Raw genomic sequence first — 57,671 nt, forward strand, 5'->3', positions numbered from 1 at the left:
TCGCGAGATCGCTGCTCGAAGCCGGAGGATTCAGACCCCACCTACACTCTGGATTGCGATGAGCCCAATTCGGTCATACTTATTCCTCTCGGGTGGCACCTTCGGGGTCAGGTGCAGCGCGGGGTCATTCCGGCAGCTTGGTAGATCGCGTCGATCGTCGTCATCTGCCGCACTGCCGCCGGAGCGTCCGTGCGAATGGGGGATCGTGACAGAACTGACTCTCGAAAGGCGCGGAGTTGAGCGAGGTATGTCGACGTCGAATCCGGCTTCTCCGCCCAGCGGTCGTCATCGGAGGTGAATGTGATTCGCCCCGACGTTTGAGGGTGGTAGGGCATACGAACGCGCAGCGTCCCGAGGGTCCCGGCGATCGTAAGTGAGGGCATTGCGAAGCGCGGCGGCCACATCGAGCATTCGACATATCCCAGCACCCCGTTCGCGAATTGAAGCCGCGCGGTTACTGCACCATCGACGCCGTCACGCTCCGTCGCTTGGGCAGACAGGACGGTCGGCTCCCCGAACAGGTCTCTGAGCATTCGCACCGGGTAATATCCGACGTCCAACAGTGCACCCCCGCCGAGGGAAGGATTCCATCGGATGTCCTTTCGCGGAGGGATGGCTACGGCAAACGTTGCGCGCGCGGCAATCACTTCTCCGACGATTTCGCTTGCCAAGAGATCCCGCAACCGTTGCACGAGCGGATGATGTCCGGAGTGATACGCCTCCATCACAACGCGGTCGCTCCGTGCCGCGACCGATGCAACCTGTTCTGCTTGCGCGGCGTTCGCAGTAAAGGGCTTCTCGCAGAGCACGTGCTTTCCCGCCGCGATTGCCGCGATTGTCCACTGGGCGTGGAGGGAGGCTGGTAGGGGGATGTAGACGGCATCAATTTCGGGATCATCGAGGAGATCCTGGTAGCTGTCGTGGATGCGAGGGATGCGATGTTTTGCGGCGTAGCGTCGCGCGACCTCTACGTCGCGCGCGGCAACCGAGACGACCGGAATGCCGATCCTCTGAGCCGGCTTGAGGAGCGCCATCGGCGCAATACGCGCTGCACCAAGGATTCCGATTCGGATCGGTCCGACCCCGGGTGAACTCGAGTACTCGTTGGCGACAATTGGACCGCTCTGCGCGCGAGGAACGCCTTCGGGTCGTGTCCAGCGCGACCTGCCTGCCCTTCTTGGCGGCTTCATTGCCCAAGCTCTCCCGTAGGTGGAAACAAACCAGCAGATGGTTTGTTTTGCGGATTTCTGAAACCATACCGCTGTCGGTTTCTAGGCGCAAGTTGGATATCATCGGGATATGCGTCCGATCACCAAGTATCCGAAGGGTGTCGCCAAGCAGGAGGAGCTCGTTGACGTCGCCCTGCAGGTGATAGCTGAACGGGGTTACAACGGTGCCACGCTCGCGGAAGTCGCCGAGGCCGCTAATTTGAGTCGAGCCGGGTTGCTGCATCACTTTCGCAAGAAGGAAGACCTCTTCGCCGAGGTACTTCGACGACGCGACGAGCTCGCGACTGGCCGATGGCTGCAAGAGCAGAACGCACCGACCGTGGATCGAGCGGAGTTGATCGCGGGCTTCATTCGCGAGAATGCAAAAATCCCCGGTCTTGTGCAGCTCTTCAGCCGTCTCTCCGCTGAAGCGACCGATCCGGCGAACCCTGCCCACGAATTCTTCCGCGATCGTTATGAGCAGAACAAGCTTGCTTCCACTGCGATGCTAAGAGAAATGCGCGATGAGGGCAGGATTCCGCTTGCCGCCGACCCCGAGAAGTTCGCAATCATTCTCGCCGCGTTAGAGGACGGCTTGCAGATCCGATGGCTATACGATCCCAGCATTGACATGGCTGATCTCGTAGAAGAGTTCTTCGCGGCTCTGGCCGGGCGGGTTGCTGAGGGTTCAGCCGACCGCATGTAGCCGGCCTGGGTCGTAGGTCTCTCCGGACGAGCGTTGGGAGAGTCCGCCCCGTTGGCCTGCTTCTCGAAGTGTGAGTGCGAGTCGAGCGACCGGAATTCTTCTTGCGTGCCGCGCACCGGTGCTTTCGCTCGGATGCCGCCGATCGTGTGTTCGGCGGCGAAGCGGGTGAGGCGCGCCGCAGGAATTTCAGCGCGGGCTTGCAACAAGAAACCGACATGGGTATGGTTTGTTGCTAACGGCAGAAACCGACACGATGTTGGTTTCTAGTCCGATTGCAGTTGGCTGCTCTCCCGCTTAGTTGGATGCCACGGCAGCCGACATCTCTTCGGAGAAATCTGACTGACCCGCTTGTTCCTCGAATGACCCACTTAAGAAGGATTTGGCAATGGAGCCCACCAACCGACCTGCAGCACAGGCTGAACCGATCACCCCTTTGACAGCCTCGATTCCCGCCAGTTCCGGCGAGGCCATGGACCTTGGAAGGCCGCCGAAAGAGAAGCTGCCGAAAGAGAAGCTGCCGAAAGACCTGCGGGTCCTCTTCCGCTTTGCGCCGTTCATTTCCGCCGTCCCATTCCTTGCATTTAGCGCCACCAACTACTTCGCTGCGGTGCAAGCACAAGAAATCGATAACGCAGGCAAGGTGAGCGCGTTAGCCCTGATCAGTGGGGTCTCCGCCTTCGCTGCAATGCTTGCCATGCCGCTCGCCGGCGTCCTCACCGACCGGACCCGGAGCCGATTCGGATCCCGGCGCCCATGGATCCTTATCGGCGCCCTCATCGGATCGGTCGCGATGATCACGGCCGGACTCTCCACCTCGATCGCCACACTGACCCTCGCCGTCGTATTCGTTCAATTTGGATTCAACGCTTTCGGAGCGCCCTTTTCTGCGCTCCTCCCAGACCGGGTCCCCACCCGGTTCCGCGGTCGCTACTCCACGCTTGTTGGACTTGGCACGCTGGTGGCAGGCGTTCTCGGCGCGATCATCGGATCCTTCTTCGTCACAATGATCCCAATTGGCTACGCGTCTATCGCAGGCGTTCTGCTGCTGTTGACGGTGTGGTTCGTTGTGGCTCTGAAGGACAAGGACAACCGGGGGGAGCCGCGCCAGCCCTTCAACGTGCTCGCCTTCCTGAAAGCCTTCTGGGTCAACCCGATCAAGTTCCCGGACTTCTTCTGGGGCTTCCTCGGACGCTTCCTGCTCTTCGGCGGGTTCAGCCTGCTCAACACCTACGGGCTGTACATCCTCCAGGATTACATTCATGTTCCTGTTGCTGAGTCGCTGAAACTGGCTCCGCTGCTCGGTCTGGCAACACTTCCCACCATCCTTATCTCCACCTCGATCGCGGGTCCGCTCTCTGACCGAATCGGCAAACGGAAACCCCTCGTTCTCGCAGGTGGACTCATCATTGCGATGGGAGCGCTCGTGCCGATCGTGGCACCGTCGGTTCTTGGGATCATCATCTCCGGGATGGTCGTAGGGCTCGGATTCGGGACCTTCATCTCCGTCGATCAAGCCCTCATGAGCTCGGTGCTCCCAGACGCGCAGCGTTTCGGTACAGACCTGGGCGTACTCAACATCGCCTCAACTCTCCCGAGCGTGGTAGGTCCAGCCTTCGCGGGCTTCATCGTCTTGACCTTCGGCGGTTACCTCGCGCTCTACATCGCCGTCGTCGTTGTCGCCCTGGTTGGCGCGCTCGCTGTGCTTCCCATCAAGAGTGTCCGCTAACCGTGATGGGCGGTGAGACCGAGAGCGGACCCTGCCGAAGGAGGGGTTGACTCCTCGTCTCTTCGCCCGTCGGGAATTCATCGTGTGACGGGGAGAGTTCGAGGCCGGGCGAACGTTGAGCTGGCCTCGAAACCGAAAGAAGAAGCAGAGAACACCGTGCGAGATGGCTTCGCTAGATCCTTGGAGAAACTCATGACAGATCCGATCGAAAGAGTGGCCGTGGAAGCGATCGGCTATCTTGATCTCGCCCAGAAGGCGCAACTCGGAGGCGGAGAATCTTTCTGGGAATCAAAGAGTCTTCCGGGAGTGCCGGCGTTCACCATGGCCGATGGTCCACATGGGCTTCGGGTGCAAAAGGGCGACGCGGCCGATCACCTAGGATTGGGCGAAAGCGCGCCGGCTACATGCTTTCCACCTGCCGTTGGGCTCGGGCAAAGTTGGGATCCGGAACTCGCCCACAGAATCGGCAGGGCTCTAGCGGCAGAATCGCAAGCCCAGGGGGTGAGCGTTCTGCTCGGCCCTGGCGTCAATATCAAACGTGACCCTCGCTGCGGCCGCAACTTCGAGTACCTTTCCGAGGATCCCTTCCTCACCGGGCTGCTCGCGACGTCTTGGGTAAACGGCCTTCAATCCGGAGGGGTCGGGGCGTCCCTCAAACACTTTGCCGCCAACAATGCCGAAACAGACCGCATGCGGCTCAGTTCAGACGTTGACGACCGTCCGCTTCGCGAAATCTATCTGCGCGCCTTCGAGCGTGTCGTTCGTGACGCGCAACCGTGGACGGTCATGTGCTCGTACAACCGAATCAATGGCGTACTAGCCTCACAGAATCGTTGGCTACTCACCGATGTGCTTCGAGGGGAATGGGGCTTCAAAGGCGCCGTCTTGAGTGATTGGGGCGCGGTGAAGGACCGAGTTGCGGCGGTTGATGCCGGTCTCGACCTCCAGATGCCAGGCGGTACAAGTCCCTTTGACGCACGTGTGGTCCACGCTGTCAGGTCAGGTCGCCTGAACGAGGCGGTCGTCGACCGGGCCGCGGCAGCCATCGCGCGAACCGGACTGCGAGCTCAAGCGAATCGACGCCCCGTTGACGTCGACTATGACGCGCACCACTCGCTTGCACGAGAAGCAGCCGCCCGCAGCATTGTTCTGCTCAAGAATGAGGGTGACCTCCTGCCCCTGGCTGAAAGCGGGCGCCTCGCGGTTATCGGGCCATTCGGCGTTGAGCCCCGCTATCAAGGCGGCGGGAGCTCACATGTGCGGACCACGCGCCTGGACATCCCCCTCCACGAGATTCGCTTGCGAGCGCCACGCGCGACAGTCGAGTTCGCGAAGGGTTTCGCCGTCGGTCAAACTGAGGAACCAAACCAGCTGCTAGTCGAGGCCGTCGAACTTGCCCGCCGATCTGACACGGCAATTGTGTTTCTCGGGCTTGCCGCCGACCAAGAATCTGAAGGCTTCGACCGGGAGAACATCGACCTCCCGGCGCAGCAGCTAGCACTTCTCGAGGCCGTGGTAAACGTTCAACCGCGGACCATCGTAATGCTCGCCGCGGGCGGTGTGCTTCACCTCGCCCCCGTGCACGCGCTGGCGCCGGCCATCCTCAGCGGTGGGCTCTTGGGGCAGGCAGGTGGCAGCGCAATCGCCGACATCCTCTTCGGCCTGGTGAACCCATCAGCACGCCTTGCCGAAACCGTTCCGATGCGGATCCAGGACGCCCCCAGTTACCTGCATTTTCCCGGGAGTCATTCGCGAGTTCGGTACGGCGAAGGCATTTACGTTGGGTACCGAGGATATGACGCCCAGGAACGCAGCGTCCTCTACCCGTTCGGCCACGGACTGTCTTACACCTCGTTCTCCTACGAAAAGTTGTCTGTCGACCCGGTAGCCGACGGTCTTGAGGTCACCGTGACGATCCGAAACGTCGGGCGGAGCGCGGGGAGGGAGATCGTACAAATCTACGCCTCCAAAATCGACTCCGAAATCGATCGTGCGCCCCAGGAATTGGTGGGTGTCGGTCGTGTTGACCTCCAACCCGGAGAGTCGCAGACGGTTCGCGTCCGGGTCGAGCGTCGGGATCTCGCCTATTGGCACGATCAACTCAATCAGTGGGTGGTCGAGGACGGCCGTTATCTGATCAGCGCTGCCCGATCGAGCCGAAACGTTTGTCTCTACGCCGAGGTCGTCGTGGTCGGCGACGATGCGACGGTTCCAATCAATGACGAAACGACGATCGGCGAGTTGCTTGCCCATCCGCGGGCCGCCCCGGTCGTCATGGCATCCTTCGGTGCTCTCATGCCTCAAGCGGATGCGGGCGCAGCACTCGGCATGGACGTGATGAAGATGATGGCATCCATGCCTGTGGGGCGTGTGCTCGGCGGCGCTGATCCCGAATCCACGGAGCGACTCAACGCGTTCCTTGACGCCGTAACTGCAGCCCTCACCGTCGTCCCACCAATGAACCAGGACCAAGAAACCACGGAAAGGACCACCAATGAGTGAGAGATTGGCCGGAAAAGTAGCCCTCGTCACGGGAGGCGGTAATGGCGTCGGAAAAGCTGTCGCCCTATCCCTGGCGGAACACGGCGCTTCGGTCGTGGTAAACGATTTGGGAACGACAGAGCAAGCTGAGGGCGGCAGTCGAGGCGCCGCGGATCTTACGGTCGACGAGATCAGCCGAGCAGGAGGCAAAGCCGTAGCTAGCTACGACTCCATCGCCACTCCTGAGGGTGTCGCCAACGCAGTCAAAATCGCGATCGACACGTTTGGGCCGGTCGATATTGTCGTTGCCTGCGCCGGCGCGTTGTTTCCCGGTGACCTCAGCGCGACCGACGAGACATGGCACCGTTTCATCGATTTGTTCTTATCTCAGAAATTCTTCTTGGCGCGAGCAACCGTGCCCGGGATGGCCGAACGTGGATGGGGGCGCTTCATCACTGTCACGTCGGAGGGCGCACGAGGCACGCTGGGAAACCCGATCTTCGCCGCAGCAATGGGCGGAGTCATCTCGTTGACGAAAGCGATCGCCAACGATTACAAAGCTCACGGAGTCACCGCCAACAGTTTTAACCCCGCAGCGGCGACCCGGCTCTATCACGCGACGATCGCAAGTTGGGAACATAAGCACGCTGCCGGTGAGATCACCGATGAAATGTGGGAAGCCATCAAGGTTGGACCCGGTCCGGCCAGTTATGTGGCGCCGATGGTGACCTGGCTTACGACCGATGCCGCCGCTCAGACCACCGGTCAAGTGTTCACCATCGGCGGCGGAAATGTGGCCCGCTGGTCATCGTACGAAGAGGACAAGACCATCTATCGGGGCGATCATCGAACCACGCCCGAGTGGACTCTTGATGAACTCGACCAGGTTGTGCCCAACGGGCTAGGCGGCTTGGCATGACGGAGTTTCCAAAGGGATTCCTCTGGGGCGCGTCCACATCACCGCACCAGACCGAAGGCAACAACGTCAACAGCGATTGGTGGGCCCGGGAAGGACTGATCCCGGGGATGGACCTCAGCGGCGACGCCGATGACAGCTACCATCGTTTCGGCGAGGACATGCGACTCCTCGCGAATGCCGGGTTGAACGCATACCGCTTCGGAATTGAGTGGGCACGAATCGAGCCTCGGCCCGGACAGTTCAGTCTTGCGGAACTCTCCCACTACCGTCGAATGATTCAATCCGCGTTCGATTTGGGAGTGACTCCGGTCGTGACGCTGCACCATTTCAGCAGTCCGAGATGGTTCGCCGAGCAGGGAGGGTGGAGCGCTCCGGATGCTGTCGATCGATTCACTAAGTTCGCTGCGGCAGCGGCCGAAATCCTTCACGATGTGCCGTGGGTCATTACCATCAACGAGCCAAACATGCTGGCAATGATGACAATGATGGAAGACGCCTTCCGATCCGGGCAGGTGAAAGAGTGGCAGACCCCGACTATCCAGGAAGAAGGGATAGCAGATGCGCCCGTGATGGCGCTGCCGACTCCGAGTACCGAATACGGCGCCCCGCTTGCCGAAGCTCACCACGCTGCACGAGAGATCCTTCGATCCCGCACAGATGCTCGGATTGGCTGGTCCGTCGCTAACCAAGCGTTTCTTGCGTCTCCCGGCGGGGAGGCGAAACTGCTCGAGGTTCGCCACGACTGGGAAGACTTCTACCTCGATGCAACTTCTGGGGACGACTTTGTGGGAGTTCAGTCCTACTCGTCGCAACAGGTCGACGCAAATGGGATCGTTCCGCACCCGCCGCACCCGGACAACACGCTTGTCGGTACGGCGTTTCGCCCCGATGCGCTCGGCATTGCAATACGACATACCTGGGAGCGCACTCGATTGCCGATCCTCGTAACTGAGAACGGCATCGCGACTTCAGATGACGAACGACGAGTCAGCTACACGCGGGAGGCGCTACGTCACCTTTCCAATGCGATCGGTGAGGGAGCTGATGTTCGCGGATACCTTCATTGGAGTCTGCTGGACAACTACGAGTGGGGACACTGGGCCCCGACATTCGGGCTTGTCGCGGTCGACCGCACGACGTTCGCGCGCGCGCCGAAGCCAAGCCTGACCTGGCTTGGCGATGTCGCAAGAGCAAACGGGAAGCCCGTCGCCGGAGGAGAGAGATCCATTTGACCCACCGGCCGAGGCGGCCTGGAAGCCCTCGAAGACTGCGGTCAATGCCAGCGCCGTACCGTAGTCCGACCCAGAACGCGGCTGACCTGTTGGGTCAGTTCCGGCAACTTCAAGAACGGGCCGTGTAGTTCCTTTTCGCGGCGACAACACTTCAGCAACTCAGCATTGAAAGACGATGATCATGCTCTCTCACGCGGTCAACCCCCTCCTCCCGAGTTGGGAATACATCCCGGACGGCGAGCCACACATCTTTGGGGACCGTCTCTACTTGTTTGGCTCGCACGATCGTTTCGCCGGCCGTAAGTACTGCATGAACGATTACGTTGTCTGGTCAGCGCCAGTAGACGACCTGTCCAACTGGACGCCGCACGGGGTTTCCTACCGGAAGAATCAGGATCCCGGCAATCCACGCGGTCGCTACGCGCTCTGGGCGCCCGACGTCGCCCAGGGCACGGACGGCCGCTACTACATGTATTACGGGCTCGAGTTCGTGCCGCGACTTTCGGTAGCGGTCGCCGACGCACCAGAAGGCCCGTACGAATTCTTTGCGCACGTGGAGTACCCCGACGGAAATCCGTTGGGAGGTCTGCCGGGAGACGTGTTCCCGTTTGATCCGGGGATACTGGTCGACGACGACGGAAGGATCTTCCTCTACTTCGGCTTCGGGCCGGGCCAGAAATCGCTCCCGGCATGGAACATCAACCGTCGCAAACTCCTTCATGAAGGCGCGTACGTGGTCGAGTTGCAAGCGGACATGCACACCATAGTTGGCCGCCCAAAGCTGATTGTCCCCGTGGCTGAGAACTCCCGGGGTACCGGGTTCGAAGGCCACGGGTTCCTGGAGGCTTCGTCGATCAGGAAGATCGACGAGACGTACTATTTCACCTACTCGTCGATCAATGGGCACGAACTCTGCTACGCGACCAGCGCATATCCCGACCGTGATTTCAACTTCGCCGGCATCCTAATCAGCAATGCAGACATCGGGCTCAACGGACGGACCCAAGCTGACGCCCTCAACTACTTCGCGAACAATCATGGCGGACTGGTCCAGGTCGAAAACAACTGGTTCATCTTCTACCACCGACACACCAACCGATCGCAAGTCAGTCGCCAGGCAATGGCCGAACCGATCGAGCGCACCGAATCGGGGAAGTTTCTCCAAGCAGAGATGACCAGCTCCGGGCTGCACACTGACCCGCTAGCCGGCGATGGCCGGTTCTCAGCTCACATTGCGTGCGTACTCCGCTCCGCAGGCGGCGCGAAATACACTCCATATCTCAGCTTTACCCGTCGCGGACGTCATCCCTATTTCACTCAGAGCCGCCCCGACCGCAATAGCGACGGAGATCAGTACATTGCAAACATGCGGGACGGAGCCGTGGCCGGGTTCAAGTACTTCGATCTTCGCGAAACCCGCGCCATTCAGATCCAATCGCGCGGAGGATCCGGGGAGTTCGAGGTCAGCACCGAGTTGGAGGGACCGATCATCGCCACGGTCCCCGTCACGGCAGCCAAAAACATGAGCTCGCAGGTGCCCTTGCCACGGGATCTGTCCGCCCGCTCCGCTCTTTACCTCAAGTATCGCGGACGAGGCGCCGCCGACCTTCAAGCCTTCACCCTGATAAGCGCCAAATGACAGTTCACGGGACCCAGTTGCTCGCAGACGATTGGACCGTTCGGTCTCTCCCTCGCGGCAACCCCGTCCCGGTCCACCTCCCGCACGACGCCATGATCTCCGAACCGCGAACGGCCAACGCGGCGAGTGGGGCACACGGTGCATTCTTCCCCGGGGGTCGATATGAGTACTCGAAACGCCTAACGGTTCCAACCGACGCGTCGAGAGTCAGCCTCCTCTTCGAAGGCGTGCAAGGTATCGCAACGGTGTCGGTCGACGGCACGGTCGCCGGCAGCAACGCGAGCCCTTACCGTGAGTTCGAGGTTGACATCTCGCACCTGGCGAGACCTGGCGCCGAACACAACATCGTTGTCCAGGTAGACAACTCAATGTTGCCAAGCGCGCGGTGGTACACCGGATCTGGCATCTATCGCCCCGTGTGGATGCGCGCGACAGGGCCCGCCCGGTTCGAGGTTGACGGAATCGACCTACGTGTGCGTTTGACTGAGGATGGATGCGAATTGCAGTTCGTGACGACCGTGGAGACCACCGTCGCGAGCGATTCACCGGTCGATTTGTCGGTGCGCCTCGAACTTTCCGACGAGGGACATCTGATTGGGTACGCCTCGGGGCCGCCTGGATCGATGTCCCTTCGAGTAGCGAACCCAACCGCGTGGACGGACACCAACCCTCACCTCTACTCACTAACAGTGACCGTCCTCGCCGACGGCCAGGAGTCTGAGCGTGTAGAGCACAAAATTGGACTGCGAACAGTTGAAGTCGACCCACGTCGCGGCCTGCTGATCAATGGTCACCCCACGTTGCTCCGCGGGGCATGCATCCACCACGACAACGGAATACTCGGCGCTGCCACATTCCGCGAAGCGGAGTATCGCAGGGCGCGGATCCTGAAGGAGCAGGGCTACAACGCGATCAGAAGCGCCCACAATCCGCTCTCGCGCGCCTTCCTGGATGCGTGCGATGAACTCGGGCTTTACGTCCTCGACGAACTTACGGATGTCTGGTTCACGCCTAAGACTCCCTACGACTCCGCGTCTCAGTTCGAAGAAACCTGGCCAAAGGACTTGAAATCCATGGTCGCCAAAGACCGCCTGCGTCCGAGCGTGATCATGTACTCGATCGGTAACGAGATTTCCGAGAGCGCGACCCGCGCAGGCGTAAGCACAGCGCAAGAAATCTCCTCGTCACTTCGCGAACTTGACCCGTCTCGACCAACTACTCTGGCAACGAACTTCGTCCTGAGCATGCTGGCTGGGTCACCCGATCACGCTGAGGACCACTCACCGGACACGTCCAAGCCCGCGGGGCCAACTAGCACGACGGTCAACGCGCTTTCCAATCGCATTGGGCGAGCAACGCGGTTAGTGACGCGCCTACCCAAGGCCGACTCCGTCAGCCGAGATGCGTTCGCAACTGTTGACGTCGCCGGCTATAACTACGGTTGGGTCCGATACCGTGCGGACGCACGCCGCTATCCGGACCGCGTCGTGCTGGGTTCGGAATCGTTCCCGGGTGAGATCGCCGAGATCTGGCCGTTGGTCGAACAGTTTCCCAACGTGATCGGCGATTTCGCGTGGACCGGGTGGGAGTACCTCGGCGAAGTGGGCCTCGGAACCTGGACCTACGGCGATGATCGCTACCGTCAGGCACGGGCGTGGCCCCAGATCGTGGGCGGCGGAGGCGCCATCGACCTTCTCGGAAATCCAAGCGGATTGATGCTCTTGGCTCGAGCCGTATGGAGAATTGACTCCACACCAGGGATCGCCGTACGACCAGTTGACCACTCGGGTCAAAGAGTCAACAGAATGCTGTGGCGGGGCAGCGATGCCGTACCCAGCTGGGCCTGGCTCGGCTGCACCGGTCGGCGGGCGGATGTAGAGGTTTACAGTGCGGCCGACGACGTGGAGCTCATCATCAATGGTCGCTCATTGGGCCGCCGTCCGGCGGGTCCCCGACACCGTCATGCCGCCCATTTTCAGCTGGATTACGAACCTGGCGAACTGGTGGCGATCGCGAGAGTCCGCGGGGTCGAGATCGGTCGGAGTGCTCTCCGCTCCGCCGGAAAAGCGACCGTGCACGTAGTGCCGGAGATCGAGGTTTTCGACAGCGACAAGCAAGACCTGATGTTCGTCCGAATCGAGCTTGCCGATGCGAACGGCACCGTTGAAATGGCGGACGACGACACGGTCGAGGTCACAGTCTCGGGCGGAAGTCTGATTGCGCTTGGAAGTGCAGCGCCCGCGACAACCGAGTCCTACACTGACGCGACCCATCGCACCTACCAGGGACGGGCGTTGGCTGTGGTTCGGCCAGATCCCAAGGGACCCGGTGTGGTGGTCGGTGTGATTAGCAAGGGTCACGGAGGCTCCAGTGCGCACGTCCCACTGAGACGAGCCGAAAGGTAGGTGTTGCTTGCACAGCGCGGGCAGATGAAGGACGAGGGCGCTCGCCTGCGGCGAGCCGCGTCCAAGAAGCGCACGATCTGCTGCTCCTTTCCTGCCGCCGTCCGTTGCGGTCGTGAGTGAGGTCAGCTGGCATCTGTTGGTCAAATCGGCAGGTGGCGAGCAGAGGAATTCGCCGAGAAGACTCCTGAAGAACCGCCCGATGACCCACGGCTAACCCGACCGCGCAACGGAGGGCGGCGGGCGATCGGCTCGGGTAGCACGGAACTCGACCGTGGCGTCGTCACGGGTTCTCGAATGTGGGAAACGAGGCACAGGGCGCTTTCCCGTGAACCTAAGAAACGCGCCGGCTTGGTCCTTCAACACACCGCAAGGTTGACTTCCCTTCAGAGACAGATTAGTCTTCCCGAACGGGAACATCATCTTCCCATGCGGGAAGATAGAGAGTATTGTGTCCATTCGGCGGTCACGAGGGACACGGCCCGGATTTGACAACCTCGGCCTGAATTAACCCGAGTTCGACAAGGTTTTGGGCCAGCTCGAGGGCGAATCTCATACCCTCTCGCCACGTGTAAACAAAGGAGTTTCAATGAAGTTCTCGCGATTGGCCCTAGCGGTCGCGGCCATCGGCCTCGTCGCCACATCCTTGTCCGCCTGCTCGTCCAGCACCAAGAGCAGCAACGACACGGGCCTGTCTAGCCATGTGCTAACCCTGTCGATGCCGTCGGCGCCGCCATCACTTGCGGTCGGTTCGCTCGATCAGGGGCCCTCGTCCTATGTGTGGGGCTCTGTATATGATTCGCTTCTCACTCGTGACCTGAGCGGAGCGGTCAAGCCGAGCGCCGCTGAAAAGTACACGGTTTCGCCTGACGGGCTCACGCTCACCTTCGCAGTCCGACCCAGCATGAAGTTCAGCAGTGGGAAGCCTGTGGATGCCACTGCAATTGCCGCCTCTCTCACTTTCTCGAGTAAGGCCGCCGCTTCCTCGGCAGCGTTCGCAAACGTCAGTTCAATCAAAGCAACTGGCGCGTCGACGGTAACGATCAAGCTTCGCCGTCCCGATACAGCGTTGCCGTATCAGTTGGCTCAGGCCGCTGGCGTGATTGCTGATCCCACGACGCTTGGTTCCGAAAAGGCTGCGTTGGACCCGCTTGGCTCTGGTCCCTATGTCCTTGACGAGACAGCAACCACCAACGGCTCCAAGTACACGCTCAACCTTCGGTCCGGTTACTGGAACGCCCAGGCGTACAAGTTCAAAAAGGTCGTGGTCAACGTGATCTCGGATGCGACGGCCCAGCTCAACGCCTTGAAAGCGGGCCAGCTCGACATCACCAGTCTCGCCAACCCTGCGCAGGGCCAGTCGTTGAAGGCTGAGGGCTTCGCCGTAAAGGAGACCGCCCCGTCTGCCTGGGCCGGACTCGTCATTGCCGATCGTGCCGGGGAGGTCCAACCGGCGCTGGCAGACGTTCGTGTCCGTCAGGCGATTAACCTTGCGATTGACCGCAACTCGATCGTGGAGAAACTCCTTGGAGGAGTCGGCAAGCCTGTCGAGCAGATCTATGACCCTGGCACTGGCGCCTATGACCCGGCGCTGAACAAAACCTATGGATTTGACGTCCAGAAGGCGAAGTCGCTGATGAAGGCGGCGGGCTACGCGAATGGATTCACGGTGAGCCTGCCGAGCTCGGTGTTGTCGCAGACCGTCGAGCCGACTCTTACCCAGGAATTGGGGGAAATCGGTATCAAGACTGATTGGAAGCCAGTCCCCTTCGATCAAGTTGTTTCGGTTCTCGGGTCCAAGACCTACCCGATCTACTGGTTCATCAATGGCTACAACGTGCCTCAGATCGTGACAAACGACACGCTGACCCCCAACGGCTACCTCAACCCGTTCCAAGCAACTGATCCGCATCTGACCGCATTGCTCACCACGGCATCCGGCGCCACAACAGTCGACGCTGCTGATGCCGCCTACCGAGACGTGAACAAGTGGAGCGTGCAGAACGCGTGGTTTGCACCGGTGTTCTCCCTGGTGCAGTTGGTGGCGGTCTCGAAGCAGGTGACCTTCACGCCTCGTGCAACAGCCGGCCTCCTGACGGTTGAACAGTTCCAACCCGCTTCCTAATAACAACCGGGAGCGACGACTCAGGCGTCGTCGCTCCCGAAAGGTCCGATCATGATCCCATTTGTATTGCGAAGGTTAGCTACCGGTCTGGTGCTTCTCTTTGCCGTCACAACGCTGACCTTCTTTACCCTCCAACTAGCCAATATCCCCGTCGCGCGCAACATTCTCGGCAGTAGCGCAACGCACCAGCAGATTGCCTCTCTCAACGCTCAGCTGGGCCTTAACCGCACTCCCATCGAGCAGTATTGGTCATGGGTGACCGCAGCAGTTCAAGGAGACTTTGGCACGTCCTACTTCACCAAGGAACCGGTTACGGACGCTCTGCAAAGTCGCTTGCCGGTGACGCTTTCCATCGTGGTGCTGGCCCTCGTTCTGACCATCGTGTTCAGCCTCATTCTCGGCGTCACTGCCGCAGCTCGCGCAGGGGGAGCCGTAGACCGAATTCTTCAAGCGGTGTCGACCATCAGCTATGTGTTCCCGCCGATCATTCTCGGAATCCTCCTGGTTCTAGTCTTCTCGATCACGTTGCACCTCGTTCCTGCGACCGGCTACGTACCGATCGGGACATCATTCATCGGGTGGCTGGGAAGTGTTGTGCTGCCTGCGGCGACTCTGATGTTCGCCTCCATCGCCAGCGTCGCCGGCCAGATTCGCGGCTCGCTTATTGACGAACTTCGACGCGACTACGTTCGGACGCTCCGAAGCAGAGGCGTATCGGAGCGCGCGATTCTCCTGAAATACACGCTGCGAAACGCGGCGTCCCCAGCACTAACGACGTTGTCGCTTCAGTTCATCGGAATGATCGGTGGGGCACTGTTCATCGAACGGATATTCGCCTTGTCCGGCTTCGGTACGTACTCCTTCGACTCGGCGGTGCAGGGAGATCTGCCCGCGATTCTCGGAGTCGTCACTGTCAGCGTCATCCTGGTCGTGATCATGAACCTCATCGTCGATCTCATCAACGGCTGGCTCAACCCGAAAGCGCGCGTATCGTGACTCTCCTTATTCCTCAGCCGGCGGAGGCCACCCGCCGTCCAAACGTGTTCCGCAGGCTAATGCGGAACCCGTTGGCCGCGGGGTCGCTGATCCTCATCGCCATCGTTATCGTTCTCGGCATCCTTGCCCCGCTGATCGCTCCCCACAGCCCGAACTTTAGTTCGCTCGATGCGGTCAACGCGCCCGTCGGAACTCCTGGTTACCTGCTCGGAGGTGACAGCAGCGGCCGAGACATCCTCTCCCGACTGCTCGCGTCCGTGAATACGGCGATGCTGTCGGCACTTACCGGCGTCGCGGTGGCGCTCCTGATCGGAATACCCTTCGGCCTCATCTCTGGCTACGCCAAGGCGGGAGCGGATTCAACCATCTCGTGGGTATTCAACCTGCTCATGACATTCCCGGCGCTGGTTCTCCTGATCGTGGTCTTCCCCATTACCGGGGGGTCCTACATCGTCATGATGGCCATATTTGGTTTCCTTTTCAGCCCGTCAATCTTTCGGCTGGTTCGCAACCTCGTAGTCGCCGTAAAGCGCGAACTTTACGTGGATGCTGCCCGAGTGTCTGGCCTCTCGTCATCTCGCATCTTGGCGCGGCACATCCTGCCGGCAGTCCGGGGTCCGCTGGTCATCACGGCATCCTTCCTCGCAGGCGTCGCCATCGCCGTCCAATCCGGACTTGCCTTCCTCGGCCTGGGCACCAACGATGTCCCAAGTTTTGGCAGTATGACGGCCGACGCTTTCGGAAATCTCTACGTGTACCCCATCCAATTCCTGTGGCCTTCGCTCATGCTCGCGATCCTCGGCGGCGGTTTCGTGCTACTCGGCAACGGGCTCCGCGACGCACTGGAGGATTCCACACTTGTCTCTACTAAACGATCCCGGCATGAAACGACCTCGATTCGGCCGACAGACCGACGCGCGGCCGCGCACACGACTGACGAATCAGCCATCCTTCGAATTAGAAACCTCCGGATTTCCTATCCCACGGCCGAGGGAGACTTGAAGAATGTTGTCAACGGGATTTCCCTGGACGTGCGGCAAGGGGAAATCCTGGGTCTGATCGGTGAGTCGGGTTCCGGCAAGAGCCAGACCGCTTTCGCTGTTCTCGGTCTCTTGCCGCCTGAAGCTCGCATCGAGGCCGACGAGTTTTCGCTCGACGGACATGACCTCCTGGGCGAAGACTCTCAGGAACTGAAACGGATCCGGCGCTCACTTCTCGCTTATGTTCCACAGGAGCCGATGTCCAACCTCGCCCCCTCGTTCACTGTCGGTACTCAACTCATCGAGGGAATCCGGTCTACAAAGGGCGGCTCCAAGAGTGAAGCACGCGCTCTGGCCCTCGAGCTCTTGCAGCAAGTTGGAATCGCGGATCCGGCACGCACATTTCGCTCCTATCCACACGAGATCTCGGGCGGCATGGCACAACGCGTCCTTATTGCGGGCGCCATTGCTTCTGGTCCGCGCCTGCTCATTGCCGACGAAGCGACGACCGCTCTCGATGTGACGGTTCAGGCGGAGATTCTTGACCTGATCCGGAGCCTTCAGGAGAGGCTCAGTATGAGCGTTCTCCTGGTGACCCACAACTTCGGTGTTGTCGCGGATCTGTGTGATCGAGTCACGGTCATGCGGTCCGGAGAGATCGTCGAATCCGGCGATTACCGCCATCTGTATCGGCACGCGGAACACGAATACACCCGGCAGCTGATTGGGGCGATCCTCGATGAAGACACCTATCGGACCGATCCGCCGGCCCCCTCCCGTATTGCTCCCCGAACTGAATTGAGCGCTTGACGATGAGCTCGCTATTGGACGTTGAGAACCTTTCGGTGCAGTATCCCGCCAAAGGTTTCCGGCGAAAAGGAATCGAGGTGCTGCACGGGATCTCGCTCACCATCGGCGCCGGGGAAACCCTCGGGCTGGTGGGCGAGTCTGGGTCCGGCAAGACCACGCTGGGCCGAGCGGTCCTCGGACTGGTCCCGGCGAGCGGTGGAAGCATCAGCTTCAATGGACAGCAGACTCAGGACCTTGCTGCGCGCGAGCGGCGCAAGCTTGCGCAGGACATTCAGGTCGTCTTTCAGGATCCATACACATCGCTCAATCCGGCGATGCTCGTCACGGACATCCTGACCGAGCCGCTTCTCGCCCATGGCAGGTCACGCCAGGACGCGACGGCCGCGGTCGGCGCGCTCCTCGACCGTGTCGGGCTGCCAAAGGATGCAGGCAGCCGGTACGCACGCGAGTTCAGCGGGGGCCAGCGCCAGCGCATCGCCATCGCTCGAGCGCTGGCAATCGGTCCCAAGCTCATCGTCTGCGACGAGGCGGTATCTGCCCTCGATCTTGTAACTCAAGCGCGTGTGCTCGACCTGCTAATCGAGATTCAACGAGAAACCCAGGTCGCATACCTCTTCATCTCCCACGACCTGACTGTTGTTCGTCACATCAGTCATCGCGTCGCCGTGATGTACCAGGGCAACATCGTCGAAACAGACACCGCTCGGACTGTGACGTCAAATCCGTCAAACGCGTACACAAAGAAGCTTCTGCTGGCCGCACCGGTTGCGGACCCCGACGAGCAGGTTCGGCGTCGGCGAGCCCGGATTGCGCTTCTCGCTTCCTGAGTATTGTCGTAGCCGGGATGCGTTTCACGGTCGCCCCGAACATATCCGTGAGCCGCCCCAGCGATCACCGAGGAACTCGTTGCGCTGGGTTCACCGGCCCTCGTCAACGTGGGGCGTCGAAAGCGTGTGTCTGCCGGCGAGTCGACCACCCTTCCGCTCGCAGCCCGAATCGTTCAGCGGGCGAACTGCGGCTGAGGGCAAGGCTTCCTTGTACAGTCATCGGCGCACCCGATTACCCGGCCGAGGGTCGAGGTGCTGAGGTCCCAGTCTGCGCTGCCGAAACAGGCTCGCTGCGGAGCGGATTGTCCTGCGCTTGAGGCCTAGGAATGGGCGGACAGCGCTGGCTGGGACGCGAGAAGAATGCTCTCCAAACCGCGAGTGACGATGTCCATGCTGGCGTCGAGCTGCGCAGGACCGTACGGGGCCCGTGACGGAGTTCCGGACATTGAACGCTGGAGCGCCGGGAACTGCCGAGGATACGCATCGCGCAGCGCGTCAAGGATGAGGGGAACTTGCGGGTGCGTTCCATCCGAACCGACCATGACGTCATCACGGGCAGCGGACATCGCAACGTTCACAATCAGGATAATCGCGTTCCCCACCTGTTCGTCGTTGAAGCCTGCATCGTAAAGCCTCTGCATTACGGTGTCCGCTGGGCCGAGCATGCTGAAGTCGCCTGGGTCCTGGAATCGGAAGTAGCTCACCAGCGCCCCGGTCGTCATCAGGCTGTCGTGCAACGCGAACGCATATGCCCGACATGCTTCTTTCCAGTCCGCGGTCGACGAGAGGTCGACGTCGGTGAAGTTCATCGAGAATGCGTCGACTGCGACCAGCTCGAGTAAGCCGCTCAGGTTCGTCACATGGTAGTTGACCGCTTTGCGGTCAACGCCGAGGATATCGGCGACAGCCTGGATGCTCAACGACTGCGGTTCAAGTGTGCGCGCGGCTTCCGCGATTCGCTGACGATCGAGGCCAGCATGCCGACCTTGTTGGCGCGATGCGGTGCGGGTTGTCGGATCTGGAGAATCCATCGTCGGCTTTCCTTCTCTCTCGACTTGACGAGTCAATCCAGACAGTCTAACGTTCCCGACAGGAAACATACTCTTCCCGGTCGGGAACATGTGAGGTAAGCGTGCAGAGCTCGCGGTTGAGAGTTGTTTAGCGCAATCCGATGTCGCTCGAAAGAAAAGACAGATCGATGATGACTCAGGTCTTGGCAATGGGTGCCCCTGCTACGCGCGGTCTGCCACCCAAGTGGTCGCCGGACGGCAGATCCTTTTCCGACTTCCCCATCGTCGCGACAACCACCATGGCATCGCGCGCGTCGTCCTTCGGCCACCTAGACAAACCCTCCGTCGGTTACCCAGCCCACCCCACCTATCCGATTAGGGAGCACCGCTAACCATGCCTGAGTCCACGCTGACCTACCCCTATCGAGACCCGTCGCTGTCGATTGCGCAGCGTGTCGAGGATCTCCTTCAAAGGATGACCGTCGAGGACAAGGCGGGTCTGATGTTTCAGCCGATCGCGCACGTCGGTGACCTGGACGCGTCCGCCGATTTCGTTCCACTGACCGCGAGAGAACTTCTGACTCGCCGAATCAACCATTTCAATATTCTTTGGGCGACTTCCGCGCGGCAGATTGCAGAGTGGAACAACACGATCCAGTCGGTCCTTCGCGTGCATCCGCTTGGAATTCCTGCCACCATCTCCAGCGATCCTCGGCACGCCTTCAGCAACAACCCGGGCGCTGCATTGATGGCAGGTCCGTTCTCGCAATGGCCGGAACCGCTCGGGATGGCGGCGATCGGGAAGGAAGACCTCGTCAGGCGGTGGGCTGAGGTGATCCGAGCGGAGTATGTTGCCGTTGGTATCCGGGCTGCGTTACATCCACAGATCGACCTGGCAACGGATCCGCGCTGGGCGCGAACGTCAGCGACTTTCGGCGAAAATGCGGAACTGGCATCGCGTCTCGGGGTCGCATACATTCTCGGTCTCCAAGGAGGCGGCGAGATCGGTAGCAGTTCGGTCTCGGCGATGGCCAAGCACTTCCCCGGTGGAGGTGCTCAGAAGGATGGCGAGGACCCGCACTTTGCGTACGGAAGGGAACAGATCTATCCCGGTGGCAAATTCGATCTGCACCTTGAACCATTCCGGGCGGTCATCGACGCTGGGGTCTCCCAGATCATGCCGTACTACGGCATGCCGGTCGGGACCCCGTTTGAAGAGGTCGCGTTCGGCTTCAATCGCGGCGTCATCACGGGGCTACTACGCGACGTGCTCGGGTTCGACGGGGTCGTGTGCACCGACTGGGGGATCCTCAGCGAGCGGCCGTGGGGAGTTGAACACCTGTCATACGACGAGCGCATGATCAAGGCGTTGGACGCTGGAATCGATCAGTTCGGCGGCGAGACCAGCAACGACGTCCTGGTCAGATTGGTCCGAGTCGGCAGGGTTCCCGAATCGCGAATCGATGAATCTGCTCGACGATTGCTGCGGGAAAAGTTTCAGCTTGGCCTGTTCGACAACCCGTTTGTTGACGTCGAGGCCGCAACCATCACGGTTGGTGCCGACGCAGCCCGGGAGGAGGGTCGTCTCGCTCAGGCGGCCGCGCAGGTCCTCTTGAAGAACAGCATCGGAGCCGCCAACCTTCCCCTGCGTCGTGGAGTTCGCGTGTACAGCGAGGGGATCACCGATCCCCTCCTGTCCGCTAGGTCGACGACCGTCGACTCGCCCGAGGAGGCGGACGTGGCGATTGTTCGGCTCGTCGCGCCGTGGGAGGATCGCGGCGAACCGGGAACGCTCGAGACGTTCTTCCATGCCGGCTCCCTCGATTTCCCGCCGCAGCAGATAGCGCACCTTGAACGGATCGCGGCCGCGGCTCCCCTGATCGTCGACGTCTATCTCGACCGTCCCGCCATACTCGGCCCGGTCGCCGAGATCGCGTCATCCCTCATCGCGAACTTTGGTTCCTCAGACAACGTTCTGATCGGCACTCTTTTCGGCGAGCTCGCACCAGAGGGGCAGCTTCCTTTCGACATCCCAAGTTCCATGGACGCCGTCAAAAAGAGCAGGCCTGATACCCCCTTCGATACCGTCAACCCCACATTCATCTATGGTTTTGGGCTGCGATACCCAAGCGGTGTACCGGATGGTAGTACCGAGACGCTAAGTCACGTTCAAGACGAAGGCTGACTGTGAGCATCATCTGCAACCCCGTAGACCTGCCGTACCGGTATCAGCACATCGTGCAGCCGAACGGAATCCGCACCGTCCATCGGGAAGGAGCCGACCCCTCGATTGTCCGCTTCCGAAACCGGTACTTCGCGTTCGTGTCAATGACACGAGGATTCTTTCACTCCGCAGATCTTGTGCAGTGGAGCTACAAGTACACGGACGCTCTGCCCGCATTCGACTATGCGCCCGATGCCAGGGTTATCAACGATCAGCTAATTGTGACCGCCTCACGCACGGACGGGACTTGCCCGTTCTTTCGTAGCGAGGACCCCCTCACTACGGGTTTCGTCGAAGTATCAGCCGGCAGCTTCGCATTCTTCGACCCCAGCCTCTTTCAGGACCAGGACGGCGCCACGTATCTCTACTGGGGCTGCTCACCGATCGAACCGATCTACGCCACGCGTCTTGACAGTGCAACGTTCGAGCCGATCGGTGAGCGACACGCAGTCATTGGCGCTCATCCCGACGCGCACGGATGGGAGGTGCCCGGCGAGAGCCCACTCCCAGAATTTCAGACTGAAGAAGAGCGGGCGATCTTCGACCTAATCGGCGGACGACCGTTCATCGAAGGTGCCTGGATGACGCGCCACGAAGGAACGTACCACCTGCAATACGCGGCCCCACAGACAGAGTCCAACCTCTATGCCGACGGGGTCTACACCGCCCCCACCGCCCTAGGCCCGTTCACCTACTCCGCGCACAGCCCGTACTCGTCGAAACCGGGCGGGTTCATCACCGGCGCCGGTCACGGCAGTACTTTCCGGGATGAATTTGGTAATTGGTGGCATGCCTCCACGATGCGCATTTCTGTGAACCACAACTTCGAACGCCGCGTTGGCCTGTTCCCGGCCGGATTCGATTCGGACGGCGTACTCTTCTGTAACCAAAACTTTGCAGACTATCCGATGCGGATTCCTCGCGGCCCAATCGACCCGTGGAAGGACCCGTTTGCCGGGTGGATGCTGCTCTCCTATCGGGCCCAGGCCACAGCATCGTCGTGGCAGACGAACCACAGTCCGGAACTGGCGACGAACGAGGACATCCGAAGCTGGTGGGTCGCCGGGTCGGCCCAGCCAGGCCAATGGCTCGAACTCGATCTCGGGACGGTACACACGATTCACGCAGTCCAGGTCAATCTGGCAGATCATAAACTCAGTGACTTCGTCACAGAGCGCGCCGACGGCGCTGACACCATGGCCGGTTACCGGGCGATCGACCCAGGATTTCACCCTACCCAACTCCGTGTGGAGGTCTCCGCTGACAACCGCCAGTGGACCACGCTGTCCAACGGTTCGCTCACGGACTCCGCCCACCAGCTCATCGTGCCGGATGAGGCAACAGCCGCACGATACGTCCGGGTGACCGCGGACACGCCGATGCCGTTCGGCGCGCCCCTTGCACTCAGTGGCGTGCGAGTCTTCGGGCGCGGATTCGGGTCAAAACCGGCTCCGGTAGCAGCGGACATCCGCCGGCACAGTCCCACTCACGTGCGGTTGGCGTGGCCGGACTCACCCAATGCTGTCGGCTACAACATTCGTTACGGGATAGCCCCGGACAAGCTCTATCATTCCTGGTTGGTCTACGACCAGGCAGAGCTTGACGTTCACACTTTGAACGCTGGTGAGAAGTACTGGTTCGCAGTTGACGCGTTCAATCGGAACGGGATCAGTACCGGTCCAATCAGCGAAGCGGGCATCTGACATTGAATGAATTCGCTCGCCCGACGCCCGCAGGCGCCAAGTGAGTGCGAGACCCAAAGTTCTCGGCTAACGGAGACGACAAGGTGGAAGTTGAAATGGGCGAAAGCAAGGCGAAAGCGAACGGGATTGATCGCGAGAGCCTCATTTCTCGTCACAACGTGTTGATTGAAGGGCTTGATCCGGAGCATGTCCTGACGGTCGGCAATGGGGACTTCGCCTACTCGCTTGACCTCACCGGAATGCAGACGTTCCCTGATTTCCACGATCAATCCGCGGCGTGGAACGAGGCGATGCGACATGCCAATGGGAACCCAGTAGACGCGTTTGTTGCCGCGCCAACGGTGAACACCGCGACCATGTCGAACTGGGCGTGGCACGAGATGCCCAATCCCGAGAACTATGTCCTCGATGACGCGATGACTGAATATCAGACGGCTCGGGGGACGGTGTCCTATCCCGACCGGTACGCCTTCACCGCGGAAGGACAGGTGGCCGAGGGGTTCGAAGCGGGTGCGTGGCTGCACGCGAACCCGCACCGTCTGGATCTCGGCCGCATCGGCTTGGTGCTTCGCGAGTCGGTTAGTTCGGACCCCGTCACGGACCCTGCCCGAATCACAGACGGGACACAATCGCTCGATCTCTGGGCGGGCGTAGTGGCGAGCAGCTTCACCTTCTCTGAACACACGGTCACGGTGGAAACTGTTGCATCTCCAGACACGGACACAGTCGCGTTTCGAGTTGCCTCACCGCTTCTAGCCGACGGCAGGTTGGCCATTGGTTTCAGTTTCCCTTACGGAAGTGAGGGCTTCCTGGATACCGGCGATTGGTTCTCCGTCGAGCGCCACACGTCCGAGCTTGAGATCGTGGAAAACGGGCGAGCAACCATAACGCGAAAGCTTGATAACAGCACCTATGTCGAGGAGATTCGATTCGATTCGGGCACACTCCGAGAGGTTGCTGCGCACCGGTTCGAACTCACCACCCCGGCCGACTCAATCCTCCTGACGGTTCAGTTCGCACCGGACCGTTCACGCCTTGCTGCAGTCGGCTCGTTCGCGGACATCATGGAGAGTTCCAGGGCAAGCTGGCGAGACTTTTGGGAATCGGGAGCGGCAATTGAACTGGTTGCGGAAGACGACCACCGCGCTTTCGAACTGGAGCGACGAGTCGTCCTGTCCCAATACCTCACGAAAGTGAACTCGTCTGGGCTCCTTCCGCCGCAGGAAACGGGATTGATAACAAACTCGTGGCACGGAAAGTTCCACCTGGAGATGCACTTCTGGCATGCTGCGCATTTCGCTGGGTGGGGTCGATCCGACTTGATGGAGCGAAGCCTTCCGTGGTACCTATCTATCCTCGACATGGCGCGTCAGACCGCAGCACGTCAGGGCTACCCTGGCGCACGCTGGCCCAAGCAGGTCGGACCCGATGGTCGCGAGAGTCCAAGCGAGATCGGATCCCTACTGATCTGGCAGCAACCCCACATCCTCTACATGCTCGAACTAGCCTGGGGTGCAGGAACACCAGTGCATCGGACGCAGCTGCTCGAACGGTTCGCAACCCTCGTCGACGACACCGCTACCTTTATGGGGGCCTTCGTGGAGGAGAGGGATGGGCTGTTCCATCTCGGTCCGCCCGTGATGCCCGCGCAGGAGTATTACGACGCCCGCACCTCCGAGGATCCGACCTTTGAGCTTGCGTACTGGTGGTGGGGTTTGGAGATAGCACAACGCTGGCGTGAGCGAACCGGTGCGGCCCGGCGCAATGACTGGACAGACGTGCAGCACCGCTTGGCGACGCCGTGCGTGCGGGACGGGCGCTATCAAGCGATCGCTACACCGCCCTATCTGCGCCGCGACGATCACCCTTCCCTCCTCGCGGCGCTGGGGGTTGTACCCCCCACCCCACTTATCGATCCAGAAACAATGTTCGCCACGCTGCAAGACGTTCTGCAGAATTGGGACTGGAGCACCGCGTTCGGCTGGGACTATCCCGTCATGGCCATGACCGCCGCACGGCTCGGTCACGGCGAGTTGGCGGTTGACGTACTCACTCGCGAGGCAGTCAAGAACCGATTCACTGAGATAGGGCACAACCCGCAATTGGGCTCGTTGCTGCCCGTCTACTTGCCGTCCAACGGCGCCCTGCTCGCGGCAATCTCATTCATGGCGACGGCCGGTCCGGACGCGACCCCTCTGTTCCCAGACGACTGGAACGTGCGCGCCGAAGGATTCATACCGTGGCCGTTCTAGGGGCCTCGAGTGTCCTTGCCCGTCGACCCCATCCGGCGACCTAGGTCTAGTCCCCACGTTCTTGGCATCCCCGCTCGAGATACTGGTGAATACGGTCGTTGGTCGAAATGCAGGACCCTGGTGTGCGCCGTCAGCCCATGGTCGATTCCGTGCTACGCCCGCAGCGAGTGCAGAAATGACATTTGCGATTCGGCGGCCGAATGCGCGAGGCTCTATGCCTGTCATGGAGCCGTAGCTGAGACCCTTCCTGCGTCGGTGGCGACGTCTGAGGTTTCCTCTCGCCGGCGGAAGCGACTGCGGCCGACGAGGAACCCAAGACCACCAAGTACAAGGGCGCCGGTGCACAGCCACCATAGGGTAGTCGCATTGGTGGCGGACAGCACGAAGCCTCCGGCAACGGGTGCGAGTGCGAGCCCTCCTGACCAAGTCAGGTTGTAGAACCCTTGGTAGGTGCCGCGGAGTCGGGCCGGCGCGAGCGAGGATGCCAGCGCGGCAGCGATCGGGAAGGTGCCGAGCTCGCCGATGCTCCAGATGGCCGTCGCGATCGCGTACTGCCACTCCGTGTGCGCGTTGGCCAGGACTGCGAAGCCGAGCGCAGTGACAACCAGTGCCACGCCCAGAGTCACCGCCTTGGGCAACTTCTCCAAGACTCTGATCATGGGTACTTGGAGGAGGCACAGGAGCACGCCGTTCATCGATAACAGGAGGGCAAATGTCTGAGGAGGAAGTCCTTGTTGATGCATGGCGACCGGGAGGCTACTAGTGCTCTGGAAATACACGCTGGTGTAGATCAGTACAAGGCCAACCAGGCCAAGGAAGAGCCAGTCAGTCGCAACTTGTTTGTACGCTTCGACGGCGCGGACCGGCCCGGAGGAGAGACCGGCGTGCTTGCTGCGTTTCACCGCCGGCCCGATGGTGAACCCCAGGACAGCGGCAACGGAGACCAGGGTTGCGGCTTCGATCCAGAACATGGGGGCGAATCCGTGGGCGAGAATCGCTGCGGCCAGGAGCGGCCCGACGATGAATCCGAGGTTCAGGCCCCACGTGTGCAGCATGTAGGCGCGTGCCTGGCTTTTCGGCGGGACGATATCGGCGATCAGGGCGGCGAGGGCTGGCAGGGCGACATTCGACGTGATACCGAACAGCAGCAGGCTCGCTGCCAACCAGAACGGTGTTTGAAGGAATGGCACGCTGACGAGTGCGCCGGCGGAGAGGAGGTAGCCGGTCACTATGACGGGGACACGACCGAAACGGTCGGAGAGGAAGGCGCCGAACAGCGCCGACGCGATCCCGCCGACGCCGTAAAACGAGACGATGACGCCCGCCGCCGCGGGAGACAACCCCTGCTCGATAGTCAGATAGGACGACATAAACGGGATGACGAAACGACCCGCGGATCCGACGAAGGAGGTGACCCACTCGACCCAGAACAGACGGGGGAGGCCGAAGAGTGTGGGGGTGGAAGTCATGGTGATGCCTTCTTATTGCGGGCACAGCGGTGAGGCGAGCCGGTGCTCGGACGGGCTCGCCTCACGCGCGGGGGTGATGCCGGGGAGGCCGGTGGTGCAGGACTAGACGAGGGCGGGCTGCTGGGCCAGCCATGCCGAGACGTCGTCACTGGTGACGAGTGAGTTGCGCTGGACGTAACGCACCATCTCGAGGGCGTCGTCGTGTGCCTGCTTCGAGGAACCGCCGACGATGTCGGTGACGACGCGGACATGGAAGTCGCGTTGGTGGGCGTCGATGGCGGTGTACAGGACGCAGATGTCGGTGAAGCCGCCGATGAGGATCACCGATTCGGCCTTGTACGCCTTGAGGACGATGTCGAGTTCAGTCCCGAAGAACGCGGAGTAGCGCCGTTTGGGGATGTGGAATTCATCGGCGGTCGGGACGAGACCGTCCGCAATGGGGGTGCCTTCCCATCCCTCGACGCAATGCGGACCTTCGGAGCCGTCGAGCTCGCGACCGATATCCTGCAAATGCGGTTTGTGGACTTCCTGGATCCAGACGACGGGAATGTCCGTGTCCCGGCACTGGCTGATGAGGGCTTTGGCTCGGTCGCGCATGGCGACACGTTCGAAATGGTCGGCAGTGGGCTGCTGGCCGTCGGGGATGTGGTCGATCGAGCCTCCCTGGAAGTCGACGACGATGAGTACGGTCGAGCCTGTAATGTGCATGCGAGTTTCTTCTTTCGTTTAGACGAGCTGGGCGGCGGGCGAGGGCGCCGGGGCGGGAGCGATTGCGAGCCAGTCGTTGACGGCGTCGAGCGTGACGAGGGCGTCCCGCTGGAGATACTTGATTGCGCGCAGAGCCGCTTCGTGCGCCCGAAGCGTCGACCCGACGCACAGCTCTGGGATTGCGCGAATGTGGTAGTCGAATTGGTGGGCGTCGACGGCGGTGTAGTGCACACAGACGTCAGTCATGCCGCCGATGAGGATCACCGTTTCGGCCTTGTAGCCGCGGAGCACGATGTCGAGCTGAGTGCCGTAGAAGGACGAGTAACGTCGCTTCTGAATGAGGTACTCCTCCGAACGCGGTTCCAGACCGGGAATCAGCTCGGTCGCGGGATCACCCTCCAGCGCGTGCGGCCCCTCGGAACCGTCGAGCTCGCGTCCGATGTCGACCAGTGAGGGCTTGTGCACCTCCTGGATGAACACGACCGGCTGCCCTACGGAGCGGAAGTTCGCGACCAGCTCTACGGCCTTAGGGTTGCGGACCGCGTGCCCCGCCTTGATGTAGTCAGCATCGATATCGGGACCCAGATCGTCGGGGAACTCAACATCACCGCCTTGGATGTCGACGACGACGAGGACGGCGTGTCCGACGGGTTTCAGATCGTCACCCGGAGTGATGTCGGTGACCTGGATGGGCGTGGCTTCTGCCGTGGCCATGGATTCCATATTGCTTCCTTCTATGCGGTGGTTCGTGGGAGAGGGTATTGACGGGCTAAGAGCGTCGGGGTCACAGCGTTCGCAACCGTGGGTCGACGACGGCGAGAAGGATGTCCACGATGGAGTTGATCAGCACGTAGGCGCCACCGAGGATCAGGCTGATCGCGGCGACCGAGGCGAGGTCGGCGACGCTGATCGCGGCGGTCAGGTACTGTCCTAATCCGTTCCAGGAGAAAATCTGCTCGACGACGACGAGACTGGAGAGCATCAGACCAATCTGGACACCAAGAAACGACATCGCAGGGGATGAGGCATTCCGGAGGGAGTGCCGAAACAGGATGGCGCCCTCGGTCTCTCCGAGCGAGCGTGCCGTCTTGGCGTAGCCCGATTTCGCTCCGGTGTCGAGGCCGTCGGCCAAGACGCGGGCGAGAGCGATGCCGGGCCCGATGCTTGCCGCGAGCGCCGGGAGGAACAGATGCTGCGCAGCATCCCATGCGTACAGCGGGTCACCATCGAGAAGACCGTCAAGGACGTAGAACCCGGTCGGCCCGGTCAGCGGCGGAAACGACGTTCGGCCTTGGGCGGGGAGGACGTGCAGCTGGCCGAAGAACAGCAGTAGACCGGCTGTGGCGAGCAGGAAGGAAGGCGCCGAGGCAGCACTGAAGAAGACGAAACGGATGATGCCACCACCCCATCCCCTCACGCTGCAGAGGCGGGAAAGGACGATGGCGATGATCACCGACAGCGTGATCGCCCAGATCGCCAGTTCGAAGGTGGCGGGTACCCGCGCGGCCAGTTCGGTGGTGACGGGTCGCTGGGTGCTCAGTGACAAGCCGAGATTGCCGTGGAGCGCGTTCCACACGTAGTCGAGGTACTGTTTGAACAGTGGCTGGTCTAGGCCAAGATGTTCGCGCATCCGTTCGACCGCGGCGGCAGAGGAGTTCGCGCCGAGATAGGAGCGGACGGGGTCGGCTCCGCTGATTCGTTGGACTACGAAGACGACGATGCTCAGGACGATCAGCACGCCGATTAGGGAACCGACGCGGTTGATAATGAATCGGACCACCAGTCACGCTCCTTGTCCGCGCAGCGCTTTGCGCATGGCGTCGCCGAAGTAGTTGAACAGCAGGGCGAGGATGCCCACGGCCGCGGCGGGCATTATCGCGACCCACCACGCATTCAGGACGAACTGCAGCCCCGAGGAGGCCATGAGCCCGAGTTCGGGGGCAGGTGCTGGTGTGCCCAGCCCGATGAAGGCCAGCGATGCCAGGGTCATGATGACACCGCCGATGTCGAGGCTCGAGGTGACGACGACCGTTGGTAGCACGGTGGGCATGATGTGGCGCACGACGAGTGGTATCCCGCGGGTTCCGGACATCCTGGCGGCTTGTACGTGGAGGCTGGTCGCGACCCGACGCACTTCACCGCGGACCACCCGGGCGTACAACGGCCACCAGACGATGGCGATCCCGATCATCGAACTGCTCAGGCTCGGGCCGAGGCCGGCGGCGATCGCCATGGCGACGATAGTCGCCGGGAGTGCGAGGAACAGGTCCGTGACACGCATCAGGACGGAATCGACCCATCCCCCCAGAAACCCCGAGAGGGTGCCGAGGATCATTCCGAAGATGGCGCTGCCGATTGTCACAGCGAGCGCGGCGAACAGGCTGGTGCGCAGTCCGACGAGCACGCGGGTGAATACGTCGTAGCCGAGGTCATCCGTGCCGAGGAGATGTTGGGGCGAGCCCGGGACCAGGAATGCGCCGCCGCTGGGCACGGTCGCCTGATACGGCGTCAAAACGGGGCCGATGAGGGCGATCACCACCACCACGATGAGCAGACTGGTGCCAACCATGTCACCGAACGCCCAGTGAGCGAACCTTGGCACCCGGAGAGCGAATCGCCGTCGGGGCAGGGGGTTGAAGGCGGCGGCATCAAGCGAGAACGGCATCGAGGAGTCCTTTCCCGTAGGGACTGGTCATGGCTTCTTGTAGTTCCCCGGAGGCGACGGTTTCCACGATCCGGCCATTTTCGATGACCAAGACGCGGTCGGAGATGATCCGGGCAGCGGCGAGATCGTGAGTGACGAACAGAATCGAGATGCCGAGGGTGTGTCGTAGGACGTTGAGCAGATTAAGGACAGTGCAAGCGACGGACACATCGAGAGCGCTGGTCGGTTCGTCGCAGAGCAGGATGCGTGGCGGAACGACGACGGCGCGGGCGATCGCGACACGTTGCCGTTGCCCACCGGACAGTTGCCCCGGGCGGCAGTCGAGCGCGGAGAGCGGCAGTGCCACCCGCTCCAACGCCGTCTCGATCCGCACGGTGGTCTGCCCGGCGGTGAGCGACCTGCCGTCTGGAGTGTTCCGGAGCCGCTCCGTCAGGAGTTGTCGAACTGTCATCCACGGGGTGAGGGAGGACCCAGCGTCTTGGAAGATGACCTGGATGTGAGCCGGGTCGACCGTGGTGATAGTTCCGGAGCTGACGGTTTCGAGGCCGGCGGCGATCCGGAGGATCGTCGACTTCCCGGAGCCGCTTTCGCCCACGAGGGCAACGCTCTCGTTGTCGGTGACATGGAAGCTGACTCCGTGGAGGACATCGGTGTGCTGGCGTTTGAAGATGCCGCCAGTCGGGAAGCTTTTGGTCACGTCAGCGAGCTGGAGCACAGTGCCGGTCGAGTCCGTCCGCCGGGTCGGGGTCAGATCCCCCCATGTGAAGGCGCCGCTCTCCCACCGGGAGGCAACGTCGGGAGACGTAGCCTGTGACATGTTCTCGGTGATTGATGCGATCACGGTCGACTCGGGTTCGCCGACGGGGCGTGCGCGGTCCGTAGTCAGGGTGATTCGTGACGCCATGAGGCGCCGAGTGTAGGGGTGTGCAGGGGCAGTGAACACCGTGGTCGCGGTATTCTTCTCGACGATGCGGCCCTGGTGCATGACGGCGACGTCGTCACACATGGCGCTGGCAACGCCGAGGTCGTGGGTGATGAATATGACTGCGCAGCCGAGGCGTTCCCGCTCGCGGTGGAGGAGGGTGAGGATTTGGGCCTGCACGCCGACATCCAATGCGGTCGTTGCTTCGTCAGCAATCAGCACCGATGGCCGTCGGGAGAGGGCAAGCGCAATCATCACGCGCTGCCGCATCCCACCGGATAGCTGGTGCGGGTAGCTGACGGCTACAGCCTCTGGCTTCCGGATCTCCACTTCCTGCAGCCACCGGATTGTTTCCTCCCGACTCCCGGTGACCCGGTCCATCATCCGCCCGATCGTCATCAACGGATCCAGCGATGCCATCGGGTCTTGGAACACGGTGGTGACTTGGTGGCCCCGAACGCGGCCCCACCCGCGGTCATCCACGGGGTCCAGCCGGGTGCCGCCGATGTCGATCGTCCCTGACGCCCGCACGTGAGGTTCGCGTGTGAGGAGTCCTTGTAGCGCCGACCCGACGGTGCTCTTGCCTGAGCCGGACTCTCCGACCAGGCCGAGGCATTGTCCGGGGGCGAGACTGAAGCTGACACCGTCCACCGCGTGGACAGCGGTTCCTGCGGAAAGGTAGGTGATGCTGAGGTCGGCGACACGGGCTGCGCTTGTCATCGTGTCGGCTCCAGTTTCGCGTAGTCGATCAGCCCCGTGATGACTGGGTTGAATGCCTTATCCGCGCCGGCGACTTTGGTTGAGAAGATCGCGGTCCCGCGAAGCGACGCAAGCGAGAACCACAAACCGGATCCGTTCACCTGCTGAACGACTTGCGCGTATGCGTCGGGGTTTCCGGTCCGCAGCCCTTCGTCGAGCAGCGTGTCCATTCCTGGGACAGACGCCCCGAACAGATCCAGTCCACCAGTGGGGGTGTAGAACACGCGGGCCCACGCTTCGGGGGACACCGTGTCGGGGAATCCGTTGAAGATGGTCAGGTCCGGAGCGTCAGCGGAACTCATCGCCGTGTAGTACGTTCCGGTCCCGAATCCGATGCTTTGCGCCTTGATGCCGGCCTTCCCGAGTTCGGCAACAAGGTTGTCCGACAACGCTTTCGCCACGAGATCGGGGGTGGCGTAGCCGATCTTGATCGTGCGGTTGTTCAATCTGGAAGCAAACTCGCGCCACGCGGACGCGCTGTAGGTCAGGTCCTTCTTGTTGAGCGCAGCGGGAAGAACTGCTGCAGGGAACACGCCGTCACTCGGCTTCGCGATGCCACCCAGGGCGTCGGAAACGAGAGTGCTCAGGTCAATGCCGGACAGGAACTTGCGGCGGGTTCCCGCGTCGGTGAAGAACGCAGATTTCGGATTGACGAACAGGGTTGGGTTCAGGGTGCTGGCCCACGTCGTGACCTTCAACGACGGCTGCTTGTCGTATGCGGCGCGGGTCAACTTGTCGAGGTCCGTGGTCAGCCCGTCGAGCTGTCCGCCCTGCAACTGAAGCTGCAAGCTGGACTGGCTTGTGACCACGGAGAAGTTCACTGTTTTGTATGCCGGAGCTGGGCCCCAGTAGTTCGCATACCGGTTGAGTTGGTAGGAGGTTCCCTTATCGAACTGCCCGTAGGTGTAAGGCCCGGTCCCGGCGTCGTGGTTGGCGAACCAGGAGGTGCCGTTGTTGGCGGCGTGTGCTTTGATCGCGGTGGGGCTGACCATTTTCGGACCGAACGGTGACGCTAGCAGCGGTAGGAACGCCGTGTTGGGCGCCTTTAACGTGATTACCGCTGTGTTGGGGTCCGGGGTGGCCACATCCTTGACGCCAGCGACCATGTAGGCGGGGCCTTGACCGACAGCCGTGCGACGGTCGAATGACGCCTTGATGGCAGCCGAGGTGAAGGAGGTTCCGTCGTGGAAGGTGACGCCTTTGCGTAACTTGAAGGTGAAGACGGTGTTGTCCTTTTCCGTCCAGCTTGTCGCGAGGACGCCGGTGATCTTGTCATTGCTGTTGCCGGGCTCGTATCCCACGAGACCTTCGTAGGCGCTGTTGACGAGGTTGAGCTCGGACCCGTTATATGCGGTGTCGGGGTCCGGGGTGCTGATGTCTTGGTAGAACGCCATCCGCAGTGTTGACGTGTCGCCCACCGCTTCGTCCTTCGAGCCGCCGCCGGCTGTGCAGGCCGTGAGTGTGAGGACAGCCACCACGCCACCGCTGATGAGTGCGAGCGCATTTCGTTGAATCTTTCGCACGGGAATCTCCTTGATCGGTCGGGATAAAAAAAGCCTATCGATCGATAGTTACGGCGCGTGTCGGGCTGGTTACACTTGTGTTTCGGTTTACTGGATGCCTTCTCGGGGCGTTCGCTGCGGGATGCGCAACGGCCCCGACGAGACGTCGGGGCCGTTGCGGTTTATGCTCAGCTGAGGGGCGCTTGCTCACGCAACCAGCTGCGCCAGCTTCGAGAGGCGGAGATGTCGAGAGCATCGGTGATTGCTCCGGCGGCGCCGATGAATCCCTTGACCGCTCGTCCGTCCGCGAGATCGACGGTGCCGATTGCCAAGGGCGGCGGCACCAGTGCGATGAACGTCCCGAATTGACCGCTCGGGACCTCCCAGATCTCTCCTTCGATGGCCTCGCCGCCCTCGGCGACAGACAGGGCAGGCTTCGGAGGTGAGGTGGGCAACGCGTGAAGCCGGTACCGGGGAGCCGTCGTGGTGGCGGCTTGGAATCGAGCGCCGAGCGATGTGAGCTGGTAGTTCAACGGTTCGCCTGTCAGGTGGGCGCCGGCAACGAACAGTTCCACGTGCGTTTCGAGGGCTGTGTCCGCGATTGCGGCGAGCGTGTCATCGGACCAGGCGGGCCCGGTGAGCATCACGCCGAACGGGAGCCCGTCGATGGTTCCGGCCGGGACGGCGAGCGACGCCATGTCGAGGAGGTTGGCAAAGTTGGTGAACCGGCCAAGTCGGGAGTTCGCGCCGACCGGATCAGCGTGCATCTCCGCGATGGTGGGGTGCCCGGTCGTGGTCGGCGTGAGCAGGCAGTCGATCCCGGCGAGCAGTTCGTCGGCGGCCATGCGCAGCAGGTCGAGGCGTTCGATGTCCCGGAACAGCTCGGCAGCGGTTGGTCGGGCGCCGTCGAGGATGATCCTGGCGACGGTGGCATCCAGGGTGATTCCGATCTGGTCGGGATGGCTTTCGATCTCGGCGCCGACCGCGGTGTACCGTTCGGCGACAAATGCTCCGTCGTACAGAAGGCTCGCCGCCTCGAGCAGCGGCCCAATGTCCAGTTCCACAATGTCGTAACCGGCCTGCTCGAAGCGCGTCACGGCTCGTTGGAACGCGGCAGCCCAGCCATCGTCGAGTTCGCCCAGGGTCGCCGCAGTGGGGATGCCGACCCGCCCGTGGGTCTGGGGAGTTTGGGCGGCTGGGCGGGCTCGAGGGTCCTTCCCGTCGGGGCCGGTCATGATCGCGACGAGGAAGCTTGCCAGACGTCGATTCTGGGCAAATACCGTGACGCAATCGAGAGTCCGGCAGGCGGGGACGACACCGGTCGTCGGCACGCGACCCTTGGTTGGCTTCACGCCCCAGATGCCGTTCAGGGCGGCGGGAACCCGACCAGAGCCGGCAGTGTCGGTTCCGAGAGCGGCATCGACGAGGCCGAGTGCCACCGCCACGGCCGATCCCGAGCTTGACCCGCCTGAGATTCGTTGCGGGTCCCATGCGTTCCGGACCGCACCGTAGGGGCTCCTTGTCCCATTCAGGCCCGTCGCAAACTGATCGAGGTTGGTCTTGCCGAGGACGAGAGCGCCCGCGGAGCGTAGGCGGGCGACGGCGGTCGCGTCGGTGTCAGGTCGTCGAGAGAAAGTAGGGGCGCCCGCCGTCGTGGGCAAGCCAGCGACGTCGACATTGTCTTTCACTGCCACCAGGAGTCCCGCCAGCGGCAAGGTCTCGCCGCGTTGAACGCGCGCATCAATCTGGCGGGCTTCATCGAGTACGTCGTCGGGTTCGCGAAGTGTGATCCACACTTCGGGCCTGTCGACCCGGTCGATGTCGGCGAAGGCGCGCAGCACGCGGTCGACTGCGCTCATGCGCTCACCTCCTCGGTGACGTACATGTGCAGCGGGGTTGGATCGAAGTCGTTGCACGGGTTGTTTATCTGCGGGCAGTTCGAGACGATTACGAGGACATCGCGTTCGGCACGGAGTGCGACGCGCTTCCCCGGTGCACTGAGGCCGTCCACGATTCCCAAACTTCCGTCCGCTTCCACCGGAACGTTCATAAACCAGTTGATGTTCGAGACCAAGTCCCTGGCGCCGAGCCCGTATTTGGCCCCTTCGAAGAGAAAGTTCTCCCGGCAGGCATGCTCGGCCGAGGTGTGATGGCCGTAACGGAGCGTGTTCGATTCCTTGCTGCAGGCGCCACCAATGGTGTCCTGGCGTTCGATCTCGTTTCCTACGATCGTCATCAGCGGTAGGCCATCGTTTGCGCGAAGGACGACGCCGGTGTTCAGGAACGCATTCCCGGACCAGGCGAGCGTGTCGGATGTGCTGTATCTATAGGAGGTGTCCTCGGCGTCATACGCGAGGAAGTCTGCCGACTGGTTGCCCCCCACATCGACGATTGTGAGCGTCTGTCCGCGCCGAATGGTCGCGGACCAGGGCGCGCGCGGAGGGACGCGCTCGTCCACAAGGATGGCTCCCTCGGATAGAGGAGTGCCTTCGTCAAAGCGGTCGTGGTGGTCGGTCCCCAGATAGGTCATGCTGCTGCTCCTCGTGCGATTAGATAGTCGAGCGTGTTCTCGTAAGCGCGGGTTCGCTCCGGCGTGGCCGCCCAGAATGCCGAGTCGGGGCCAGTCGCGGTGTCGCTCCACGCGTGGATGCGGAGCGGGCCGACAACAAAGTCCGGCCGTGGGTCCAAGGGGTGCGGAACGTTGGCTAGGAGCACAATTACGGGCATTTCGGCGACCAGATCCACGTGCGTGCCGGCACCGGCGCTTCCCCGGAACTGCAATTCGCCGTCGCCCCCGACTCGGACTCCCTGGAAGAATGAAACCCCCGGGGGAACATCCCGCCGGGTCAGGCCGTGCTTCGCGGCCGCTAATGCGAGCAGATCCTGGCCGGCGGGGGAGGCGGACTCGGGTCGGTGGGCACCGTATTTCGCGGTCGTGAAGGTCGCCGTCGTTGTGCCACAGAATGCATCGTGGTGCGCCGACGAATCTTCGACCACTGTGGCGAGCACCCGGCCGTCGCCGGAGAGCAACGGATGACCCGTGGTGACGTAAGCCTGCCATGGAATCTTCTGCGTGTCTGCCACGTTGAGCCGCTCCGTTGGCTCAAACGCGTTCAGGAGAACGACGTGCGCACACGCATCGCCGGTCGGGTCGTCGAAGCGCAACCGGGTCCCTCGGGCGAGGACCCGATGAGCGTATCCACCGGGGGCGACTATCTCGGACCAGGTCAACTGCTGAGCACGGACGCCGTGCGGAACGTATGGTGATGTCGATGCCGGAACATAGACTTGAAACTCCGATTGCGAACCTTCACGAGATCGGGCGTCAGTCCGGGCGGCCCCGACGGATTGGGTGAAATGAGATGCGCGCTCCGTGGATGTCATTCGCGCCTTTCCGCCGGCCAGCCGCCGGACTTTACCTTTCAAGTGATAGGTTGAGTTTAGGGCGCGAGATGTTTCGTGCGGGTTACCAAACGGCTGACGATGCCGCATGCTGGGTTGGGCGACAGAACGGATCAGTATGACCGTGGAAGGTGATGCGCGCCGAAGGGGAGATTCTTCACCCGTCCTGGCCCCGCAGGCGAGACGCTCGCGCCGTGTCGGGCGGGATGCGATCCTCGACGCGGCCCAGAACCTATTCGTGATGAATGGTTACGCGGGGACCTCGACGCGGGATATTGCAGACGCCGTAGGGATCCGGCAACCGTCGCTGTACTACCACTTCAAAACTAAATCTGACATTCTCCGCGAAGTGCTCCTGGAGACGGTTGAGCCGGCGATTGCGACCGCGCACTCGCTAGAGGACGACACCACTCTTACCCCTCGCCAACGGCTGCTAAGCATGGTTCGGTGGGATGTAGCATCGTTGCTGCAGTCCAGCCGCCGCAATCAAATCTATGTGATGCAGCTTCCTGAAGCAGAGCTATCCGCTCTCACGGAATATCGGGACCGGTTCGCCCTCCTGCGACGGTTGTACCGCTCGTTCGTTGCCGCAGCCCGCCGGGATTCAACGGAGCTTCCACTTTCCGACGAGGCTCTTGCAAACGTGATTTTCAGCATGATCGAGGCGGTGAGCTTCCGAAGAATCTATGAGCAGGAATCGAATCCTGCGGACATTATCGAACAAACCGTGCACGCGGTCGGCGTGCTGATCGACAGATAACAAGCGGCCGGGTTCGAGTCGTGCCGTCACCCGCTCTGGGTTTCGACTGACCAGCGCTTGTGCCTGGCCCAGCACAGTCGCCTCCGCAAATCACGATGCACTCAACGCGGATCCCCGGTTAGTTTTGCTGCGCGCAGTCGGTCCTGGAAACGTCCATGTGACACCTGCGATGTAGAAGTGGGCGCATCGCGTGACAGGCGAGACTTGCTCGCAAAGCACCGGACCCGTCAAGAAGAGGCTGCCTTATCTGTCTCGGAAAGAACGTCGGTACGCTTGCGGGGTCAATCCGACCGATGCTCGGAAGTGTTCGCGGAGCGATGTCGCTCCTGCGAAGCCGACGCGGCTTGCGATCTCGTCGATTCCCTGGCTGGTCGTTTCCAAGAGTTGACGTGCCCTCTGAATGCGCTCCTGGGTTAGCCAGCGTCCAGGGCTCATGCCCAACTCGTGTTGGAAACGCCGGGCCAGAGTGCGTTGACTCACATGGGCTTGGTCGGCCAAGGCCGTCAAACTGACTGCCTCGTGCAGGTTCCGTCGTGCCCACTCACGAACCGCGGATGTTCCCTCGGCGAGGTTCGTCGCTTGGTTGCCCTCCATGTACGGTCTCTGACCCCCCTCACGCCAACCGGGCACGACGCACATCCGCGCCACATGATTGGCGAATTCATTCCCGTGATCGTTGCGAATGAGTTGAAGGCAGAGGTCAACGCCCGCCGCAGCGCCGGCCGAGGTCAACGTGTTGTCTTCATCCACAAACAGAGCATCGGGGTCGAGGTGAACGGCGGGGTACCACTGACGGAACAGCGGTGCGGCCGCCCAGTGTGTCGTGGCTCGCTTTCCGTCGAGGAGACCAGCGGCCCCGAGGACGAACGCTCCGGTGCAAATCGAGGCGAGCCGCGTACCCCGCCGCACCCGCGTCAGCGCGCGAGCTGCGTTGCGGGTGGCGTCGAGGTCGGGTGTGTTTGTTGTGAATCCGGGAATGATCACCGTGTCGGCCTGTCGAAGTACCTCTGAAGAATGCCGCACATTGACATCAAAATCGGCGCTGGTTCGAACCGGACGCCCGTCGAAACTGCAGGTCTTGACGTCGTAACGGCCGTCCGCCGCGCCGAGGACGCGACTGGGGATGCCTAGGTCAAACGGATAGACCCCGTCGAAAGCAAGAACAACTACGCGGTGTTGGCGCGTCATGGCAAGATCCCGTCGTTAAGTGGCAATTAAGACATCCTACGAGTTTGGTCTCGCTTACGACAATGAAGTCATGACTGATTTGGAAACCATGAAAGCTGTGCAGCAGGAATCCCTCGGCTCGACCGACGTACTTCACCTTGTGGATGTCCCAAAGCCGCGCCCAGGAATCGGCGAAGTGCTCATCGCCGTTCATGCGTCTGGCCTGAACGCCACTGATTGGGCCAACCGTGCCCGCGTGACCACCGTCGACCGGCTTCCCCTGGTGCTCGGTTGGGATGTTGCCGGCGTCGTGGAATCAGTGGGCGTCGGGGTCTCCCTCTTCGCGCCCGGTGACGAGGTCTTTGGCATGCTGCCATACCCGAACGGTGTAGGTGCGCACGCCCAGTACGTCGTCGGGCCGGCCCGGGCGTTTGCGCCGAAACCAGCGGGCATTGACCATGTCCACGCCGCTGCGTTGCCGCTGGCCGCCATGACGGCTTACCAGTCACTCATTGACACGGCTGGGATCGAGTCGGGCCAGCGGGTGCTCATTCACGGGGCGAGCGGTGGTGTCGGACATCTTGCCGTTCAGATCGCCAAGTCACAGGGCGCCTTCGTGATCGCGACAGCAAGTGCGTCAAAACATGAATTCGTCAAGTCACTCGGTGCCGACGAGGTGATCGACTACCACTCCGCCGACCTCCTTCTCGGGCTGCGAGATGTCGACGTTGTCCTGGATCCTGTCTCGCTGGATCGGGAGTCAAGAGGCCGCTCTGCACGGATGCTCCGACGCGGTGGGACCCTGGTCTCGCTCCTACCTCAGCCGCTGGAAGACGGTGAAGCAGCAGAGTTTGCGCAACGCGGTATCCGATTCGCGGCGGTCATAGTCGAAGCAGACAGCAGCTCCATCCGAGCCGTTGCAGCGCTTGCAAAAGGCGGACAACTCCGCCCTCACGTTGACGCGGTCTTCCCATTGAGCGAGACCGCAGCGGCGCACCGTCTCGGCGAATCGGGCAGCGCAAAGGGCAAGATCGTGATCTCGGTTGCAGAGACCCGAAAGCATGCCATCTCAGCAAACGTCCTTCGTTCCGTCTTCGAACCCGAGGGCGACATAAGTCAGGTCGACACACATGTCCGGCCCGACTACATCCAGCACAACCCGCTTGCCCCAGACGGCCCCGAGGCAATGAAGGCATTCGGAGCAGCGTGGAAGCAACAGTTCCCCGAAGCGACGTACACGGAAGAGCACGGCCTCACAGACGGCGACTTCGCCCTCTTGCACTCCCACGGTGTCACCGTACCGGGCACACCAGGTCTGGCCGTCTTTGACATTTTCCGCTTCCAGGATGGAAAGATTGCGGAACACTGGGACATCCTGCAAGAGATACCGGAGGCTCTCGCGGATGATGCATTCGATGCGTTGAGCGAGCCTGAAGCACGCGAGGTCGGGCAGCGTTTGTACACCCGCCAAAACGCCGAGGTCGTGCGCGATTTCGTGGATCAGGTGCTTGTACAGAAGAACCTCGACACCATCGACGCATTTGCGTCCCCGCAGTACAGAGAACACTCCCTCCACGTCCCGCAGACCGGCCGCGGACTGCGAGCGGACCTGGCTGGCTACTTCGAAACCAACCCGGAGCTATCCGTCGTACCGAAACGGGTTATCGCCGAAGGTGGCCTTGTGGCCGTCCACAGTCACTACACGCTTTCCCCGGAGGATCGTGGACTCTCGGTTGTCGACCTGTTTCGCGTGCGGGATCTTCGGATCGTCGAGCACTGGAGTGCCGCGCAAGCTGTGCCAGAGGTCGCAGCGAACGACAACACGATGTTTTGATTCGCCCAACGAGAACAGAAAAGAATGACCAATGCCTTTGAAATATGCAGTATTCGTCACACCACCGATTCCGCAACACTCCGGAACTCTGAACCTGCCCACCGGCGAACCGATCGCATGGTCTCCGACGGCCACGACCCTGATCTACGGTGATCGGAGCGCCGTCTTGGTGGACCCGCCGTTCACCCATAGCAGCGTGGATGACCTGCTGTCCTGGGTTGAGAAATTTGGACTTCCCGTTACCGGAATCTATATCACTCATGGTCACGGCGACCACTGGTTCGGTGTGTCCGACGTGCTGAAGCGCTACCCGGAGGCCACCGTCTGGGCCACTGCGGGTACGCTGGCACATTTGCGCGATCCGGCTCAGGTGCAGCAGCGTGCGGCATTCTGGGACGTATTGTTCCCCAACGAAATTCCCACAGAACCGTTCGCAGTCAACGTCGCCGACTCAAGCGGATTCGCCCTAGAGGGACACCATCTTGTGCCGGTAGAAGTTGGTCACAGCGACACGGACGACACCACGGTGCTCTGGGTGCCCGCGCTGCGACTGGCGGTCGCAGGAGACGTGGTCTACAACGGCGTTCACCTGTCCTTAGCCGAGTCCGGCTCAGGGGGGCGAGACGCGTGGCGCAAAGCACTCGAAACGGTCGCGTCCCTCTCCCCGCTTATCGTCGTCGCTGGCCACAAAGATCCACTTCACGACGACGACCCGAGCCACATCGATCACACCCGTCAGTACCTCGACGACGTGGACGATCAGCTGATTCGTTCGCACACCTCCACTGAGTTCTTCGAGGCCATGGTTTCGCTTCACCCAGACCGACTAAACCCGGGCGTGCTCTGGGTAGGCGCAAATTCTCTGCTCACCAACAGCCCGTCATAGTTTGCGTTCCGATCGAACTCCGTTTGGGGCCAGACGCTTAGTGGCGGCCCTTTCGACCGGGTCGGGGCGCGGGCTTCCCCGGTCACCCGGCGGCGTCGATCGAGGAGCCTGATTCGTATGCAGCCGAGCGACGCCTCGGTCCGCGCGTGGTCGTGGCGAGGAAGGTCCCCCACGAAATCAGCAGTGGGATGGCAGGAAGAGCGACGAACCACGCGGGGGCAGTGACGGCCGTCGGGCCTGGGGGTCGGTGATGAGCAGACCTGCAGCGATCAGGTCGGAGGCGGCTCCTTGTCGGCGCCACTGGAGGCTTCCGCTTGAAGGCGCGCTCCTGCCGGGTGTCAGAACAGTTCGAACGTCTCCGCGAGACCGCTGGGTCGCTCTATCCGATGCCCAAGACGCAGTCCAGTTGTCGAGTATGAGGTGGATGTCTCGGCCATCTGTTTCATCGTCAGGTGAGAGCTGAGCGTCTTGTGAGCGCCGGCTACGCCCTCAGCCAAACAGGAACCCGCGTGGTCGCTGGTCGTCGGCCCGCGCATAGACGAAGGACCACTCAGCTTCACCGACGCCATCCGGTGCGGCAGGTCGCTTGGATCGAATGATGGCGTTCCGGTTCGGCACGATACCGAGCTTGTCCCACGTCCACGCCGACCCCCTTGTGAGATTTTGGAGTCCGACGTTTGTTATGACCCAGTCCGGTCCGATGATCTCGCGGAGCTTGCTTTGCAGTTTCTCTGTGCCGAGCGGCGCTCTCTGGTCGCGCAAGGCAAGCCGCAGACCACGCTGGAGCTCGCGGAGCGCTAAGGGAAAGTCGAGCGCTTTGGAGTCAGTCAGATGATCGCGTTGCTTCATCTGTCGCTCGAGCTGAGCGGCGACTTCATCGGGAGCTACGTCAGGCTCCCAGCGAACGTCGAAATGCGGTAGGCCGAACTCGTTTGGCTTTTTCGGAGTGATGATCGTTACGCGGAACCTCGGCACAGTCCCGTCGTCGATGACCAGACCGTCCCCGCGATAGATCTCCTCGGTGGCGAAGCGGAAGTGAGCCGTGAGTTGGGCATTGGGGGCGCTGGCGGGGACGGTCAACCCGTTGCTGTCAATTGCGCCGATGCGCGCGGCTTCAGTAAGCGCTTGCGTGATCGAGTCGAAGGAGATGTCCTCAAGCATTGAGTCGACCACTTGATCCTGCGCGGCCTGAATCTCGGCGCGGCGTTCGTTCAAGCGAGCTTCCAGATCATCCAGCCGAGTACCGAACGCGTGGGTCTTCTCCTCCACCACTTCCTCGGCGGTCGAACGAACTTGCTCGGCGATCCGACGAGTGAAGCGACGCTCAAGGATAAACAGAAAGAAGGCAATAAGCAGGGTGGCGCCGATGTTGGTCAAGGTCCCGACCGTCACCTGTGGCCAGTGCCACAGCAGGTCGGCAATATGTGCGAACCCGATGAAGGCGAGTCCGAAAATGAGCGAAGCGATAATCCAGCCCCAGCTGAACTGGACTTTTGGTTTCTCCGGCATACCTCAACCGTAAGAAGCACCAATGACATAGGCGGGCCGACGCACCAGGCAGCTTGCTGTCGCGGCCACGGGTAAGACTGGAGTGCTTACCTTGAGAGGAGGTCGAAGCTCCTCCGAGTCGAATGGTCGCAGCTGGTGGCGCGCCGCTCGTTCATCTCCGGCAGACACGCTGGTTGACTGTGATCGGACGAGTGCATTCGAGGCATGCATTCTCGAGAGTCTGTGAACGAAGTGCGTTGAGGTCGATGGAGACAGCCTCACCTTCCATCTCAATCGAGTCGCAGTAGTCGTAGTCGGCTTCTCCGATGTGATTCTCGGGAAAGCAACCCAGGTCGACGATCAGAGCGTTGATCGCGTCGACGTCTTCACCACGGTCGTCCCCGTCTTCGTAAACAGTGCAGCTGTCATCGACGACCCGATGAAGGTAGAAATGCGCGTCATCCGTTGCCTTCACTAGAAAAGCGGTCAACGCAGTCGGAAATGTAAACCGGAAGCGCATCGACAATAAGGCGAGACGCCATGCGTTCAGTTCGGTCCGCCGTACCTCGTACTCTCGGTCGTACTGTTCTAGGGTCTGGAGGATTGGCTGAGAGTTATCTGCTGCCAGGTTCTTCTTAACATTCACGCATGCAAAGATGCGGCGAAGTTAGATTGTGCAGACAGAGGGCGTCCCGCTGGGGCGACAAACCTCACCTCAATACAGGCCGTTACTCGCCTGGGGTGGTCTGCCAATGGCTCTTCGAGACCGTCGCAGGCATCCGGGTGGATGCGATGAATCACTTTACGATCGCGCCGGTCCAGGGCGGGAAGACTGACACACGCGGCTGCAAGCTACGCGAGCCTTACGGGGAAGTGCGAGCAGCTAGAAGCAGACGGAGGGTGGCACACGATTCGCGTTGTCCGTGCCGGCGAACACCAGCGCCGACGTCGTGTTGCCGGACGGTGATCGTCACAGCGCGGCGCATGGAACATTCGAGTACTTCGTGTGACCGTACAAGCGTGGCCGTGCCTGGAACTCAATCGGTCTTCGGTCCGAATCCGGTGCCAGCGCTGAATGTAAGGAAGCCGATGGTTTGAAGGAGGGTCCCCACGATCGCGAACGGGATTGCGATCACGATGAGAATCGTCCGAAGGACGGCTTGAAGGGCTCGGACAGGGCGCGAGCCGGTGGTCGAGTGCAGGTTTGAGTCGTTCATGTCAGTCCTTCGTCGTCGCGGTTGGTTCTCAAATCCTCGTGGAACCGCGTTGATCGGTCGCGGTCTCTTCGAAGCGACCAATTTCATCCGGATGAAGTAGATGGAGTGTTCCTGTGGGGGCGAGAATCGGGAGGTGAGTATCACAAAGGTGGAGCGGACGACGCTCGTGTGGTTCCTACGCGGGCAGTTGCTCGACCGTGTGGTTCTCATCCTGACTTCCGCGGCGATCGTCACCGAGTTCTTCGTACTGCTGCTCTCGGGAGAGCCGCTTCTTGATTACGTCGGGCTTCTGGTAGGGGCCGCAGGTGTGGTCCTGTGCCGCTTCCGACGGATGCTCGGACTCGTCGTCGTGGTTCTCGGTGCGGTTGCAGCGGCGCTCCTGGCGACGGAATACGTGGCGATGTGGACAGTCGTCGTCTTCACTCTCTTTTCCGTGACGGTCCGAGGAAGTCGTGCAATCCCCGCCCTGCTGATCGCGGGCATCCCCGTGTATCTGTCGATCGTGATCCGCGATGGGTGGAACTTCCAATCACCCGTCGCCCTGATCGCAACCGCGTGCTGCGCAGTTGGGGCCGCGGTTGGGAGCGCGGTTCGAGCGCAGCAGCGTTATCTCGAGTCGATGCGACAGCGTGCCCTCGACGCGGAAGCCGCGGCGGGCCTCGCTGTGGAGCGTGGGATCGCCGAGGAGCGGCTGCGGATCGCGCGCGACCTTCACGACGCTGTTGGCCACGAAGTGGCGGTTGTCAGCATGAACCTCGGAGCTGCCGAGGTGCAGTTGCCTCAGGAAAGTGTCGGCGCGAGGGAAGCGCTGACAGCGGCCCGCGCAGGCATACAACGTGTTCTCCGGGAAATGCAGCAGATCCTCGATGTCCTCCGTCGCGGCGAGGACGGTGGCGATCGTGACCCAGTCGCCGATGCGCGTCGCATCCCGGACCTCATCGAGACGATGCGGGCTAGTGGCACGGTCATCGAAGCCTCACTCGACGACACGGGTGGGCTCGACTCTTCCGTCAGCACGGCCATGTTCCGTCTCGTGCAGGAGGCGCTCACCAACGCGCAGCGACACGGCACCGGCACCATTCGCATCTCGCTGACAGCTGAATCCGACGAGCTGATCGTAGACGTGCAGAACAAGCGCAGCTCAGCTGCGAACGCGTCAGAACGCGGATCGGGCTACGGCCTCGTCGGGATGCGAGAGCGCGCCCAATCTGTCGGAGGTCATTTGGAAGTGGTCGAGGACGCCAACACCTTTCGCGTTCGGGCAGTTCTGAAGAGGGGAACGCACGAATGACCGGTGTGTTGATCGTGGACGACCAGGAGATGATCCGGGCAGGTCTCCGGACCATCCTTGAGGCTCGGGGAGAGCTGATCGTCGTCGACGACGTCGGTGACGGGTTTCAGGCGCTTGAGGTCCTCGAACGCCGGGACGATGTCGATGTCGTGCTCATGGACATCCGGATGCCCGGAATCGACGGAGTCGAGACGACCAGACGGATCCGGGCACGATACAACTCCGAGCAGGTGAAGATCATCGTTCTGACCACCTTTGAGCATGACGACAACGTCATCGCTGCGCTGCAGGCGGGAGCCAACGGCTTCCTAGGCAAGGGTGTCGGTCCCGCCGAGCTCGCGTCCGGGATCGCCGAAGTCGCCGCCGGGGGCGGGACTCTGTCGGCAGCCGCGGCTGCTGCGGTGATCGGAAAGGTCACCGAGTCGCCGCAAGCGCCGGTCGACGCCGAGCTCGCTGCGCGTTTCGAGTCGTTGACGCCTCGCGAACTGGATGTGGTGCGAGCCATCACCTCGGGTCGAACCAATGAGGAGATCGGGCAAGAGATGTTCGTCTCCCCGTTCACGGTAAAGACCCACGCGAACCGGGCCATGGCGAAGGTCGGTGCCCGCGACCGGGCGCAACTCGTGGTCTTCGCCTTCCAGGCGGGGGTCACCGAGACGCCCCGCCCCTGAGCCGGCCGCGTCCTCCGTTGGGTCTACTGCGAACGCAGTAGGCGGCCCGATTCAACCGGACGATTCGGAGACGTCGCAAAATTCCGACGATAGAAGAGTCCTAGCCCGCACTGTCTGGGCTCATCTTCCACCATCGGAGTCTCATGCCTCGCCTACTTTCGCGTGTCGGGCTGTTCAGTGCCCGTCACCGCATCCTCGTGACCAGTGTCTGGGTGGTGGTCTTCGCCTCGCTCAGTGTGCTGATGGGCATCGCTATCACCTCGCCCGCGAAGGGTGCGGGCTCATCTTCTATGCCATCGACCGCTGCGTCGAAGGCGCTCGACGTTCTCGACAAGGAATTCCCATCAACCGATAACGGCAGCCTCGGGAAGTCGCTGCAGCTCGTTATCCAGGCTATAGACGGTCGCGCCGTCACTACTCCCGCGGTTTCCGGCGAAATCGAGTCGCTCCTCCACGAGGCTTCGAGCCTCCCGCACGCCACGTCGGTGACGAATCCGTTTGATCAGGCCAAGCCCTTCATCTCGAAGAGTAAGTCCACGGCAGTGGCGACCATCCAGTTCAGCAAGATGAGCGACGCAACCGGAACCAAGACCTACGACAAGGTCGTGGACTTCGCCAAGGATGCGCCGAGCAACCTCAAGGTCCTCGTCGGCGGCGCGCTCGTCCCAGCGACAAGCCCACCGTTCGGGCCGGGGGAGATCGTCGGAATCCTCGTCGCGTTCCTGGTCCTGATCCTCACATTCGGGGCACTTCGTGTCGCTGGTGCGAACATGCTCGCCGCAATCTCCGGCGTCGCCGTCGGCACCGCGGGCATCCTTGGAGTCGGAGCGTTCTACCCGATCCAGGACACCACCCTGACGCTCGCGAACATGCTTGGGCTGGCTGTCGGCATCGACTACTGCCTGTTCATCCTCACCCGATTCGGGTCGGAACTGCGTGATGGACGGAGTGTCGAGGAATCGGTCGGGCGCGCCGTCGGCACGGCAGGAACCGCCGTCGTCTTCGCCGGCCTGACCGTCATCATCGCCCTGCTCGGCTTGAGTGTCGTCAATATCGGATTCATCACCGAAATGGGTGTCGCCGGCGCATTCGGGGTGCTCATCGCCGTGCTCATGTCGCTGACTTTGTTGCCGGTGATCCTGCGCAGTCTCGGCCGGCGAGCGCTACCCAAACGGGAGCGCGTCCCTGGGTTGGCTGCAAAAGCATCCCGACGTGGCCGCCGTTCTTTCCTGCGTGGTTGGGCCAACGTGACTGTGAAGCATCCGGTGCTGTCGATCCTCGCCGGCGTCGTCGCACTCGCCATCGTCGCTCTGCCGATGCTCTCGATGAAGACGGCCTCCAGCCTCCCGGGGGGGATCGACCCGTCTTCGATGGAACGCAAGGCGTACAACCTTGTCGTCGACGAGTTCGGTGGCGTGCAGAGTCCACTGATCGTCCTCGCCGAAGGTCAAAACATCGGAACAAAGACCACCGCGATCCAGGATGAGCTCGGCCGGCTCGCCCACGTGCAGGCAGTCGTACCCGGAACTGTCAACACGGCGGGTGACATCGCGAGGATCACGGTCATCCCCGATGGCGGTCCGATTGATCAGAGCACCAAGGACCTGGTCGCCGGCATCCGTGTCCACGCGGGAAGCGTCAGCGGCGTCCACCTCGAAGTCACCGGTGAGACCGCGATCGGCATCGACTCCGACGACGCACTCCATCAGGCGCTCATCGAGTACCTCATCGTCATCGTTGGGCTGTCCCTGGTGCTGATGGTGTTGCTGTTCCGGTCGCTGCTGCTGCCGCTCGTAGCGACCGCCGGATTCCTGCTTTCTCTCGCAGCTTCATTCGGCGCGAGTGTCGCAGTGTTTCAGTGGGGGTGGCTGGATGCGCTCATCCCTGCACCGCAAGGCGACCCGATGCTCAGCATGCTGCCGATCATCCTTGTCGGGATCATGTTCGGCCTCGCGATGGATTACACCGTGTTCTTAGGAACTCGGATTCAGGAGATGTACCGCAGGGGTCTGAATCCTAAGGAGGCGATCGTCGAAGGGTTCACCAAATCTGCCCCTGTCCTGGTGGCGGCCGCGCTGATCATGGCAACAGTGTTCGCCGGCTTCGCAACCAGCCCGATGACCGTGGCCGCATCCATTGCGTTCGGACTGTTTGCCGGAGTTCTCACCGACGCTCTCATCGTGCGGATGATCCTGATGCCCGCAGCACTCTCGCTGCTCGGACGATCGGCGTGGTGGATCCCGAAATGGCTCGACCGGGTACTGCCGAACCTCGACGCAGAAGGACACTCCCTCAACAGCGACGAGGTCGACGAGGATTCAGAGGAGATGGAGCCAGTCCTCGCAAGCTGAGCTCGTCCAACGAAGAGGGCCACGAGTTACCCGTGGCCCTCTTCGCTGTCCGAGACGATCGCTAACCACATCGGGATGCCTGTCGACAGTGCGAGAAGCGTGCGCCGATCGTGCTGACCGCTAGCATCGCCAGAAGCGCGAGAAAACAGCCGATCCAGAACCACTTGCACAAGTGACGCCTGTCCAATTCCTTTACGACAACTGAAAGACCCAAGGACGAATTCAAACAAGAACACCGAAGCTCTGCTCGCCGTCTCTGACCGACTGTTCACCGACCCCGAAGAACGCGAACGGGTCATAAGCGAGATGACCCCGCGTCCGGTCAGCGGGAAGTGTCTCAGCAACGCGCTCACAGTCCAGATCCGCGCCGTCGCCTCGTATGTGCATCCGGATGGATGCGTCTCAAAATGGCAGCTCTGATCGGCGTGTCCAAAACCGGCTCTTGATCAGGCTCGGATTGCCGCGCTTTACTTCAGCCCAGGCTGCTACCAGCAGCCGTTCAATGGGGAAATCAAGGGGGAAGTATGCACAGATCAAAATCGCTGATCACGGTCGGCGTCTCGGTCGCAATCGCGGCATCGGTGGTGTTCGCCGCCGCGCCTGCGACAGCCTCACCGGCACACGCACAGTCGTCGGACATCGCAACGAATACCGCACCGCCGGATCAAGTCATCGATCGAACATCCGAGCGGATGCCCGTGGATGCGACCGCAATGAACACGTTGCAGGCGCGCCAACCCGCGGCTTCGGCGAGTCAACAGGTGGTTTCGACCAACACGCCAATCCCTCTCCCGGCTGGAGTCGTACTGCGGACCGGGGAAACGATCCAGGTGAACTACAGCGATGGCGTAGTTGTGCATCAGGCCATCGCTGCTTCCTGCACGTCGACGTCGAGCGTTCAGAATCCGTACGTCTCCGGCGGGTATGCCTGGTCGTACCACACGCACGGACTCAGTTCCGGCTGTTCAGGATCGACAGATGTGAACGGCATCCTGTCGTCCTTTGCATGGCCCTTGTGGCATCAGAGGGACTTCGAGACCGTCACGGTGACTCCGGGTTCATCACTGTACTGGGCAACGGACAAGAAATGCGCGAATAGTGGCAGCACGACCTGGCACTCGGAGAATGCCATAGGTTCGTCGGACACTGCGCTGTCCCCCGATGTCAACCTGGCGTGCAATCCGGGATGATGGTGAGGTTGGGGCGAGGAGGACATCATGGTTGCATCCAGCGTGACCGCTGAAACAAGCGGATCACGGCGCACTTTTCCGAGGATCGTCGTGTCACTTGGGCTTGGTCTCGTGGTGGGAGCTCTGACCTACTACGTCACTGCGGTGGTGGCGACCGCGCAGATCCCAGGGAACTTCACGATCAACCCTCTGACATTGGTCATGATCGCTCTCGTGGGCGCGCTTGTGGTGGCCATTGGATGGTACTGGCCAGTCGTCGGTCTGACAGCCGGCATCGTGATCCTTGCGGTAGTCGCCTTCGCCGTGACCTCACGATTGGCTTGGTCCGCGAACAGCTCGGATTGGCTGAGCCCATTCAACGCCGTGGCATTCGGCGCGGCGAGCGGCTACCCGACGATTGTCGGCGCCGTAATGGTCACCGCCTCCGCTCTGAGGTTGCGCTCGCGCCGGACCGCTACCTAATCGTCATATCTGCGCTGCGCTGCGGCGCCCGATAGCGAACTCCTATCGGGCGTCATAGCGCGTCGCCCGATATTAGGTGACCCGACGACGCGATTACGAACATCCTTTGCCTTGGCCCACGAGGGGCTGGCGGGGGATTATTCTCCCTGCCTCAGGGGATTGTCAGTCCCGCTGCCAGTTTTAGCCCCCTCTGATCAGGCCTTTAACAGACCTTAGAAGGGCCCGCCACGAAGAACCCCTGCTGAGCAGGGGTTCTTCCCTTATGCGGAGCCTGTCGCCCCGCGTCACAGTCGTGGTTCGAGGAGGCTGAGGAACTCCGTAGCCAGGGTGCTCCCCTTCTCGTGGTGCGGGAACGCGGCGCTCACCGTCCAGGTCGGGTTGGCCTGGTCGACGACCTGAATCGCGCGCAGTTCGGCGGCGATGGTCTTGCGAGCGACGGATTGCGGCACCACGGCGATTCCGAGACCTCGATGGAGCATGTCGATGAGGGCGTGGATGTCGCCGACGGTGAAGGCGACGCGGCGCGGGATCTTCCTCGTCGCGAACAGCTCGTCGGTGATCATCCGGATCGCCCAGCTGCCCTCGAGGTCGATGTAGGTGCGGGCCTGCAGATCCTCCCAGGTGACGGACTTCCGTGACGCGAGCGGGTCGTCGGGCGGCGTGAGCAGCACCAGGGGTTCGGTGGCCAGCGTCGCGTGGTCGAGCCCGGTCAGCCGGAGGCGCGGATCGGCGGTATCCGGTGTGCCCGCCACGAAGGCGAGGTCGATCTCGCCGTCGCGCATGCGGCTCAGCAGGTCTCCGGTCCCCGCCTGCGTGAAGCGGATCTCCACTTCCCGGTGTCGACGATGGAAGCGCTCGACGAGTTCGGGCACGTTGATCGAACCGAGGCACTGTTCCGCGCCGACGTGCAAGGATCCGGTCACCTCGCCGACGGTGGCCGTCACAGCATCCCGCCCGGCGGTCGCCTCGGCGAGGAGATTGCGTGCGTGCGGGACGAGCGCACGCCCGGCGGGAGTGAGCTCGACGCTGCGGGTCGTGCGGGTGAACAGCTTGGCGTTGAGATCCTGCTCGAGGCTCTTGATCGCGGCGGACAGCCCGGACTGGGACACGCGGGTGATCTCGGCCGCTCGCGTGAACTGGCTCTCCTCCGCCAGTGCGACGAAGTACTCCATCTGTCTGAGGTCCATGCTCCGCCCACCATTCATTAGTCGAAGTTGTGAGAGCAACAATATTCTTCTGTTGGACAGCTGGCAATGCGGATCGTACGGTGGAACCAGTTCCACTGAATGTCTCGCGATCAACGAGGCACGTGGATGAATCGACACCTCGGATCCCGGAGCCCTTCTCATGACCGCAACACGGAACTCAGCCACCGACCGCACTCCGTACCGCGCTCTCGGCCGCAGCGGCGCCGTCGTCTACGAGCAGGCGCTCGGAACGATGACTTTCGGTGCCGAGGCGGATGAGGCGACGTCGCACGCCATCATCGACGCCTACGTCGCCGGCGGTGGCAACTTCATCGACACGGCCGACGTGTACAGCGCCGGCGCCAGCGAGCAGATCATCGGCCGCTGGCTCGCGGCGCATCCCGCCGACGCGGCGCAGATCGTGATCGCGACCAAGGGGCGGTTCCCGATGGGCGCCGGACCGAACGACCTGGGCACGTCCCGCCGGCATCTGCGCACCGCGCTCGACGACTCGCTGCGCCGCCTGGGCGTGGAGCACATCGACCTGTACCAGCTGCATGCCTGGGACGCGATCACGCCGCTCGACGAGACGCTGCGTTTCCTCGACGACGCGATCCGCCAGGGCAAGATCGGCTACTACGGGTTCTCGAACTTCACCGGCTGGCAGCTCACCAAGGCGATCATGCTCGCCGAACGGCGCGGCTGGAGCCTTCCGGTCACGCTGCAGCCCCAGTACAGCCTGCTGGTGCGCGGTATCGAGCACGAGATCGTGCCCGCCGCGCTCGACGCAGGAATCGGACTGCTGCCCTGGTCTCCGCTCGGCGGAGGCTGGCTGACCGGGAAGTACCGCCGCGACGTGGCACCGACCGGGACGACCAGGCTCGGCGAGAATCCCGAACGCGGGATGGAAGGGTGGAAGCGGAGGAACGCCGACGCGCGCACCTGGCAGATCATCGACGCCCTCACCGGCATCGCGGATGCGCACGACGCGTCGCCGTCGCAGGTCGCGCTCGCCTGGGTGGGCGCGCAGCCGGCGGTGACCTCGGTGATCCTGGGCGCACGATCGGTCGAGCAGCTCCGCGACAACATGGGCGCGGTCACGCTCGAGCTCGATGCCGAGCAGCTCGCGACCCTGACCGCGGTGAGCGCGCCCCCGGCCGACGACTACCCCTACGGCGGGCCCGGGAGGGCTCAGCGCGATCGGAAGATCGGAGGCGGACGATGAGCGGGATGACGATCGCCGTCACGGGCGGATCCGGCAAGCTCGGCCGCACGGTCGTCCGGGTGCTCCGCGAGGCGGGCCACGACGTGCTCAACCTCGACCGCGCCGGCGAGCGCGGCGCCGGCTTCGTGCAGGTGGACCTTACCGACTACGGTCAGACGCTCGATACCCTGATGGGTGTCGACGAGAAGCCCCGCGGGTTCGATGCGGTCGTGCACCTGGCCGCGATCCCGGCGCCCGGCATCCAGCCGGATGCCGCCACCTTCCACAACAACATGATGGTGACCTACAACGTGCTGCGGGCGGCGATCCGGGCCGGCGTCCGGACCATCGTGACGGCGTCGAGCGAGACCGTGCTCGGACTCCCGTTCGACGTCCCGCCGCCGTACATCCCCGTCGACGAGGACTGCACACGTCCGGAGTCCACCTACTCGCTGTCGAAGCATCTCGAGGAGCAGCTCGCCATCCAGCTGGTGCGGTGGCATCCGGATCTGTCGATCCAGGCGCTGCGGTTCTCCAACGTGATGGATCCCGAGGACTACGTCGAATTCCCCTCCTTCGATTCCGACCCGAGGCTTCGGAAATGGAACCTCTGGGGCTACATCGACGGCCGCGACGGGGCGCAGGCCGTGCTCAAGGCGATCGAGCGCGGACGTCGCGTGCCCGGTTTCGAGCGCTACATCATCGCCGCCGCCGACACGGTCATGACCCGCCCCAACGCGGAGCTGGTCCAAGAGGTGTTCCCCGGAGTCGAGACCCGCGGCGATCTGGGCGTCAACACCACCCTGCTCTCCATCGACAAGGCTCGTGCGCTGCTCGGCTTCGAGCCCGAGCACTCCTGGCGCGCGTAGCGGGCGCGCCCGGACGGCGGGTTCTCGGATCGCGGCCCTCCCCGCCAGCCACGGATCTATCCTGAGGGAGTGAAGCGGATCTGGCCGTACATCGTCGCGGGCGTCGCCCTCATCGCCATCGGGCTGGTGTGGACCCTGCAGGGCCTCGACGTGCTGCGCGGGTCGGCGATGAGCGGCTCCCCGCTGTGGGCGTCGGTCGGCCCGATCGTCCTCGTCGTCGGCATCGTCCTGCTCGTGATCGCCGGCGTCATCGCCCGCCGCCGGTCGCGCTGAGCAATCTTGCTCTGGTCCCGCCCAGGTTCGTGGGGTACTTTGGTACCACGCACAAGGAGATACCACCATGGCTGGCACACTTGCCCCGATCAAAGTGGACAGCGAGACCGACGCTCTCATTTCGCACGCTGCTCATTTCCTACGCTCGTCCAAGAAAGACGTCGTCGATGTCGCCGTCCGCGAGTACATCGAGCGCCATCGCGAGGAGATCCAAGAAGCCGCGCTTGAGGCGCTTCGCACGCTTGACGGGTCCACGAAGAGTGCCGTTCAGCTTCTCACCGGCGCAAGCGCCAGCGAACTCGATGAGCTTGGCGGATTCCGCGGCTGACTCGCTGTCGGTGCTGACTTGTAGCGTGAAGGTCTATGAGTTCTGTGCGCCCGACCAAGCGATGCCTGGATGATCTCGGCCTGAGATTCCCGCCGCTCGACGTGCCGTTGCACGAGAGCGAGCACGATCTGATCGCCAAGGCGCAGCGTCTGCCGGACGAGTTGGCTTCCGGCGGTGCGGAACGAGTGCTCGCCATCGACGACCGCGTCTGGTTCAAGGTGAAGGTCGGGGAGTACCGCGGGGCGGGTGGCTGTCTGGTCGACGTTCCCGAGAACATCCCACCGCTGTGGTGGCTCGTGGCTGGCGGGCTCCGTCGTGCCGACTCGAAGGATCAGGACTTCTACGGCGTTCTCGAAGCCAAGTGCCGGCGCGCCGCGAAGGGGACATCGGCGTCGGTGAACAGCGACGGCCTCCTGCCGCAGGACATCGACATCCGGCGGTGGCGGACCGAGCAGGCCGCTCTCGGCGTGGTGGCTCTCCAACGCGTTGTCCGTGAGTTGATCTGCCGCTCGGCGCACTCGAGCGGACCGGTAGAGGCTACCTCCCATGGGCAGGGTCTGATCGCCTGGGTCAAGTCGCAAGACGGTGAGTCCTACCTCGCGATCTCGACCGAGGGGTTCCTTGATCCCAGGGAAGTCGCGGTGGTGCTCAACGCCGTGCCCGGGATGACCGCCGAGAGCTGGCAGATCGAGCCGGGCGAGGTGCTGGGTATCACGCCGGGCGCGGGCCAGCTCGTGTACTCGGCGATGCTTCCGCCGGAGACCTTGGCGGCGATGCTTGACGACTCGTCGGGAGAGTATCTGTAGGCGCCTCGCGAGACGTTTCCGCGGTCGCGCAGCTCTCAGCCCACGATCGTCACCGAGTAGCCTCCGGCGTCCTGCCGTTCGGGATCGGTGTGCGCGAATCGCAGCAGGTGCGCGTACGGTCCGCCCTCGGCGAGCGCCGCGGCGAGGTCCTTCGCGGTGAGGCCCCCGGCATCCCAGAGACGCATCATCCCCTCGATCAGCGCCTCACCCGGATCCGCGTCGAGTACGACGCCGAGCTTGTCGAACCGGTCCGCGCCCATCTTCTCGATGAGCCGACGGGTCGCCAGCGGGGTGGCGAAAGGATGCCCCTGCGCGGCGCGACGGCGGGTCGCGTGGGCGTCGACCAGCCCGAACTCGACCGCCAGGGCCCACACCCGGGCGCTGTCCGCGACCAGCCAGCCGCGGCCGGTCTGGAACATGGTCAGCAGGTGCGTTCCCGCTGCCCCCATCGGCACGCCGTGGCGGAGCGCCTTCTGCGCGGGAGCCCGGAGCCGCGCGACCGGCCCGAACTCGGTGCGGGCCTTGCCGAGCACGCCCTGCAGCAGCGGGCCGACCGCGGCGCCACCGTGCACCAGCTCCAGGGTTCCGGCCTTCGTGACCATCGCGCCCAGGCCGAACAGCAGCGCCTTGGCGTCATCGGCCCCGGCCAGGATCTGGAGGTTGCGCTGCCCGACATGCCGGTCGTTGTTCGCATCGAGCACGCCGCCCCACACGTCCAGCGGGCACGACACCGACGCCATCAGGCACTCGTGCCCGGTGAGATCGGACGGGATGTCCCAGGTCTCGTCGAGCTCGACCAGCTGCATCGCCCCGGGGCGGCTGCGATCGTCCAGGTTGACCATCGCGCCGCCGATCTGGTGCGGCTGGTAGGCCGGGTTGTTCGGGTCGCCGCCGAAGAAGCCCGGATTGACGTACCAGGCGCGCACGTGCACCCCGATCGCAGGGAGCAGTCCGAGGTTCCAGACCCGCACGAACACGCGGTAGCGCCGCCCGGCCGTGGGGCTCAGGACGAGCTGCGCGGGAGTGAACGGACCCGTGTAGGCGGCGTCGATGAGCAGGATGTCCGGCGACTCCCAGCAGGGGACCGGGGGCCAGATCGGGCGCGCCCCACGGTCTCCCGGGCTGTATGCCCGGATCAGCAGATAGGGGTAGACGTCCTCTCGATGCGGGCGGCGCTCGCGGCCGAACTCCTTGATGAAGCCCTCCGCCGCGTTCTTCGCGTCGTCGTTCGGCTGCCAGTTCGGATCGAGGTCGCCGTTCGCCGGCGTATCGTGTCCGAACGCCCCGGGGGGATCGTCGCCGCGCTGTGCGGCGTCTTCTTTCCGCGAGATGATCGGGGGGAATTCATCCTTGCGAGGCATGGCTCAGCCCCTTCCCTTCAGGCGATCGCGCCAGGTCGGATCGGTGTTCGGATCGTGGGTCTTCGGCGGCACGCAGGTCGGCGGGTTCGGCCCCGGCACGTAGTGCACGGCGACACCCTGCGCCTCCACGTACCAGAGGCCCGGCTGGCTCGGGACATCGTGGTCGGCGTGGAACAGCTGCGGCGAAGTGCACGGCAGCGGGTATCCGTAGTCCTCGGACCCCACCGCCGTGATGCCCGGAACGCACCGCGTCGTGCCGCGGTCCCAGTCCCAGGTATGCCAGGCGTAACCGCGATCGGAGTCGAGGTTGAAGTCCGGGACGGAGAACTCCGGAATGCGGGCTGCCTGATCGGCCGCCATCCGTCCGACCAGGTAGACGCCGTAGTCGACCGGGCCGCCCAGATGCTGATCCAGCGCCAGGTGGGTGTCGAGCCGGCTCTCGGTGTCCGCGGGGGTCGCCGCTTTCTCGAGGTCGGCACGCGCCCCGTCGTGCCCGGCGAGAGCCGACAGCAGGATCGTGGACGACGATCCGACGACGTAGGGTCCCACGTGCGTCGCCGCGCCCTCCTGCGCGACACCGGCTCCCGCTTGGTTCGTGAACGGATACCGCCAGGGCGCCACCCACTCCGAGGCCTTGAACTCGTCGCCGGGTGCGTCGGCCCGGTAGCGCAGCGGCGCGGTCAGTCCGAGTGCTCCGGTGATGTCCGGACGGCCGATCGCTGACGGCAGGTCGCGGACGATGCCCCGCGGATACGCGTGATCCAGGCCCTGCACGTCGGTGCTGTGCAGGCGTCCCGACGGCTCGGTGACCGGCGGCGTCGCCGTGGGCAGGCCGAACGGGTTGTCCAGCGCCGACGCGATGTCGTAGGTGCCCTCGCGGCCGAGTGTGGTCAGCCCGGGGTTGATCTCGCCGGGCTTGGGCATCGCGACCGCCGACATGACGAGCGCCCGGCGGGCGAGCAGGTAGAGGTTCCAGGCCGGCACGATGACCGCCCAGTAGATCACTTCGCGCGCCGGGAACGTCGTGATGTCGACGATGAGCCCCGGCAGCACGGTGAGCAGCCATGCGACGACCTGCGCCAGGTAGACGACCCAGGCGAACAGGGCCAGCAGCAGGTCGAGCAGCGAGAAGGAGTCGTCGTGGTCGACATCCGCGCCGCGGGACGGATCGTCGTCGATGCCGGATCCGCCACCGCCCGGAGGGGTCGGGAACGAGTGATCCGTGAAGACGTCCGGGGGCGGCGGAAGCCGCAGGCTGATGGCGTCGGAGCTCGTCATCTTGAGGTAGCGGTACACGATCTCCCACATCTCGCCCATCGCCGCCTCGTTCGGACGCCCATCCGGCTGACCGGTCACCGGATCGGTCGCGGAGAACGGCGGATCCTGCAGCAGGATGTGCGGGCCGTCGGCCCCGTACACGTCGTGCATCGCGTCGAGCAGCCCCTCGACGAGGTGGCCGGGCAGGGGGCCCGTGTCCAGGTCGAAGAACGTGTGCCGGTGAGCCGTCGCCGTCGGACCGTCGCCGTTGTCGTAGGCGGGGAATCCGCTCCAGTAGTCATAGGCCGGCGCATCGTCACGGCCGTTGTAGGGCGCGTCGGCGCGGCGCCGGAACGCGAGCCGGAAATGCAGGGCCGAGGTGCCGTACTCGCCGTAGAGCGG

The 57,671-nt window shown here is 62.6% G+C and carries 45 protein-coding genes and 1 pseudogene (1 of these 46 running past the window's edge); 28 read left to right on the plus strand and 18 right to left on the minus strand.

The genetic code is table 11. The features are described 5' to 3' along the window. Positions 1 to 107 precede the first annotated feature (107 nt). A complete protein-coding gene (locus ABD882_RS17835) occupies positions 108 to 1,190 on the minus strand; it encodes a Gfo/Idh/MocA family protein (protein WP_345188808.1) in 1,083 nt (360 codons plus the stop codon). Between the two features lie 109 nt (positions 1,191 to 1,299). On the opposite strand from ABD882_RS17835, the gene ABD882_RS17840 reads away from it, so the two are divergent. The 11 genes from ABD882_RS17840 (at position 1,300) to ABD882_RS17890 (ending at position 18,051) form a co-directional block, all read left to right on the plus strand. Continuing rightward, entirely contained in the window at positions 1,300 to 1,914 is a 615-nt protein-coding gene (locus tag ABD882_RS17840; protein ID WP_345188809.1) for a TetR/AcrR family transcriptional regulator, read from the plus strand. Positions 1,915 to 2,299: 385 nt separating this feature from the next. Beyond that, positions 2,300 to 3,640, plus strand: a complete 1,341-nt coding sequence (locus ABD882_RS17845) for an MFS transporter (RefSeq protein ID WP_345188810.1) — start codon at positions 2,300 to 2,302, stop codon at positions 3,638 to 3,640. 192 nt (positions 3,641 to 3,832) lie between these two features. Next, on the plus strand, positions 3,833 to 6,142 hold the full coding sequence (locus ABD882_RS17850; RefSeq protein ID WP_345188811.1) for a glycoside hydrolase family 3 C-terminal domain-containing protein: 2,310 nt from the start codon (positions 3,833 to 3,835) through the stop codon (positions 6,140 to 6,142). Then, positions 6,135 to 7,040, plus strand: coding sequence for an SDR family NAD(P)-dependent oxidoreductase (locus ABD882_RS17855; RefSeq protein WP_345188812.1), 906 nt, complete (start codon positions 6,135 to 6,137; stop codon positions 7,038 to 7,040). The genes ABD882_RS17850 and ABD882_RS17855 overlap by 8 nt, the downstream gene beginning before the upstream one ends. Beyond that, complete coding sequence (locus ABD882_RS17860) at positions 7,037 to 8,272, plus strand: glycoside hydrolase family 1 protein (protein ID WP_345188813.1); 1,236 nt, start codon at positions 7,037 to 7,039, stop codon at positions 8,270 to 8,272. The genes ABD882_RS17855 and ABD882_RS17860 overlap by 4 nt, the downstream gene beginning before the upstream one ends. Before the next feature lie 175 nt (positions 8,273 to 8,447). Further along, a complete protein-coding gene (locus ABD882_RS17865) occupies positions 8,448 to 9,911 on the plus strand; it encodes a family 43 glycosylhydrolase (RefSeq protein WP_345188815.1) in 1,464 nt (487 codons plus the stop codon). Positions 9,912 to 10,003: 92 nt separating this feature from the next. Continuing rightward, positions 10,004 to 12,316: a glycoside hydrolase family 2 TIM barrel-domain containing protein gene (locus tag ABD882_RS17870; protein WP_345188816.1), complete on the plus strand. Its 2,313-nt coding sequence runs from the start codon at positions 10,004 to 10,006 to the stop codon at positions 12,314 to 12,316. A gap of 586 nt (positions 12,317 to 12,902) precedes the next feature. Next, positions 12,903 to 14,438: an ABC transporter substrate-binding protein gene (locus ABD882_RS17875; protein WP_345188817.1), complete on the plus strand. Its 1,536-nt coding sequence runs from the start codon at positions 12,903 to 12,905 to the stop codon at positions 14,436 to 14,438. 51 nt (positions 14,439 to 14,489) lie between these two features. Continuing rightward, entirely contained in the window at positions 14,490 to 15,434 is a 945-nt protein-coding gene (locus tag ABD882_RS17880) for an ABC transporter permease (RefSeq protein ID WP_345188819.1), read from the plus strand. Next, positions 15,431 to 17,224, plus strand: a complete 1,794-nt coding sequence (locus tag ABD882_RS17885) for a dipeptide/oligopeptide/nickel ABC transporter permease/ATP-binding protein (protein WP_345188820.1) — start codon at positions 15,431 to 15,433, stop codon at positions 17,222 to 17,224. Before ABD882_RS17880 ends, ABD882_RS17885 begins: the two co-directional genes overlap by 4 nt. A gap of 2 nt (positions 17,225 to 17,226) precedes the next feature. Beyond that, positions 17,227 to 18,051: an ATP-binding cassette domain-containing protein gene (locus ABD882_RS17890; protein ID WP_345188821.1), complete on the plus strand. Its 825-nt coding sequence runs from the start codon at positions 17,227 to 17,229 to the stop codon at positions 18,049 to 18,051. A gap of 320 nt (positions 18,052 to 18,371) precedes the next feature. On the opposite strand, the gene ABD882_RS17895 is transcribed toward ABD882_RS17890, so the two are convergent. Beyond that, complete coding sequence (locus ABD882_RS17895; RefSeq protein WP_345188823.1) at positions 18,372 to 19,082, minus strand: hypothetical protein; 711 nt, start codon at positions 19,080 to 19,082, stop codon at positions 18,372 to 18,374. Positions 19,083 to 19,455: 373 nt separating this feature from the next. Here ABD882_RS17895 and ABD882_RS17900 point away from each other — a divergent pair, with 373 nt between their 5' ends. From ABD882_RS17900 to ABD882_RS17910, 3 genes are all read left to right on the plus strand, one after another. Beyond that, positions 19,456 to 21,246 (plus strand): glycoside hydrolase family 3 protein, encoded by a 1,791-nt coding sequence (locus ABD882_RS17900; RefSeq protein WP_345188824.1) that lies wholly within the window; start codon positions 19,456 to 19,458, stop codon positions 21,244 to 21,246. A 2-nt stretch (positions 21,247 to 21,248) separates the two neighbouring features. Continuing rightward, positions 21,249 to 22,988 (plus strand): family 43 glycosylhydrolase, encoded by a 1,740-nt coding sequence (locus ABD882_RS17905; protein ID WP_345188825.1) that lies wholly within the window; start codon positions 21,249 to 21,251, stop codon positions 22,986 to 22,988. A gap of 95 nt (positions 22,989 to 23,083) precedes the next feature. Then, positions 23,084 to 25,240 carry a hypothetical protein gene (locus ABD882_RS17910; protein WP_345188827.1) on the plus strand — a complete coding sequence of 719 codons (2,157 nt, stop codon included), beginning with the start codon at positions 23,084 to 23,086 and terminating at the stop codon, positions 25,238 to 25,240. A 221-nt stretch (positions 25,241 to 25,461) separates the two neighbouring features. Here ABD882_RS17910 and ABD882_RS17915 read toward each other — a convergent pair whose 3' ends face one another. The 10 genes from ABD882_RS17915 to ABD882_RS17960 form a co-directional block, all read right to left on the minus strand. Further along, complete coding sequence (locus tag ABD882_RS17915; RefSeq protein ID WP_345188828.1) at positions 25,462 to 26,709, minus strand: MFS transporter; 1,248 nt, start codon at positions 26,707 to 26,709, stop codon at positions 25,462 to 25,464. Positions 26,710 to 26,811: 102 nt separating this feature from the next. Then, positions 26,812 to 27,417 (minus strand): cysteine hydrolase family protein, encoded by a 606-nt coding sequence (locus ABD882_RS17920; protein WP_345188829.1) that lies wholly within the window; start codon positions 27,415 to 27,417, stop codon positions 26,812 to 26,814. 18 nt (positions 27,418 to 27,435) lie between these two features. Continuing rightward, positions 27,436 to 28,140, minus strand: coding sequence for a cysteine hydrolase family protein (locus ABD882_RS17925; protein WP_345188830.1), 705 nt, complete (start codon positions 28,138 to 28,140; stop codon positions 27,436 to 27,438). Positions 28,141 to 28,201: 61 nt separating this feature from the next. After that, a complete protein-coding gene (locus ABD882_RS17930) occupies positions 28,202 to 29,197 on the minus strand; it encodes an ABC transporter permease (protein WP_345188831.1) in 996 nt (331 codons plus the stop codon). A 3-nt stretch (positions 29,198 to 29,200) separates the two neighbouring features. After that, a complete protein-coding gene (locus ABD882_RS17935; protein ID WP_345188832.1) occupies positions 29,201 to 29,962 on the minus strand; it encodes an ABC transporter permease in 762 nt (253 codons plus the stop codon). A gap of 103 nt (positions 29,963 to 30,065) precedes the next feature. After that, entirely contained in the window at positions 30,066 to 31,724 is a 1,659-nt protein-coding gene (locus ABD882_RS17940) for an ATP-binding cassette domain-containing protein (protein ID WP_345188833.1), read from the minus strand. Beyond that, positions 31,721 to 33,286, minus strand: coding sequence for an ABC transporter substrate-binding protein (locus ABD882_RS17945; RefSeq protein ID WP_345188834.1), 1,566 nt, complete (start codon positions 33,284 to 33,286; stop codon positions 31,721 to 31,723). Before ABD882_RS17945 ends, ABD882_RS17940 begins: the two co-directional genes overlap by 4 nt. A gap of 167 nt (positions 33,287 to 33,453) precedes the next feature. After that, positions 33,454 to 35,124: an allophanate hydrolase gene (gene atzF, locus ABD882_RS17950; RefSeq protein ID WP_345188835.1), complete on the minus strand. Its 1,671-nt coding sequence runs from the start codon at positions 35,122 to 35,124 to the stop codon at positions 33,454 to 33,456. Beyond that, the gene (locus ABD882_RS17955) at positions 35,121 to 35,795 is read right to left on the minus strand and encodes an urea amidolyase associated protein UAAP2 (protein WP_345188836.1); all 675 of its coding nucleotides are present in this window, start codon (positions 35,793 to 35,795) and stop codon (positions 35,121 to 35,123) included. Before ABD882_RS17955 ends, atzF begins: the two co-directional genes overlap by 4 nt. Beyond that, positions 35,792 to 36,757, minus strand: a complete 966-nt coding sequence (locus ABD882_RS17960; RefSeq protein ID WP_345188837.1) for an urea amidolyase associated protein UAAP1 — start codon at positions 36,755 to 36,757, stop codon at positions 35,792 to 35,794. Before ABD882_RS17960 ends, ABD882_RS17955 begins: the two co-directional genes overlap by 4 nt. Here ABD882_RS17960 and ABD882_RS17965 point away from each other — a divergent pair. Further along, the gene (locus ABD882_RS17965) at positions 36,756 to 37,427 is read left to right on the plus strand and encodes a TetR/AcrR family transcriptional regulator (RefSeq protein ID WP_345188838.1); all 672 of its coding nucleotides are present in this window, start codon (positions 36,756 to 36,758) and stop codon (positions 37,425 to 37,427) included. The genes ABD882_RS17960 and ABD882_RS17965 overlap by 2 nt on opposite strands. A 243-nt stretch (positions 37,428 to 37,670) precedes the next feature. Here the strand turns inward: ABD882_RS17965 and ABD882_RS17970 are convergent, their stop codons facing one another. After that, the gene (locus ABD882_RS17970; protein WP_345188839.1) at positions 37,671 to 38,615 is read right to left on the minus strand and encodes a GlxA family transcriptional regulator; all 945 of its coding nucleotides are present in this window, start codon (positions 38,613 to 38,615) and stop codon (positions 37,671 to 37,673) included. A 70-nt stretch (positions 38,616 to 38,685) separates the two neighbouring features. Between ABD882_RS17970 and ABD882_RS17975 the strand changes: the two genes are divergently transcribed. Continuing rightward, complete coding sequence (locus tag ABD882_RS17975; protein WP_345188840.1) at positions 38,686 to 40,428, plus strand: nuclear transport factor 2 family protein; 1,743 nt, start codon at positions 38,686 to 38,688, stop codon at positions 40,426 to 40,428. Between the two features lie 31 nt (positions 40,429 to 40,459). Next, a complete protein-coding gene (locus ABD882_RS17980) occupies positions 40,460 to 41,314 on the plus strand; it encodes an MBL fold metallo-hydrolase (RefSeq protein ID WP_345188841.1) in 855 nt (284 codons plus the stop codon). A 489-nt stretch (positions 41,315 to 41,803) separates the two neighbouring features. Here the strand turns inward: ABD882_RS17980 and ABD882_RS17985 are convergent, their stop codons facing one another. Together ABD882_RS17985 and ABD882_RS17990 are read right to left on the minus strand one after the other, a co-directional pair. Beyond that, entirely contained in the window at positions 41,804 to 42,823 is a 1,020-nt protein-coding gene (locus ABD882_RS17985) for a hypothetical protein (RefSeq protein WP_345188842.1), read from the minus strand. A 151-nt stretch (positions 42,824 to 42,974) separates the two neighbouring features. Then, the gene (locus ABD882_RS17990; RefSeq protein ID WP_345188844.1) at positions 42,975 to 43,448 is read right to left on the minus strand and encodes a hypothetical protein; all 474 of its coding nucleotides are present in this window, start codon (positions 43,446 to 43,448) and stop codon (positions 42,975 to 42,977) included. A 256-nt stretch (positions 43,449 to 43,704) separates the two neighbouring features. Here ABD882_RS17990 and ABD882_RS19140 point away from each other — a divergent pair. The 6 genes and pseudogenes from ABD882_RS19140 to ABD882_RS18015 all read left to right on the plus strand — a co-directional run. Further along, positions 43,705 to 43,812, plus strand: a pseudogene (locus ABD882_RS19140) (hypothetical protein); the annotation flags it as partial. Positions 43,813 to 44,152: 340 nt separating this feature from the next. Continuing rightward, positions 44,153 to 45,310 carry a sensor histidine kinase gene (locus ABD882_RS17995; protein ID WP_345188845.1) on the plus strand — a complete coding sequence of 386 codons (1,158 nt, stop codon included), beginning with the start codon at positions 44,153 to 44,155 and terminating at the stop codon, positions 45,308 to 45,310. Continuing rightward, positions 45,307 to 45,981: a response regulator transcription factor gene (locus tag ABD882_RS18000; RefSeq protein WP_345188846.1), complete on the plus strand. Its 675-nt coding sequence runs from the start codon at positions 45,307 to 45,309 to the stop codon at positions 45,979 to 45,981. Before ABD882_RS17995 ends, ABD882_RS18000 begins: the two co-directional genes overlap by 4 nt. A gap of 197 nt (positions 45,982 to 46,178) precedes the next feature. Next, positions 46,179 to 48,332: an MMPL family transporter gene (locus tag ABD882_RS18005; RefSeq protein WP_345188848.1), complete on the plus strand. Its 2,154-nt coding sequence runs from the start codon at positions 46,179 to 46,181 to the stop codon at positions 48,330 to 48,332. Between the two features lie 524 nt (positions 48,333 to 48,856). Further along, positions 48,857 to 49,522 carry a hypothetical protein gene (locus tag ABD882_RS18010; protein ID WP_345188849.1) on the plus strand — a complete coding sequence of 222 codons (666 nt, stop codon included), beginning with the start codon at positions 48,857 to 48,859 and terminating at the stop codon, positions 49,520 to 49,522. A gap of 27 nt (positions 49,523 to 49,549) precedes the next feature. Further along, on the plus strand, positions 49,550 to 49,984 hold the full coding sequence (locus ABD882_RS18015) for a hypothetical protein (protein ID WP_345188850.1): 435 nt from the start codon (positions 49,550 to 49,552) through the stop codon (positions 49,982 to 49,984). A gap of 284 nt (positions 49,985 to 50,268) precedes the next feature. On the opposite strand, the gene ABD882_RS18020 is transcribed toward ABD882_RS18015, so the two are convergent. Then, positions 50,269 to 51,171 carry a LysR family transcriptional regulator gene (locus ABD882_RS18020; RefSeq protein ID WP_345188852.1) on the minus strand — a complete coding sequence of 301 codons (903 nt, stop codon included), beginning with the start codon at positions 51,169 to 51,171 and terminating at the stop codon, positions 50,269 to 50,271. 160 nt (positions 51,172 to 51,331) lie between these two features. Between ABD882_RS18020 and ABD882_RS18025 the strand changes: the two genes are divergently transcribed. The 5 genes from ABD882_RS18025 to ABD882_RS18045 all read left to right on the plus strand — a co-directional run bounded on the left by ABD882_RS18025 (position 51,332) and on the right by ABD882_RS18045 (position 54,651). Continuing rightward, positions 51,332 to 52,396 (plus strand): aldo/keto reductase, encoded by a 1,065-nt coding sequence (locus ABD882_RS18025; RefSeq protein ID WP_345188853.1) that lies wholly within the window; start codon positions 51,332 to 51,334, stop codon positions 52,394 to 52,396. A gap of 5 nt (positions 52,397 to 52,401) precedes the next feature. Continuing rightward, positions 52,402 to 53,244 carry an NAD-dependent epimerase/dehydratase family protein gene (locus ABD882_RS18030; protein WP_345188947.1) on the plus strand — a complete coding sequence of 281 codons (843 nt, stop codon included), beginning with the start codon at positions 52,402 to 52,404 and terminating at the stop codon, positions 53,242 to 53,244. A 69-nt stretch (positions 53,245 to 53,313) separates the two neighbouring features. Then, positions 53,314 to 53,517, plus strand: a complete 204-nt coding sequence (locus tag ABD882_RS18035; RefSeq protein WP_345188854.1) for a hypothetical protein — start codon at positions 53,314 to 53,316, stop codon at positions 53,515 to 53,517. 67 nt (positions 53,518 to 53,584) lie between these two features. Continuing rightward, complete coding sequence (locus ABD882_RS18040) at positions 53,585 to 53,845, plus strand: hypothetical protein (RefSeq protein ID WP_345188855.1); 261 nt, start codon at positions 53,585 to 53,587, stop codon at positions 53,843 to 53,845. A gap of 35 nt (positions 53,846 to 53,880) precedes the next feature. Then, positions 53,881 to 54,651, plus strand: coding sequence for a hypothetical protein (locus ABD882_RS18045; RefSeq protein WP_345188856.1), 771 nt, complete (start codon positions 53,881 to 53,883; stop codon positions 54,649 to 54,651). Between the two features lie 35 nt (positions 54,652 to 54,686). Here the strand turns inward: ABD882_RS18045 and ABD882_RS18050 are convergent, their stop codons facing one another. Both ABD882_RS18050 and ABD882_RS18055 read right to left on the minus strand, forming a co-directional pair. Then, the gene (locus tag ABD882_RS18050) at positions 54,687 to 56,012 is read right to left on the minus strand and encodes a hypothetical protein (protein ID WP_345188857.1); all 1,326 of its coding nucleotides are present in this window, start codon (positions 56,010 to 56,012) and stop codon (positions 54,687 to 54,689) included. Positions 56,013 to 56,015: 3 nt separating this feature from the next. Then, on the minus strand, positions 56,016 to 57,671 hold the 3' portion of the coding sequence (locus ABD882_RS18055) for a zinc dependent phospholipase C family protein (RefSeq protein WP_345188858.1). 771 nt of this gene lie beyond the right edge of the window; only the last 1,656 of its 2,427 coding nucleotides appear in the window; its start codon lies beyond the right edge, outside the window; its stop codon occupies positions 56,016 to 56,018.

The sequence above is a fragment of the Microbacterium panaciterrae genome (genome assembly GCF_039541635.1).
GTDB lineage: Bacteria > Actinomycetota > Actinomycetes > Actinomycetales > Microbacteriaceae > Microbacterium > Microbacterium panaciterrae.

Coding starts and splice junctions, on each gene's coding strand:
- ABD882_RS18040 (WP_345188855.1), top strand. CDS start 53,585: ATGGCTGGCACACTTGCCCCGATCAAAGTGGACAGCGAGACCGACGCT.
- ABD882_RS17920 (WP_345188829.1), bottom strand. CDS start 27,417: ATGCACATTACAGGCTCGACCGTACTCATCGTCGTCGACTTCCAGGGA.
- ABD882_RS17975 (WP_345188840.1), top strand. CDS start 38,686: ATGACTGATTTGGAAACCATGAAAGCTGTGCAGCAGGAATCCCTCGGC.
- ABD882_RS17860 (WP_345188813.1), top strand. CDS start 7,037: ATGACGGAGTTTCCAAAGGGATTCCTCTGGGGCGCGTCCACATCACCG.
- ABD882_RS17845 (WP_345188810.1), top strand. CDS start 2,300: ATGGAGCCCACCAACCGACCTGCAGCACAGGCTGAACCGATCACCCCT.
- ABD882_RS18030 (WP_345188947.1), top strand. CDS start 52,402: ATGACGATCGCCGTCACGGGCGGATCCGGCAAGCTCGGCCGCACGGTC.
- ABD882_RS17955 (WP_345188836.1), bottom strand. CDS start 35,795: ATGACCTATCTGGGGACCGACCACCACGACCGCTTTGACGAAGGCACT.
- ABD882_RS17890 (WP_345188821.1), top strand. CDS start 17,227: ATGAGCTCGCTATTGGACGTTGAGAACCTTTCGGTGCAGTATCCCGCC.
- ABD882_RS17900 (WP_345188824.1), top strand. CDS start 19,456: ATGCCTGAGTCCACGCTGACCTACCCCTATCGAGACCCGTCGCTGTCG.
- ABD882_RS17960 (WP_345188837.1), bottom strand. CDS start 36,757: ATGCGGCATCGTCAGCCGTTTGGTAACCCGCACGAAACATCTCGCGCC.
- ABD882_RS18020 (WP_345188852.1), bottom strand. CDS start 51,171: ATGGACCTCAGACAGATGGAGTACTTCGTCGCACTGGCGGAGGAGAGC.
- atzF (WP_345188835.1), bottom strand. CDS start 35,124: ATGAGCGCAGTCGACCGCGTGCTGCGCGCCTTCGCCGACATCGACCGG.
- ABD882_RS17850 (WP_345188811.1), top strand. CDS start 3,833: ATGACAGATCCGATCGAAAGAGTGGCCGTGGAAGCGATCGGCTATCTT.
- ABD882_RS17835 (WP_345188808.1), bottom strand. CDS start 1,190: ATGAAGCCGCCAAGAAGGGCAGGCAGGTCGCGCTGGACACGACCCGAA.
- ABD882_RS17875 (WP_345188817.1), top strand. CDS start 12,903: ATGAAGTTCTCGCGATTGGCCCTAGCGGTCGCGGCCATCGGCCTCGTC.
- ABD882_RS17985 (WP_345188842.1), bottom strand. CDS start 42,823: ATGCCGGAGAAACCAAAAGTCCAGTTCAGCTGGGGCTGGATTATCGCT.
- ABD882_RS17925 (WP_345188830.1), bottom strand. CDS start 28,140: ATGGAATCCATGGCCACGGCAGAAGCCACGCCCATCCAGGTCACCGAC.
- ABD882_RS17870 (WP_345188816.1), top strand. CDS start 10,004: ATGATCTCCGAACCGCGAACGGCCAACGCGGCGAGTGGGGCACACGGT.
- ABD882_RS17865 (WP_345188815.1), top strand. CDS start 8,448: ATGATCATGCTCTCTCACGCGGTCAACCCCCTCCTCCCGAGTTGGGAA.
- ABD882_RS17915 (WP_345188828.1), bottom strand. CDS start 26,709: ATGACTTCCACCCCCACACTCTTCGGCCTCCCCCGTCTGTTCTGGGTC.
- ABD882_RS18045 (WP_345188856.1), top strand. CDS start 53,881: ATGAGTTCTGTGCGCCCGACCAAGCGATGCCTGGATGATCTCGGCCTG.
- ABD882_RS17965 (WP_345188838.1), top strand. CDS start 36,756: ATGCTGGGTTGGGCGACAGAACGGATCAGTATGACCGTGGAAGGTGAT.
- ABD882_RS18025 (WP_345188853.1), top strand. CDS start 51,332: ATGACCGCAACACGGAACTCAGCCACCGACCGCACTCCGTACCGCGCT.
- ABD882_RS17910 (WP_345188827.1), top strand. CDS start 23,084: ATGGGCGAAAGCAAGGCGAAAGCGAACGGGATTGATCGCGAGAGCCTC.
- ABD882_RS18050 (WP_345188857.1), bottom strand. CDS start 56,012: ATGCCTCGCAAGGATGAATTCCCCCCGATCATCTCGCGGAAAGAAGAC.
- ABD882_RS17880 (WP_345188819.1), top strand. CDS start 14,490: ATGATCCCATTTGTATTGCGAAGGTTAGCTACCGGTCTGGTGCTTCTC.
- ABD882_RS17940 (WP_345188833.1), bottom strand. CDS start 31,724: ATGACAAGCGCAGCCCGTGTCGCCGACCTCAGCATCACCTACCTTTCC.
- ABD882_RS18000 (WP_345188846.1), top strand. CDS start 45,307: ATGACCGGTGTGTTGATCGTGGACGACCAGGAGATGATCCGGGCAGGT.
- ABD882_RS17840 (WP_345188809.1), top strand. CDS start 1,300: ATGCGTCCGATCACCAAGTATCCGAAGGGTGTCGCCAAGCAGGAGGAG.
- ABD882_RS17970 (WP_345188839.1), bottom strand. CDS start 38,615: ATGACGCGCCAACACCGCGTAGTTGTTCTTGCTTTCGACGGGGTCTAT.
- ABD882_RS18010 (WP_345188849.1), top strand. CDS start 48,857: ATGCACAGATCAAAATCGCTGATCACGGTCGGCGTCTCGGTCGCAATC.
- ABD882_RS17855 (WP_345188812.1), top strand. CDS start 6,135: ATGAGTGAGAGATTGGCCGGAAAAGTAGCCCTCGTCACGGGAGGCGGT.
- ABD882_RS17980 (WP_345188841.1), top strand. CDS start 40,460: ATGCCTTTGAAATATGCAGTATTCGTCACACCACCGATTCCGCAACAC.
- ABD882_RS18015 (WP_345188850.1), top strand. CDS start 49,550: ATGGTTGCATCCAGCGTGACCGCTGAAACAAGCGGATCACGGCGCACT.
- ABD882_RS17895 (WP_345188823.1), bottom strand. CDS start 19,082: ATGGATTCTCCAGATCCGACAACCCGCACCGCATCGCGCCAACAAGGT.